30 protein-coding genes and 2 pseudogenes (1 of these 32 running past the window's edge) are annotated in these 41683 nt (G+C 72.7%); 22 read left to right on the top strand and 10 right to left on the bottom strand.

Going from position 1 to position 41683, the window contains the following annotated elements:
• A partial coding sequence (locus ACWDD7_RS29635; RefSeq protein WP_450459653.1) for an alpha/beta hydrolase fold domain-containing protein occupies positions 1–240 on the top strand: 240 nt, incomplete at its 5' end.
• A gap of 87 nt (positions 241–327) precedes the next feature.
• On the top strand, positions 328–705 hold the full coding sequence (locus tag ACWDD7_RS29630; RefSeq protein WP_450459661.1) for an MFS transporter: 378 nt from the start codon (positions 328–330) through the stop codon (positions 703–705).
• Between the two features lie 26 nt (positions 706–731).
• Here the strand turns inward: ACWDD7_RS29630 and ACWDD7_RS29625 are convergent, their stop codons facing one another.
• Entirely contained in the window at positions 732–1289 is a 558-nt protein-coding gene (locus ACWDD7_RS29625) for a TetR/AcrR family transcriptional regulator (RefSeq protein WP_450459652.1), read from the bottom strand.
• 170 nt (positions 1290–1459) lie between these two features.
• Here ACWDD7_RS29625 and ACWDD7_RS29620 point away from each other — a divergent pair, with 170 nt between their 5' ends.
• Positions 1460–2473, top strand: a complete 1014-nt coding sequence (locus tag ACWDD7_RS29620; protein ID WP_450459651.1) for a zinc-binding dehydrogenase — start codon at positions 1460–1462, stop codon at positions 2471–2473.
• A gap of 6 nt (positions 2474–2479) precedes the next feature.
• Here the strand turns inward: ACWDD7_RS29620 and ACWDD7_RS29615 are convergent, their stop codons facing one another.
• A complete protein-coding gene (locus tag ACWDD7_RS29615; RefSeq protein WP_450459650.1) occupies positions 2480–3379 on the bottom strand; it encodes an amidohydrolase family protein in 900 nt (299 codons plus the stop codon).
• Positions 3380–3410: 31 nt separating this feature from the next.
• The gene (locus tag ACWDD7_RS29610) at positions 3411–3788 is read right to left on the bottom strand and encodes a PaaI family thioesterase (RefSeq protein WP_450459660.1); all 378 of its coding nucleotides are present in this window, start codon (positions 3786–3788) and stop codon (positions 3411–3413) included.
• A gap of 855 nt (positions 3789–4643) precedes the next feature.
• Between ACWDD7_RS29610 and ACWDD7_RS29605 the strand changes: the two genes are divergently transcribed.
• Positions 4644–5987, top strand: a complete 1344-nt coding sequence (locus ACWDD7_RS29605) for a hypothetical protein (protein ID WP_450459649.1) — start codon at positions 4644–4646, stop codon at positions 5985–5987.
• Between the two features lie 192 nt (positions 5988–6179).
• Here the strand turns inward: ACWDD7_RS29605 and ACWDD7_RS29600 are convergent, their stop codons facing one another.
• Positions 6180–7166: an SMP-30/gluconolactonase/LRE family protein gene (locus tag ACWDD7_RS29600; RefSeq protein WP_450459648.1), complete on the bottom strand. Its 987-nt coding sequence runs from the start codon at positions 7164–7166 to the stop codon at positions 6180–6182.
• A gap of 710 nt (positions 7167–7876) precedes the next feature.
• Here ACWDD7_RS29600 and ACWDD7_RS29595 point away from each other — a divergent pair.
• Positions 7877–8281 carry a winged helix-turn-helix transcriptional regulator gene (locus ACWDD7_RS29595; RefSeq protein WP_351867817.1) on the top strand — a complete coding sequence of 135 codons (405 nt, stop codon included), beginning with the start codon at positions 7877–7879 and terminating at the stop codon, positions 8279–8281.
• 86 nt (positions 8282–8367) lie between these two features.
• On the opposite strand, the gene ACWDD7_RS29590 is transcribed toward ACWDD7_RS29595, so the two are convergent.
• Complete coding sequence (locus ACWDD7_RS29590) at positions 8368–9570, bottom strand: PP2C family protein-serine/threonine phosphatase (protein ID WP_450459647.1); 1203 nt, start codon at positions 9568–9570, stop codon at positions 8368–8370.
• 218 nt (positions 9571–9788) lie between these two features.
• Entirely contained in the window at positions 9789–11348 is a 1560-nt protein-coding gene (locus ACWDD7_RS29585) for an SDR family oxidoreductase (RefSeq protein WP_450459646.1), read from the bottom strand.
• A 260-nt stretch (positions 11349–11608) separates the two neighbouring features.
• Between ACWDD7_RS29585 and ACWDD7_RS29580 the strand changes: the two genes are divergently transcribed.
• The 4 genes and pseudogenes from ACWDD7_RS29580 (at position 11609) to ACWDD7_RS29565 (ending at position 16159) form a co-directional block, all read left to right on the top strand.
• Complete coding sequence (locus ACWDD7_RS29580) at positions 11609–12049, top strand: MarR family winged helix-turn-helix transcriptional regulator (RefSeq protein WP_450459659.1); 441 nt, start codon at positions 11609–11611, stop codon at positions 12047–12049.
• Between the two features lie 165 nt (positions 12050–12214).
• On the top strand, positions 12215–14347 hold the full coding sequence (locus tag ACWDD7_RS29575; protein WP_450459645.1) for an MMPL family transporter: 2133 nt from the start codon (positions 12215–12217) through the stop codon (positions 14345–14347).
• A gap of 134 nt (positions 14348–14481) precedes the next feature.
• Positions 14482–15075, top strand: coding sequence for an RNA polymerase sigma factor (locus ACWDD7_RS29570; RefSeq protein WP_351867827.1), 594 nt, complete (start codon positions 14482–14484; stop codon positions 15073–15075).
• Between the two features lie 121 nt (positions 15076–15196).
• Positions 15197–16159 (top strand): annotated as a pseudogene (locus ACWDD7_RS29565) (MerR family transcriptional regulator).
• Positions 16160–16325: 166 nt separating this feature from the next.
• On the opposite strand, the gene ACWDD7_RS29560 reads toward ACWDD7_RS29565, so the two are convergent.
• Positions 16326–17831 (bottom strand): cryptochrome/photolyase family protein, encoded by a 1506-nt coding sequence (locus ACWDD7_RS29560; protein ID WP_450459644.1) that lies wholly within the window; start codon positions 17829–17831, stop codon positions 16326–16328.
• A 91-nt stretch (positions 17832–17922) separates the two neighbouring features.
• Positions 17923–19296 carry a cryptochrome/photolyase family protein gene (locus tag ACWDD7_RS29555; protein ID WP_450459643.1) on the bottom strand — a complete coding sequence of 458 codons (1374 nt, stop codon included), beginning with the start codon at positions 19294–19296 and terminating at the stop codon, positions 17923–17925.
• Positions 19297–19594: 298 nt separating this feature from the next.
• On the opposite strand from ACWDD7_RS29555, the gene ACWDD7_RS29550 reads away from it, so the two are divergent.
• The 5 genes from ACWDD7_RS29550 (at position 19595) to ACWDD7_RS29530 (ending at position 29135) form a co-directional block, all read left to right on the top strand.
• Positions 19595–20845: an NAD(P)/FAD-dependent oxidoreductase gene (locus ACWDD7_RS29550; protein ID WP_450459642.1), complete on the top strand. Its 1251-nt coding sequence runs from the start codon at positions 19595–19597 to the stop codon at positions 20843–20845.
• Between the two features lie 528 nt (positions 20846–21373).
• The gene (locus ACWDD7_RS29545) at positions 21374–22825 is read left to right on the top strand and encodes a pyridoxal phosphate-dependent decarboxylase family protein (RefSeq protein ID WP_450459658.1); all 1452 of its coding nucleotides are present in this window, start codon (positions 21374–21376) and stop codon (positions 22823–22825) included.
• A gap of 125 nt (positions 22826–22950) precedes the next feature.
• On the top strand, positions 22951–24648 hold the full coding sequence (locus tag ACWDD7_RS29540; protein WP_450459641.1) for a hypothetical protein: 1698 nt from the start codon (positions 22951–22953) through the stop codon (positions 24646–24648).
• 54 nt (positions 24649–24702) lie between these two features.
• Positions 24703–25032 (top strand): trypco2 family protein, encoded by a 330-nt coding sequence (locus tag ACWDD7_RS29535; RefSeq protein ID WP_450459640.1) that lies wholly within the window; start codon positions 24703–24705, stop codon positions 25030–25032.
• Between the two features lie 59 nt (positions 25033–25091).
• Complete coding sequence (locus tag ACWDD7_RS29530; RefSeq protein ID WP_450459639.1) at positions 25092–29135, top strand: tetratricopeptide repeat protein; 4044 nt, start codon at positions 25092–25094, stop codon at positions 29133–29135.
• 184 nt (positions 29136–29319) lie between these two features.
• On the opposite strand, the gene ACWDD7_RS29525 is transcribed toward ACWDD7_RS29530, so the two are convergent.
• Complete coding sequence (locus ACWDD7_RS29525) at positions 29320–30045, bottom strand: dienelactone hydrolase family protein (RefSeq protein ID WP_450459638.1); 726 nt, start codon at positions 30043–30045, stop codon at positions 29320–29322.
• Between the two features lie 104 nt (positions 30046–30149).
• Between ACWDD7_RS29525 and ACWDD7_RS29520 the strand changes: the two are divergent.
• Positions 30150–30251: pseudogene (locus ACWDD7_RS29520) on the top strand (TetR/AcrR family transcriptional regulator); the annotation flags it as partial.
• Positions 30252–30294: 43 nt separating this feature from the next.
• On the opposite strand, the gene ACWDD7_RS29515 reads toward ACWDD7_RS29520, so the two are convergent.
• Positions 30295–32154: a sigma-54-dependent Fis family transcriptional regulator gene (locus tag ACWDD7_RS29515; RefSeq protein ID WP_351867846.1), complete on the bottom strand. Its 1860-nt coding sequence runs from the start codon at positions 32152–32154 to the stop codon at positions 30295–30297.
• Positions 32155–32396: 242 nt separating this feature from the next.
• Here ACWDD7_RS29515 and ACWDD7_RS29510 point away from each other — a divergent pair, with 242 nt between their 5' ends.
• From ACWDD7_RS29510 to ACWDD7_RS29480, 7 genes are all read left to right on the top strand, one after another.
• A complete protein-coding gene (locus ACWDD7_RS29510) occupies positions 32397–34310 on the top strand; it encodes a hydantoinase/oxoprolinase family protein (RefSeq protein WP_450459637.1) in 1914 nt (637 codons plus the stop codon).
• A 48-nt stretch (positions 34311–34358) separates the two neighbouring features.
• Complete coding sequence (locus tag ACWDD7_RS29505) at positions 34359–34787, top strand: acetone carboxylase subunit gamma (RefSeq protein WP_351872184.1); 429 nt, start codon at positions 34359–34361, stop codon at positions 34785–34787.
• A gap of 35 nt (positions 34788–34822) precedes the next feature.
• The gene (locus ACWDD7_RS29500) at positions 34823–36952 is read left to right on the top strand and encodes a hydantoinase/oxoprolinase family protein (RefSeq protein WP_450459636.1); all 2130 of its coding nucleotides are present in this window, start codon (positions 34823–34825) and stop codon (positions 36950–36952) included.
• Positions 36953–37001: 49 nt separating this feature from the next.
• On the top strand, positions 37002–39305 hold the full coding sequence (locus ACWDD7_RS29495; protein WP_450459635.1) for a hydantoinase B/oxoprolinase family protein: 2304 nt from the start codon (positions 37002–37004) through the stop codon (positions 39303–39305).
• Positions 39306–39352: 47 nt separating this feature from the next.
• Positions 39353–40408, top strand: coding sequence for a zinc-dependent alcohol dehydrogenase family protein (locus tag ACWDD7_RS29490; protein ID WP_450459634.1), 1056 nt, complete (start codon positions 39353–39355; stop codon positions 40406–40408).
• An 81-nt stretch (positions 40409–40489) separates the two neighbouring features.
• Positions 40490–41296, top strand: a complete 807-nt coding sequence (locus ACWDD7_RS29485) for a hypothetical protein (protein WP_450459633.1) — start codon at positions 40490–40492, stop codon at positions 41294–41296.
• Between the two features lie 17 nt (positions 41297–41313).
• A protein-coding gene (locus ACWDD7_RS29480; protein WP_351872169.1) for a CoA transferase subunit A crosses the window boundary here: on the top strand, positions 41314–41683 show its 5' portion. It continues 410 nt past the right edge of the window; only the first 370 of its 780 coding nucleotides appear in the window; it begins with the start codon at positions 41314–41316; its stop codon lies beyond the right edge, outside the window.

The raw sequence follows: 41683 nt of genomic DNA, 5'->3' as shown, positions 1-41683 counted from the left end.
GAGCAGCTCGCCGGACTGCCGCCGGCGCTGGTCGTCACCGGCGAGGCGGACGTGCTGCGCGACGAGGGCGAGGCCTACGCGACCAAGCTGCGCGCGGCCGGGGTCCCGGTCACCGCGGTCCGTTTCCAGGGCATCATCCACGACTTCGTCATGCTCGACGCCCTGCGCGGCACCCACGCGGCCGAGGCCGCCATCACGATGGCCGTCCGCACGCTGCACGCGGCCCTGCACACCGCCTGACCGGGAGACAGCGACGGTGAGTCCGTCGTCACCGACCGGCCGAAAAGCCTTCGAGCCCTGACCACCAGCAACCACAATGCTCCGGTGATGCTCATCAACCGGGACCACCGGAAGCTGTGGATCGGGCAACTGGTCTCCCAGACAGGGGACTTCGTCTTCAGCACCACGCTCGCCCTGTGGATCGGCACGGTGCTGCTCGCCGGGCGGCCCTATGCGCCAGTCGCCGTCTCGGGGTTGGCAGTCGCGGTGGCCCTGGCCACCCTGCTGGTCGGGCCGCCCGCGGGGGTTTTCGTCGACCGGTGGGACCGGCGTCGCGTCATGATGGGTGCGGACCTGGTCCGGGCCGCGCTGACCGGCGCGCTGACCGCCGTGTCCTTCCTGCCGGACGGGACTCTGCCGGAGGGCGCCGTTCTCACCGCGGTGTACGCGACGGTGTTCCTCGCCACCGGCGCCGCGCCGCCGTAGGGCCGTCGGGGTCGCCGGCGCGGCGATCAGCCGGTTCCGGGGTCGGCCGGTGGCCGGGGGAGTGCGCCGGTGAGGGTGAGGGTGACCAGGCGTGCGGCGAGGTGCTCGTCGAGGGGGGCGCCGCTGATGAGGGCGCGGGTGAACAGGGCGCCGCTGATGGCCTCGATCACGAGGCCGGGGTCCGTGTCCGGTGCGAGTTCGCCGCGCTCGACGCCCCGGCGGACCATGACGGCGCCGCGTTCGAGGCGCTCGGCCCAGTAGGGGAGGCGGCGGTCGGGCAGGGTGTCGTCGCGTTCGACGCTCAGCCGGAGCAGCGCCTCGCCCTGCGCCGTCGCGAGCAGTCGCGCGAGCGTGCCGAAGTAGGCGGTGAGGTCGTCGTGGACGTGTCCGGTGTCCGGCACCGGCATCGCCGCGTCGAGCTGGTCGGTCAGCGCTTCCAGGATCAGGTTCTCGCGCGTGCCCCACTGCCGGTAGACGGAGGTCTCGTGGACGCCGGCGGCGCGGGCGACGGCACCGACGGTCGTGCCGGCGAGCCCGCGTTCCGTCAGGACGTCCACGGTGGCGGCGAGGACGGCGGAGCGCATGCGGGCCCCTCGGCGGCGCAAGGGCGGTGCGTTCTGGTCGGACGAGGCCATGGTCCACCCTAACGCAAGGCTACTTGCTTTACCCGGGGGGCGGGCGTACGTTCATTGCAAGGCGACTTGCGTTAAAGGGCTCGCGGTCCCGGTCGCCGCCGTCCCAAGGAGGCCATGTCATGGAGCAGATGCTCGCCGCCCGGCTGCACATCCCCAGCCGCACTCTGCGGATCGAGGAGGTGGCGAAGCCCGTACCCGGTCCCGGCCAGGTGCTGGTGAAGGTGGAGGCCGCGGGCGTCTGCCTGTCGGACGTCCACCTGATCGACGGCACCCTCACGCCGCTGCTGCTGCGCGGCGACACGGTCACCCTGGGCCACGAGGTGTCCGGCACCATCGCGGAGACCGGGCCCGGTGTCACCCGCTGGACCCCGGGTCAGCGGGTCGTGCTGTACGCCGGCGAGATCCGCGACGGCGTCACGTACACCCGTGGCGTGGACTACGACGGCGGCTGGGCCGAATACGCGCTCTCCGCCGAGGGCGCCCTCACGGAGCTGCCCGCGGCCATCCCCTTCGACCAGGGCGCGATCATCCCGGACGCGGTCTCCACGCCGTGGGGCGCGATCACCGTCACGGGGGCCGTGAAGCCCGCGGAGGCCGTCGGTGTCTGGGGCGTCGGCGGCCTCGGCGTCCACGCCGTCCAGCTGCTGCGGGCCGTCGGCGCGTGCCCCGTCGTCGCGGTCGACCCCAATCCCACCGCCCGCGAACGGGCCCTCGCCGCGGGCGCGGATCTGGCGCTCGACTCCGCCGACCCGGCGCTGCGCGAGCGGATCCGTGAGGCGACCGGCGGGGCCGGTCTCGCCGCCGCCTTCGACTTCGCCGGTGTCCCGGCCGTCCGCGAGCAGGCGCTGTCGGTGCTCGCGCCCAAGGGCCGGCTGGTTCTCGTGGGCCTGACCGACAAGCCGCTGACCGTCGCGGACGGCACCCGCTTCAGCTACCTCCAGCAGCAGATCCTCGGCCACTACGGCTCCGACATGCCGGTCGCGTTGCCGCAACTGCTGTCCCTGATCCAGGGCGGCCGACTGGACTTCTCCGCGTCCATCAGCGGTGAACTCCCGCTGTCGAAAGCCGCCGAGGCGGTGGAGCGGCTGGAGAACAAGACTGGCGACCCGATCCGGTTGATCCTGCGTCCCTGATCGCCTCTACAGCTCGAACAGGCGCGCCGCGTTGTCGTGGCACACCGCGCGCAGCCAGTCGCGTCCCAGTTCCAGCCGCTCCAGGGCGTGGAGCTGGTGCAGGTAGGGGTAGGGGATGTTCGGGAAGTCGGAGCCGAGCAGGATGCGGTCACCGAGGTCGGCGAGGCGTGGCAGGTCCCGGCGCGGGAACGGCATGAATCCTTCGGTGAAGTCGGTGAACGCCATCGTCGTGTCGAGGCGTACCTGGTCGTAGCGCTCGGCGAGATCGAGGAACTCCGCGTACTCCGGCATGCCCATGTGCGCGACGATCAGCCGCAGTCCCGGATGGCGTGCCAGCACCCTCGCGATGGGTTCGGGGCCGGTGTGTTTGCCGGGCGCGGGGCCGGAGCCGCAGTGGATCACCACGGGGACACCGGCCTCGGCCAGCAGCCCCCATGCCCGCTGGAGCTGCCCGTCGGCCGGATCGTAGGCTCCGACCTGTACATGGGCCTTGAACACGCGCGCGCCTGCTTCGACGGCCTCGCGGACGTACGCCTCGACGTCCGGCTCGGGGTAGAGGGTGGCGGTGTGCAGGCAGCCGGGGGTGCGGCGGGCGAAGTCGGACGCCCATCCGTTCAGCCACCTGGCCATGCCGGGCTTGTGGGGATAGAGCATCGCGGTGAAGGCCCTCACCCCGAACTCCCCGAGAAGGGCCGCCCGTTCCTCCTCCTGCCTGCGGTAGGTGATCGGCCACTTCAGCCCGCCGACCAGCGGCCCGCTGGTGTCGAAGTAGTCCCAGACCTTGTGCAGGACCCGCTCGGGCATGAAGTGGGTGTGGACGTCGATCAGTCCGGGAAGACCGAGTCCGCGCCAGAACCGTCGTACCTCACCGGCCTCCTCGCCGAAGGCCGTGCGGGTGGAACTCATGTGGTACCGCCTCTTTCCCCGAACGGATGCGTCACCGCGCGGGTCCGTCGATGCTGATCAGCGTCTGCTGGCCGTTGGCCACGAGCTTGCGTTCACCGTCGTCCCGGACGCCGTAGACCTCCAGCCGGCACACGGTCAGCGTCCGGCCGGACTTCAGGACGGTCCCGATCGCCTCGATGTGGTCGCCGAGGGCGGGCGCGAGCAGGTTGATCTTGTATTCGACGGTGAGGACGTCGCACTCCTCGGGGAACAGCGTGAGCGCCGCATAGCCGCCGGCACTGTCCGCGATCGCGCTGGTGGCGCCGGCGTGGATGTAGCCGTGCTGCTGGGTCACCTCGGCACGGGCCGGGAGAACGATGTGCACCCGGCCGGGTGCGATCTTCGTGATCCGCGCACCGAGGTGGGCCATCAGGCCCTGCCGGTCAAAGCTGTCCTGGACGCGCCTGCGGACCGCGGGGCTCGTCTGCTCCACGTGCGCCTGGTCTGCCACGTGCCTGTTCTCCTTCGCGTCCGGATCGAGTGGGCCGAGCGGACCGGCCGGCCAGGCGTTCCACCGCCAGGAAGGCTCCCCACGACGATCATCATCGCGCCGGACGCACGGGCCGTCGAGGGCCGGATCCTCAGGACCGTCCGCGCGGGGACGCGAACGGCTGGTGATCCGGAGGAACTTCCCGGTCCGCCCGCCGGTCCTATTGGACCAGGGTCTCGAAGCCGGAGTCGTCGCAGTAGGACACCGCGCGACGTTCAGCGCCCGGGTCGCCGCCGATCGCCATGACGGTGTCGTCCAGGATGTGACTGCCACCGTGGTCAAGTCCCTTGCGATGCAGTAATTTCGCCGCGGCGATGGCCGCGTGGCCATGACCTCGAAGAGACTGAGGGCAGGGCTGTGCGAACCTCTGCCCCGGGCAGACGGGGAAAAGGGGGTACGACGAGACGGACCGCGTCGGCGGCGCTCCCGAGCACCGGCCGGTGGCCGTCAGATCCGGGTCTCACCCGGAGGCGTCGTCTTCACCCACCACGTCTGCGACTCCTCGATCACACGGTCCAGATCGCCCACAGCCTGACAAAGGCGGGACCGGCCACGCGCGATGAGACGACACGGGGCGTGCCGCGGCGTGGTGCGCGGCGGGGACCGTCCTGCGCCCGCCCGGTATGTCGTACAACCCCCAACCAACCTTGATCGTCAAGGAGTTGTGGGTCGGCGGACCGTTGATCAGCGGGCGGCCGGGCCATCCGACCTGACCCTTTCTCACCTGGAGACGTCATGAGAGCTGACTCCGTCCGCCGCGCACTGCGGCTCGGAGCCTGTACGACGCTCGCCGCCGGACTCGTCACCCTGGCGCTCACCACCGCTCCCGCGTTCGCCGGGACCCAGCAGGAGACGGACCAACTCTGGATCACCGCCCCGTACGAGCCGACCCTGCCGCTCGGCGTCGACGGCGGGACACCGCCGTCCCGCACGCTCGACGTCCGGCTCAACCACGACAACGCCCACTTCACGGTCACCGACGGCCGGCTCACCGTGGACGCCTCCGGTCTCGCCGGCGTCGCCGAGATCACCTGGCCGGACAACTGCGCACCGAGCGGCGCGACCGCGGTATGCGACGTGCCCGAAGTGCCGGTGACCGGGACCACCGGCGGCGAGGTCCATCTCCAGGTCCGCGCGGCCGACGGGGCGGCCGTCGGGGCACGGGGCCGGATAACCTTCGAGGCGACGGCCACCGGCGGCCCGGACGGTGTACTCACCGCCCCCCAGGACAGCTTCGACACCACGGTCACGGTCGCGTCGGGGCCCGACCTCGGGCTCACGACCGGCGGCGACATCGAGCACGCCCAACCGGGCAGCAGGCAGACGCTCCCCTTCACGCTCACCAATCACGGCAACGAGACCGCGCACGGCTTCACCGTCAAGATGACGGCCTCCTACGGATTGCGGTACGCCAACCGGTACGACGCCTGCGTCTACACGACGTCGAGCGGGGACGAGTACGCCCCGATGTCGTACGCGACCTGCACCTTCGATCAGGACCTTGCCCCGGGAGCCTCCTTCGAACTCCCCGAGCCGCTGCAGATCGACCTGACCCGGCAGGCGCTCCAGGAGCGGTTGGACATCTCGGCGCAGCCGCTCGGCGCGACCGATCTCGGGGGCTACGACGACTATGTGGCGCTGCAGATCGGTGCCGACAACACCGCCGACTTCTCGGTGACCGGCGCGGCGGTCACGGGCGCCGCGGGCGAGACGGTCACCGCGCCGCTCACCTTCAGGAACGAGGGCCCCGGCTGGCTCGGCAACCTGGGCTCCGGGGACCCGGTCGCCGCGGTCCGGCTGATCGTTCCGCCCGGCACCACGGTCACGGGCGCGCCGGCGGACTGCAACCCGCGAACCCTGTCCGGCGGCTCCTACCCGAACCGCACGGGCGCCCCGCGCTACGACTGCGAGCTTCCGTACTGGGTGCTGGAGAACACGGAGCGCTCCTTCGCCTTCACGCTGCGGATCGACACGGTGGTGCGCGGAGCGACAGGGGAGGTCAGCATCCATCCCCCCGTCGGCGAGTTCCCCCACGACCCGGACGGGACGAACAACACAGCCGTCCTCGCCGTGAACTAGCTAAACGGTCAAGGGCGTTGCCCAAGCCCGCCGGAGGCGGGCGGCCGTCGAGCCGGGAGGGCCGATCGTCGTCCGTGACGACGCCCTCCCGGCAGGGCCCGCCGTGCCCGAGGGGTGGGCGGTCCCGGGCGCCCTCCGGGAACTCCCGGCGGACCGGGGCGACGTCGCATCGCCGTCGCCCGGGTGGGGGAGTCAGCGCAGTGGCAGGCTCTCCAGGGTGAACACCGGGCTGGTCAGCGGAGCACCGTACAGATAGGTGTCCATCTGGGAGTTGGTCACCAGCAGCCGGTCCCCGCTCACGGCGACGCCGGTGAGCGTGTCGGCCTCCGGGTAGGTGCGTTCGGAGACGACGGTGGCCCGGGTGTCGTCGGCGGAGAGCCGTACCGTGGCGATCTCGTTGTTCACGGAGCGGGCGACGTACAGGGTGCTCCCTCGCAGCGCCATGCCGTCGGCGCTGGGCAGGGGCGGTGCGTCGATCCTGCGGATCTCGCCGGTCACGAGGGTGAGCCGGTAGAGCGCGCCGCTGTACCAGTAGCCGATGACCAGGGACTTGCCGTCCGGGGTGGCGACGATGCCGTTGCCGTTGGACTGGCCGGTCACGTAGTCCGGCAGGTGGTAGGCCACCTTCAGGGTCCGGTGGGCGTCGGTGGCGGGGGCGTTCACCTCGGCGGCCGGTATCCGGTAGACCACGGCGCGGAGGGAGTCGGTGACGTAGACGTCGCCGTCGGGGGCGACGGCCGCGTCGTTGACGAGGGTCGGCTCGCCCGTCCCGGGGACGGTGTAGGAGGCGACGGGCCTCCCAGTGTCGGTGTAGACGAAGAAGCGTCCGGTGAAGGCGCCGGCGACCAGCAGGCGGTTTCCGGCGATCTTGATCCCGGTGGCCTGGGTACGGCCGTCCCGGCCGCCCGGGAGGAAGGGGTCGAGCGTCTTCGCCCCCGGGCGTCCGCGGTAGACCGTGCCGTCGCCGATGCTGGTGGTGTAGACGTAGTGCTGGTCGGCCGCGACGCTTTCGGGGAAGACGTTGTCGCCGTCGACCGTGATCGTGGAGCCGCTGTCCCTGTGGTCACGAGCCGGCGCGGCGGTGGCGGAGGTCGTGAGGGCGGCCAGTGCGGCGGACGTCGCGGTGAGGGTGAGGAGCGTGTGCCGCCAGGCGGGGTGTGCGGTGGTGCTGGGGGACATCGTGGTGGACCTTTCCGGTCGGCTCGAAGTGATGTGGCTGTGTGGCCTCGTGAGCGGAGGCCGTCGGTGCGGACCCGGCGGGGTGCTGTCCGAGCCGGGGTTCGCGGACCTGCCGTTTCGGGAAGCCCGGTGCCCGGACTCCGGTGCCGCGGCGGGAGGTTGAGCCGGAACGCGGTCGTCGCGCCGGCTTCTGGGGTCCGTGTCAGCGCGGTGCGCCGGCGATCACGCCGGCCAGGGACGCGGCGGGCCATCCGGTCTGGCGACCCAGGTCGCCCGGAGCCGGTGGAGGGCGGGGTTCTCGGCGGTCAGGACGGGCGCGGCCGCCTCGGCGTGGTCGGCACGGGTCCGGCGCTGACCCGTGCCACCCCCCGCTGCCCCGACGGCGCCCACCCGCGCGGGTATCGGGGGCAGTCGGGCGGTGTGGTTCTCCGGGTACCGGTTGTGGCGCCGCAGCACGCCGGGGGTGTCGCGCTGACGCAGGTACTCGGGACCCCCGCGCCACGGCGGCGCCTCGAACGGTGAGTCGGCCCGGTCGGCCGGTCGGCCGGTTGGCCGGTGGCTTCGGCGATGCCGAGTGACATGGACGGTCTCCCTTTCCGGCCGCGGCTTTCGCGGCCCATGGCTCCCACCCTGACCTGGTAACTCTCTATAGGGAAGTAGCCACCTTTTGGTAAGGTTGCCACCTGCTGGGAAGGAACGAGGTGAGAGCCGTGGCGACGGCGAAGGCTGTGACTCGGGCGACATCGGCATGGGACCCGTACGAGCGCGGCTGTCCTTCGCGGGACCTGCTCGACCGGATCGGCGACAAGTGGTCGATCCTCGTGCTCGGCGAACTCGCCGAGCACGGCACGTCCCGGTTCTCCCATCTGCGCAAGCGGCTGTCGGGGGTGAGCGAGAAGATGCTCACCCAGACGCTGCGTGGGCTCGAACGCGACGGCCTGGTCCTGCGGACGGTCCACCCGGAGGTACCCGTGCGGGTGGAGTACGAACTGACTCCGCTGGGCGTGACACTCCGCGAACCCCTGAAAGCACTCACGGCGTGGTCGTTGCGACACACGGAGGAGGTCCTCGCCGCCCGCAAGGAGTACGACGCCCGCACCGGACAGGCCGGCTGACATGGTCCGTGGACCGGCGGTCGAGGCCGGTGGATCACAGGCCGGAGCCGACCCCCTTACTCCTGCGAAGGCGCGTGAACGGTTCCTCAGGCGTTGGAGCCGCCGTTGGTCTGGCGCTGTCCCGAGCGGCTGCCGTGCCAGTTCAGCACCAGGGTGGTGGCATCGTCCGGCAGACGGTCCCCGCAGGCTTCGTGAACCGCCGTGGTGAGCGCGCGGACCACTTCGCGGGGATGTGCGTCGCGGGTGTCGCGCAGGAGGGACGGGAGGTCGACCGCAGCGGCGCGGCGTTCCTGCATACCGTCGGTGATCAGCACCAGCCGGTCGCCCGGGTCCAGGCGGAGCCGCTGTATCTCGTACGTGACCGGGGCGGGCGCCCCGAAGGGGAGGTTGGCCTTGAGGGCCAGCTCTTCCACGCGGTCTCCGCGCAGCAGCAGCGGCCGGGGGTGGCCGGCGTTGACCAGTTCGCAGGCGCCCGTCTCCAGTTCGACGCGCAGCAGCTGGCCGGTGGTCATGCCGGGGGCGTTGTCGGTGATCGCCTTGTGGGCGGCGTAGGCCTGGTCGAGCAGGCTGCGGCCGGCGCGACGGGCCCCGCGCAGGGCGTTGACGGTGAGGGTGGCCAGCAGAGCGGAGGCGGTGTCGTGCCCCATCGCGTCCGTGATCGACAGATGCAGGGTGTTCTGGTCGAGGGCGTAGTCGTAGCTGTCGCCGCCGACGTCGTCGGCCGGCGCCAGACCGCACGCCAGCGTGAAGTGCGCCGCCTCGCAGCACGGCGCCGACGGCAGCAACTGATGCTGGATCTCGGCCGCCAGGCTCATGGCGGTGGTGCGCCTGCCACAGTGGTAGAGGTCGGTGAAGCGACGGTCGGTCACCATGAGGTACGCCAGCGCGTGCGCCGCCTGCACCACCGCGTCCCGGACCGAGTCGTCCGCGTACGGTACGACCATCTCCAGCACCCCGATGCAGTCGCCGCGGTTCGTCACCGGCGCCACCAGCCGGCAACCGCCCTCCCCGTCGTCCTCCTGGTGCAGGCTCTGGCGGCGCAGCACGCGTTCGTGGACGCTGCCCGCCAGCCCCGCTCTCTCCACCTGGGCGCACGCCTGCCCCGTCCGGCCGGCCCCGGGCAGCCGAACGGCTTCCTGGCCGAGGATGTCGACGAACAGGAACGAGACCTCCGTCGCCGAGAACCGCTTCTCCAGGTTCCGGGCCACCACGGCCACCGACTCCACCGGGGCGGCATCCTCCGCCGCCCGCAGCACCTGGTCCAAGCCCAAGCCTTCGTCACCGGCCACAGCCACCTCCCTGGTCCGTTCACCTTCGGCTTCCCCGCAACCCGGCCCGGATTCGCCGGCTCGTGCGACTTCCGGCCAGGCCAGGCCAGGTGAGGCGAGACGCGGGCATCACCTGGGGAATGCCGGTGTCGGCCCACGGGCGGCCGTCTCCACGACGAGGTGCGAGCAACCGCCCGCCTCGCGTGTCCGGGAGGTCCGCGCCCGGCGCAGACCGGGCCTCACCCGGCCGGTCGGACCGTCGACCCGGTCGTACGGCCCGGGGAGGGTGTCCCGCTCGCCGGGCGTCGACCGCCCGCCCGCTCGGCCGCGCGGGCGATGTTGCGGGCCATGCCGCCGAAGACGAGGGCGTGGAAGGGGGAGATGCTCCACCAGTAGGCGTGACCGAGCAGGCCGCGCGGGTGGAACAGGGCGCGCTGGCGGTAGCGGGTGCGCCCCGTTTCGTCGCTGTCGACGCCCATCTCCAGCCAGGCCAGTCCGGGCAGTCGCATCTCCGCGCGCAGCCGCAGCAGACGGCCCGGCTCGATCTCCTCCACCCGCCAGAAATCCACGGAGTCGCCGACGCGCAGCCGGTGCGCGTCACGGCGCCCGCGGCGCAGCCCCACGCCTCCCACGAGCCGGTCGGCGATACCCCGAACGGACCAGGCCAGGGGCAAGGAGTACCAGCCGTTCTCCCCGCCGACGCCCTCGATCACCCGCCACAGGGCCTCGGGCGGGGCGTCGACCGGGCGTTCCCGCAGGTCGGTGTAGAGGCTGCCGCCCGCCCAGGCGGGGTCGGTGGGCAGCGGGTCGCTGGGGGCGCCGGCCACCGAGGCGGAGGACCAGCGGGTGGCGACCTCGGCGTCCCGCACGCGCTTGAGCGCCAGCCGCACCGCCTCGTCGAAGCCGATGGGGTGGCCGGGCGGGTCGGGGATGTAGCGGGTGATGTCGTTCTCCCGGCACACCACCTCGTGCCGCAACGACTCCGCCAGCGGCCGGGCGATGCCAGCGGGTACCGGGGTGACCAGGCCGACCCAGTGGCTGGACAGGCGGGGGGTGAGCACCGGCACCGGCAGGATCACGCGCCGGGGCAGTCCGGCCACCGCGGCGTAGCGCAGCATCATGTCCCGGTACGTCAGTACCTCGGGCCCGCCGATGTCGAAGGTGCGGTTCACGTCGGCGGGCATCCGGGCGCTTCCGACCAGCAGACGCAGCACGTCCCGGACCGCTATCGGCTGGATGCGGGTGCGTACCCAGCTCGGTGTGACCATCACCGGCAGCCGCTCGGTCAGATAGCGCAGCATCTCGAAGGACGCCGAGCCCGAGCCGAGGATCACGGCGGCGCGCAGCACCGTCGTCGGTACCCCACTCGCCAACAGGATGCGCCCGACCTCGGACCGGGAGCGCAGGTGCGGGGACAGCTCGCGCTCGGGCACCCCGGCGGGAGTCAGGCCGCCGAGGTAGACGATGCGGCGCACGCCGGCGGCGGCGGCCTGCGCGCCGAAGACACGAGCGCCCTCGCGGTCGGTCTCCTCGAAGCCGCGTCCGGTGCCCAGTGCGTGCACGAGGTAGTAGGCCACGGCGACGTCCCGCATCGCGGCCCCGACCGAGTCGGGGTCGGTGACGTCCCCGCGGACCACCTCCACGTCCCCGGCCCAGGGGTGGTCACGCAGCTTCCCGGGGGAGCGGGCCAGGCAGCGCACCCGGTACCCGGCTGCCAGCAGTTCGGGTACGAGCCGCCCGCCGATGTAGCCACTGGCCCCGGTCACCAGGCACAGGGGCCGGTCTGTCGTCGTCTCCATGACTCCTCCTTCCGAGAGGATGTTCGGCCGTCGAGAGTCTTCGGTCGTCGCACCGGACGCGGATGCGGCCCGGCCGTGATCCGCGAGTACCCCGGTACGATGCGCCGGTGAACACGGAGACGAGCGGAGGGCACCCGGCGCGGCGGCGCGCAGGAGCCGCCGATGGCGCGTCCCCCGCCGCCGGTGACCCGCACACCGCGGGTGCCGGTCCCTCGACCGAGGACACCTCCACCGGTGACCTCCCCGCCTTCCCGGGGGACCTGCCGGCCTTCGCCGTGCAGTTGCGCCGCATGCACGGCGAGGTGGGCCGGGTCATCCAGCAGTACGCGGCCCGGCAGAACCTGCACGCCACCGACGTACAGGCGCTGGCCGCCATCCTCGACGCCCCCGAGCCGATGACCCCCACCAGGCTGCGTGCCCTGCTGGGCCTCACCTCGGGCGCGGTCACCGCCTGCATCGACCGGCTCGAACGCGCCGGGCAGGTCCGCCGGGTGCGCGAGGACACCGACCGCCGGGTGGTGCACCTCCACTACGCCGCCGATGCCCGCGCCGCCGCCCGTACCCACTTCCGGCCCCTCGCCGACGCCCTGATCCGGTCCGGGGCCGACTTCGACGAGCACGAGCTGACCGTGGTCCTGCGGTTCCTGACGGCCCTGAACGACGCCCTCGCCGAGGTCCCCGGGGCGCCCACCGGTCGCTGAGGCGCCGTCCGCGCCGCACATGCCGTCCGAACCGAGGGCGGCGGCACCCGCATCCGACCCGCCGACGGGTGAAGAAGCGACGTGTGAGAGTCGTATGAGATATTCCTCGATCATTGAGATTGTTTATCATCGAGTCTTCCCTCGCCGCTCGCCCCGAGGAGTCACATGTCACCCGCGCACCGCCTGTCCCGCAGGCTCGTCCCGTTCGCCCTGATCGCGGTATGGCTGGTGGTCGGGGCGCTGCTGGGCCCCTTCGCCGGACGGCTCGGCGAGGTCGCCACCAACGACCAGGCCGCCTTCCTGCCGCGCAGCGCCGAGTCCACCCGTGTCCTGCGCGAGCAAGCCGCCTTCCGGCAGCGCGAGACCCTGCCGGTCATCGTGGTGTGGACCGCCGACGGCGGCCAGGCCGTCAGCGGGCAGCAGCGGCCGGCCACCGCGGCGATGGCCGCACTCGCCGGCACGCCCGGCACGGCCGGGTCCCCTTCCCCCGCCCTGCCCTCACGGGACCGCGCCGCCCTCCAGGCCGTCGTGCCGCTGCGCCCCGATCTGGGCGACCGGCTCGCGCCCACACTGGAACGGGTGCGGGCGGCGGCCGAGAAGGTGCCCGGCACCAGGGTGCGACTCGCCGGCCCGGCCGCCACCCGAGCCGACCTGGCGGACGCCTTCTCCGGCATCGACGGTGTGCTGCTCGCGGTCGCCCTGGCCGCCGTCCTCGTCATCCTGCTGCTGGTCTACCGGTCCTTGCTGCTGCCACTGGTCGTCATCACCGGTGCGGTGTTCGCCCTGGGGCTGGCCTGCGCCGTCGTCTACGCGCTGGCCGACCACGGCCTGGTGCGCGTCGACGGCCAGGTGCAGGGCATCCTCTCGATCCTCGTCATCGGTGCCGCGACGGACTACGCGCTCCTGGTCACCGCCCGCTGCCGGGAGGAACTCACCGCGGGCCGGGACCCCCACGCCGCCGCCCGAGCCTCCCTGCGCCGCTCGGCTCCGGCCGTGCTGGCCAGTGCCGGCACCGTCGCACTCGGCCTGATCGCCCTGCTGCTGAGCGACCTCACCAACAACCGGGCGCTCGGGCCGGTCGGCGCGGTCGGGATCGCCTGCGCCGTCCTGAGCGCGCTCACCTTCCTGCCCGCCGCCCTGGCCCTCCTGGGCCGCCGCGCCTACTGGCCGGCCAGGCCCGAAAGCGGGGCCGGTGCCACCGGACTGTGGCAGCGCGTCGCCCGCCTGGTCGACCGGAGGCCGCGCCGGGTGTGGGCGCTCGCCCTGACCGGACTGCTCGTCTGCTCGGCGGGCGCCCTCACCCTCGACTCGCGGGGTGTGCCGCTGGACGAGACGTTCGTACGGCACGTGCCGTCCGTCGCCGCCCAGCAGACCCTGGCCCGGCATTTCCCGGCCGGCGCGGGCACCCCCGTGGTGGTCCTCGCCGACGCCGCCTCCGCCGACCGCACCGAGCGCACCGTGCGCGCCACCGCGGGCATCGCGGCGGTGACCGCGACCGGCGCCCAGGGCGACCCGGCGGCCGATCCGCACGCGGTGGACGGCCGGGTCAGGTTCGAGGCGACAGCGAAGGCGGCTCCCGACACCCAGGCCGCCCGCGACACCGTGGCCCGGCTGCGCACCGCACTGCACGCGCTGCCCGGCGCGCATGCCCTCGTCGGCGGCTACACCGCGCAGCAGTACGACACCCTGCGCGCGGCCGAACGGGACCGCACCGTCATCGTCCCGGTGGTGCTCGCCGTCATCCTGACCATCCTCGTGCTGCTGCTGCGCTCCCTCGCCGTGCCGGTCCTGCTGGTGCTGACCGTCGCCCTGAACTTCACCGCGACCCTCGGCGTGGCGGCGCTGGTCTTCCGCGACCTGTTCGGCTTCAGCGGCACCGATCCGTCGGTGCCGCTGTACGCGTTCGTCTTCCTGGTCGCCCTCGGCGTCGACTACAACATCTTCCTGATGTCCCGGGTCCGCGAGGAGACCCTGCGGCACGGCACCCGCGAAGGCGTCCGGCGCGGGCTCGTGACCACCGGCGGGGTCATCACCTCGGCGGGGGTGGTGCTCGCCGCCACCTTCGCCGCGCTCGGCGTGATCCCGTTGGCGTTCCTGGTGCAGATCGCCTTCATCGTCGCCTTCGGCGTGCTGCTGGACACCCTGGTGGTGCGCTCCCTGCTGGTGCCGGCGCTCGTGCGGGACGCCGGGGACCGCGTGTGGTGGCCCACCCGGCCGGGCGCCGGGAAGCCGGACGGCCGCTCGCCGGCACCGAAGCGGCGAGCCCGAGCCCTCCTGCCGGGGGAGGACGGCGCCTGAGGGCCGAGGTCCGGCGGGCGCGGCGGGCTCACGCAGGGCTGATCCGACGCAGACTCGATGCGAGTTGCCGCGGCGAAGGTGCCGGACGGACCGTGGTCGTGAGGCAGGAGCCACCCGGACAAGGAGCAGGCCACATGACCGCACCCGCTGTGACCGAAGCCCCACCCGAGCCGACGGCGGACCCCGAGAACGATCTCGCCTCGCGTTTCGCGGCCGGGGACGAGGACGGTATGGAAGCGGTCTACCGCCGCTGGGCTCCCCTCGTCCTGTCGCTGGCGCGGCAGTCGCTGGGTGACGGCGCGGAGGCCGAGGACGTCACCCAGACCGTGTTCCTCGCCGCCTGGCGCGGCCGCCACGGCTACCGCCCGGCCCGTGGGCCGCTCCCCGCCTGGCTCGTGGGCATCGCACGGCGCAAGATCGCCGACGCGTTGTCCGCCCGCGCCCGGCGCACGGACGTCGCCGTCGCGGCGGGGCGCGACGGGAACCGCCCGCCGGACCCGTGGTCACCGGACGCCGTCCTGGACCACGTGGACGTCACCCGGGAACTGCGCCGCCTTCCCGAGGGCCAGCGGCGGGTGCTGTGCATGGCCTTCTACGGTGACCTGACGCAGACGCAGATCGCCCACGCCACGGGATGGCCGCTGGGTACGGTCAAGAGCCACGCCCGGCGCGGCCTGTTGCGGCTCGCGCGGAGCCTGGACGCCGAGACCGGGGAGCGAGCACGCTGACCGGCCGGTTCACGCACCCCTGCCGTGGACGTGACGGCCGGTCCCCGGGCGGAGAGGGCGGGAGGCGCGGGGCCCTGCCTCGGCTCGCCGTAGACCAGGACGAGGGGGAGACTTGACCGCCGTGAACTCCGCCCCGCAGCCGTCCTCGACGCCACCCGCCGTACCGGGCGACGCCGGTCTGACCACGGGCGTGCTGGCCCGCCGCCTCGGTGTGTCGCCCATGACCCTGCGCTCGTGGGACCGCCGCTACGGCATCGGACCGACCGCACGCACCGAGGGCGGGCACCGTCGCTGGACGGCGGCGGACGTGGCGACGGTCGAGGAGATGTGCCGGCTGACGGCGACCGGCATCCCGCCGGCCGACGCGGCCCGCGCCGGCCGCTCCGGCGCCCCCACCGCCCACGGGGAGGTCGCGGGCCGCCGGCGCACTGCCCCTCGGAGATGTGCGTCAGGAGTGCCGCGGCCTGGCCCGCGCCGCCGTACGACTGGACGCTCCCGCGCTGGAGAAGCAGCTCACCGCCGCCGTCGAGCGGCACGGCGTCGTCGGGGCCTGGCAGGAGGTGATGGTGCCCACCCTGCACGCCGTGGGACGCCGCTGGGCCTCCTCCGGCGACCGGTACGTGGAGATGGAGCACCTGCTCGCCTGGCACGTCTCCACCGTGCTGCGCCGCAGCGCGCCGCCCGCCGCCCCGTGGCTTCCCCTGCGGTCGGCTGCGTCCTGCTGGCCTGCGTCCCCGGCGAACAGCACACCCTGCCCCTGGAGGCGCTCCACGCGGCGCTCGGCCGTGAGGGACTGCCGGTACGCATGCTGGGGGCGGCGGTGCCCGCCGAGGCGCTGGACGCGGCGGTGCGCCGGCTGGGCCCGGTCGCGGTCGTGCTGTGGGCCCAGGAGAGCGCACGGGCGGTCCCGGTCCTGGCCCGGCACGTCGTCGGACTGCGCTGGGGCATGAAGGGGACACGGCGCGGTCCGGCGGTGCTGCTGGGCGGACCCGGCTGGAGCCGGTCCCAACCCGCCGGTGTCCTCAGACCGGCCGGACTGGCACAGGCGGTGGAGGCCCTGCGCGCGCTGTGCACCGCGGGGTGAGTCGGCGCTCACGTCCCCGTCCCTCCGGCCGCGGGCCGTCCTCGGCAACCATCCGGCGGCAGGGCGCGATCCCGGTGAACACGTGACGCCACGCCGTGCGGCGAGCCGGGCGGTCACCGGCCGCCGTGCCCTGCCGCGACGCCCGAACGGCCACGCGTCCGCCACCTCACGGCACCTCGCCCGCCCGCCGCCGCTCCTGCCGCAGCACCTCGTCGAGGTCGCCCAGCCGGTCCAGGCCCTGTACCGCGCGCCGCATCCGGGCGTTGCCGGACAGCAGCCGCCGGTGCCGGTGCAGGAAGGCCCAGTACCCGGCGGCGTAGGGGCACGCGCGCGGGCCGGTGCGCTCGGTGGGCCGGTAGGCGCAGCCGTCGCACAGGTCACTCATGCGGTGGATGTAGGCGCCGCCCGACGTGTACGGCTTGGTGGTCATCCTGCCGCCGTCCGCGTACTGGGACATGCCCACCACGTTCGGCACCATCACCCAGTCGTAGCCGTCGACGAAGCAGCGGTGGAACCAGTCGGTCACCGCGACCGGGTCCCAGCCGCGCTGGAGAGCGTGGCTGCCCAGCACCATCAGCCGGGGGATGTGGTGTGTCCACCCGGTGTCGCGCACCTGGGCGAGCACCGTGGCCAGGCAGCGCGCGGTGACCGCGTCCGCGTCCAGCCCGGCGAAGTACTCCGGCAGCCCCTCGGTGTGCCCGAGCGCGTTCACGTGCCGGTAGTCCTCGCCGAAGTGCCAGTACAGCTGCCAGACGTACTCCCGCCAGCCCGCGACCTGCCGGACGAAGCCCTCCGCGCTGTTCACCGGGACCGCGCCCCGCCGCCAGGCCCGCTCGGCTCGCTCCACGCACTCCGCCGGGTGCAGCAGCCCCAGGTTCAGGGAGGACGACAGCAGGCTGTGGCTCATCACCGGATCACCGGTGAGCATCGCGTCCTCGTACGGCCCGAAGGACGCCAGCCGGTGCTCCACGAAACGTCGCAGGGCCGACAGCGCCTCCCGCCGCGTGGCGGGGAAGCGGCGCGGACCGTCCCGGCCGACGAAGCGCACGCCCTCCTCGCGTTCCCACCGGTCGAGGTCGTCGCGCACCTCCGCGTCGATGTCGTCCTCCCGCGGCCGGTACGGGCCCGGTACGTCGAGCTTTCGGGCTCCGGCCGGCGGCGGCTCGCGGTTGGCGTGGTCGTGGTCGAACCGGCCGCCCGCCGGGTGGTCGCCCTCCATCAGCAGGTCGTGCTCCCGACGCACCCAGCGGTAGAAGTCCTCCTGGAGCAGCCGCCCACCGCGCCCCTCGGCCCAGCCGGCGAACTCCTCCCGTGCCACGAGGAAGCCCCGGGCGGGCAGCACCCGCACCCGGGGCAGGGAACGCACCAGCCGGAGCGCCGCGTACGAGGTCGGGTGGCACACCGTGACCGGCGCGCCACCCACCGCGCGCCGCAGGCCCTCACGGTAGGTCTCGGCCCGCACGTACGTCACCCGCCCGCCCAGTTCCGCCGCGCGGTGCCGCATCGCGGAGAGCACCAGGTGCGCCTTGGCACGGTGGAAGCGGCGTCGCCGGAAGACCGACCTGGCTTCGATCATCACCACGGGAACTCCGCGGCCGGGTCCGTCCTCGCCGGTCGGCGTGAGGAAGTGCGGGCCGAGCTGGTCGCCGAAGATCCAGTGCGGGGTGGTCATGGGAGGGGCTGCCTTCCGTGCGGCACGGGGGTACATGTGCGGGTTCGACGCGGGGTGCCGGGCGGTCCGGCGAATGGTCTCCCGCCGGACGTCAGGAGCGCCCCCGGGCCCGCCTGAAGCGGTCCAGGCCCTCCGCCAGCGACACCACCGGCTCGGGATAGCCGGTCCTCGACCGCTCCCGCGCCGGAAGTCTCCACGGCTCGTGCACGACCGCCCCCGCCACGTCGGCCAGTTCCGGAACCCAGCGCCGCACATAAGCTCCGTCCGGGTCGTAACGCTTGCCCTGCGCGACGGGGTTGAGTACCCGGTTGGGCCGGGTGTCGGTGCCCGTGCCGGCCATCCACTGCCAGTTCAGCTGGTTGTTCGCCACGTCGCCGTCGACCAGCAGGTCCAGGAAGTGCCGGGCGCCCACCCGCCAGTCGAGGTACAGCGTCTTGGCGAGGAAGCTCGCCGCCAGCAGCCGGCCCCGGTTGTGCATCCAGCCCTCCTGGCGCAGCTGGCGCATCGCCGCGTCCACCAGCGGGTAGCCCGTGCGGCCCTCCCGCCACGCCTCGGCATCCGCCTCCGCCTCCTTCCCGTCGCGCCACCGGTCGTGGCGCGTGCGGTAGTCGCGTGCGGCGGCGTCGGGGCGCGCGGCGAGCACCTGGCGGTTGAAGTCGCGCCAGGCGATCTGCCGCACGAACGCCTCCGCCCCCGTGCCGCCGGCCCGACGGGCCCGGCGCACCACCTCGACCGGTGACAGCGTGCCGAAGTGCAGATGGGGGGAGAGCCGGGAGGTGGCGTCGCCCGCCAGGTCGTCGTGCCGCTCCTCGTACGCGTCCACGCCGGAACGCAGCCACGCGGTGAACCTGCGCCGCCCCTCCGTCTCGCCGCCCGCGCACAGCCCCGGCGACACGCCTTTCACCTCGCCGCGCTCCGGCAGCGGGGCGGACGCCACCCCCTGGGGCACGGTGAGGGCGCGCGGCGCCTCCAGCAGGTCTCGCAGGCCCTGCCCGGACCAGCGGCGGTAATACGGCGTGAACACCGCGAAGTGGTCGGAGGCGGCCGGTGTCACCGCGCCCGGTGCCACGGCGGTGCTCACCGTGTCGTGGACGTACAGGCGCCGCCCGTCGGCCTCCAGCGCCCGCCGCAACCGCCGTTCGCGCACGCACGCGAAGGCGCTCACATCGCCCGCCATGTGCACCTCGTCGGCGTCCGCCTCGGCGGCCACCCGGCACACCTCCGCGACCGTGTCGCCCTCGCGCAGCACCAGCCGGCCACCCCGCTCCCGCAGCCGGGCGTCCAGGTCCCGCAGGCAGTCGGCGAGGAACGCGAGCCGGTTCGGCGCGGCGAAACCCGCTTCGTCCACGGCCGGGTCACGCACGAACAGCGGGACCACCCGGCCTCCCCCGTGCAGGGCCGCGCGCAGCGGCGGGTGGTCCGACAGGCGCAGATCGCAGGTGAACACGACGACCGAGGTCTGCATGGGGGCTCACTTCCGCTTTCGGTGGGGTGACTCTCGAATGGTTTCGCCCCGGCGGCCGGTGGCGGATGCGACGGGCGCCGGTGGTCCCCCGTTCTGGTGCATGCGCGTCCGCGGCGGCGGCCGGCGGGGAAGTATCCGAGGAGGACGTCGGGCGCTCGCGCGGGCGGCCGGTGTCTGTCGCGAAGGCGGCGTCGGTGCCCGAGGGAGTGCTCGGGGCAGGCCCGTCCGTGCCCGCCGCGGAGGCCGTGGGGGAGCGGGCGCCGCTTCGCGACAGGCCCTTGAGGAGCGAGGAGAGGTGGTGGCCGTGGCGGACGCATCCGAGGTCGCGGACGTCGTCGTGGTGGGCGCCGGGGTCGCCGGGCTGGCGTGTGCCCACGACCTGGCCGCCGCCGGGCTCGGCGTCACGGTGCTGGAGGCGGACGACGCGGTGGGCGGGCGGATGCGGACGGACCGCCTGGACGGATTCACGGTGGACCGCGGTTTCCAGGTCGTCAACCCCGCCTACCCGCAGCTGCACCGCCGCCTGCCCGCGCGCTTCGTCGACCCGCGCCCCTTCCTGCCGGGCGTCCTCGTGCACACCGGTGACCGGCGCGTGCTGCTGGCCGACCCGCGCCGCCGCCCCGACGCGGTGGCCTCGCTGCTGTCCGGCCGGCTCGCCCGGCCGCGCGATCTGGCGGCGCTGGCCGCGCTCGGCGCCCGCGACGCGCTCGCCCCGGCCCGGACCCTCAAGCACGCGGCCGAGCGCACCACCCGCGCCGCCCTGGCCGACGCGGGCTTCTCCGACACGTTCGTGGAGGGCTTCTTCCGGCCGTTCCTCTCCGGGGTCTTCCTGGAGGACTCGCTGGAGACCTCCAGCCGGGTGTTCCACCTCGTGTGGCGCAGCATGCTGCGCGGTGCCCTGTGCCTGCCGGCCTTCGGCGTGCAGTCCGTCCCGCGCGCCTTGGCCGCGGCCCTGCCCGAGGGCACCGTACGGCTCGGCACGCCCGTGTCACGGCTCGCCGACCGGGGCGTGCTCACGGCGGACGGTGCGGAGCTGCCGGCACGCGCCGTCGTGGTGGCGACCGGTGCCGGTGTCGCCGCACGGTTGCTGCCCGGCCTGGACGTGCCCGCGCACCGCACGGTCACCACGTACTTCCACGTCGCCCCGCGCTCCCCCCTCGGGCAGCCCGTGCTGCTGGTCGACTCCCGCCGCCGCGTGCTGAACACCTGCGTGCTCAGCGATGTCGCGCCCGAGTACGCGCCGCGCGGCAGCGCCCTCGTCGCCACCTCGGTGCTGGGCGACGACACCGAGCGCGCGCGGTCGGCCGTGGTCACGGCCCTGTCCGAGATGTACGCCACCGACGCCACCGCCTGGGACCTGCTGGTCGCGCGCACCGTCGAGGACGCGCTGCCCGCCATGCCGCCGCCCTGGCCGCTCACCCGAACCTCCCGCACCGCGCCGGGTCGCTACGTCTGCGGGGATCACCGGGGAACGGGTTCCGTCCAAGGCGCCCTCGCCTCCGGCGCGCGGGCGGCCCGGGAGGTGTCACGGGACCTCGGCGGAAAGTGACCGCGCTCCGCGGACGGATTGCCCGCGCTGAGGGACATCACCCCGTCACTCACCTTGTGCGGAAAGGGAATTGCCGGTAACCCTGACGCTGCGCACGCTCCACGTCAGCCCCGAAGCCGTACCGGCCCCCGTCTGTTCCCCTCTCCGCCACGGGACACACATGGATCAGACCACCGCCCCGGACCCGCCCGAACCGCCCCACCCCCGCGCCCCCGGAGCGGCGAGCGGTGCCGGCGGCGCGGCGCCGCCCCGTGCCGGCGAGGCAGTGGCGCAGCCGTCGGTGGCCCGCGCCCGGATCACCGCCGGGACGAGTCCGCCACCGGCGTTGCTCTCCCTCGTCGCACTCCGATTGCTCCGGCGCCACCGCCGGGAGTCCGAGGCCGGCGCAGCCGTCCCCGGCGCCGGCCCCCATGCCGTTCGTGCGCGGAGACGGAAACCGCGCACCGAGACAGAGAGGAACTGACCGTGCCCCGTGAGTCAGCCGCCGAGCCCACCGAGCCCACCGCCTCCGCCGCGCGCCCCGCCTCCGTGCTGCCCGCAGGACGTCCCGCCGACCAACTGCTGGCCGAGCTGCGGGGGCTGCGCGCCGGAGACGCGCCGACCAGGGGCGGCCGGACGTTCGCCTACGTCTACGACGCCGGCCTGCCCGATGTGGACGAGCTGACCACCGCCGCGTACGGCGTGTTCGCCACGGTCAACGGCCTGGACCCGACGGTCTTCCCGAGTGTGGCCCGGCTGGAGAACGACGTGGTGGGCGCGGTGTCCGCGGTCCTGGGAGTGCCCGGCGCGCAGGGCAGTTTCACCAGTGGCGGCACCGAGTCGATCCTGCTGGCCGTCAAGACCGCCCGGGATCACGCCCGAGCCGTGCGCGGGGTGACCCGGCCGCAGGTGGTACTGCCGTCGACGGCACACGCGGCCTTCCACAAGGCGGCCCACTACCTGGGCGTGGAGACGGTGGTGGTCCCGGTCGACCCGCTGACGTTCCGGGCCGACGCGTCGGCCATGGCCGGCTCGGTCACCGACCGGACCGCCCTGGTGGTCGCGTCGGCCCCGTCGTACGCGCACGGGGTACTGGATCCCGTGGCCGAGATCGCCGCGGCTGCCGCGGAACGGGACGTGCTGTGTCATGTCGACGCGTGCATCGGCGGTTGGCTCCTGCCGTTCCTCGCCCGGACGGGCCGCCCGGTCGACCCGTTCGACCTCTCGGTTCCGGGCGTCACATCGATCTCGGTGGACCTGCACAAGTACGGCTACGCCGACAAGGGTGCCTCGGTCGTCCTGTACCGGGACGCCGAGCTGCGGCGCCACCAGTACTTCGCGCACGCGGGCTGGCCCGGCTATCCGGTGGTCAACCCCACCGCGCAGGGCACCAAGTCCGGCGGGCTGCTGGCGCAGGCGTGGGCGGTGCTGAACCACCTGGGCCACGACGGGTACACGGCCCTGGCCCGCCGCGTGGCGCTGGCCTCCGACCGACTGCTGCCCGGCCTGCGGGCGATGGACGGCGTCCGCGTGCTCGGCGACCCGGTGGGCAGCCTGGTCGCCTTCACCGTGCACGGTCCCGCCGGCACACCCGATCTGGGACTGGTGCTGCACGTGGCGGACGAGATGAGGGAGCGCGGCTGGTACCTCCAGCCGCAGCTCTCCTACGACGGCCTCCCGCCGAACCTGCACCTGACGCTGGCCCCGGCGACCACTGACCGGGTGGGGCCACTGCTGGCGGACCTGGCCGAGTCTGTGGCGGCGGCGCGGGCGTGCGAGCCCGTGACCGTGGACCCGTCGCTGGCCGAACTGGCCGCCACGCTCGACCCCGACACCCTCACACCCCAGGACGTGGCGGGGTTCCTGGCCTTCGCCGGGCTGGACGGCGAACAGGGCCTGCCGTCGCGGATGGCACCGGTGCTGGCGCTGCTGGACGCCCTGCCGACCCGGCTGAAGGAGCGGATGCTGACGGAGTTCGTCGGTTCGCTCTTCCACGTCTGATCCGCCCCGCAGCGCCCGCACGGATCGGCGTGTCCCCCTGCACCCGGCGGACTTCGCCCCCCGACGCCCCCGTGTTCCTCCGATCGGTTGATTCACCCCTCCGTCTGCCGCCATGCTGTCGAGGCATGGGGGAAACGACGACACCGGCGCCCGGCGGCGCCGACACAGGGACACGGGTGGTCTTCCATCTCCTCGCCGCGTCGGACCGCGAGGAGACGGGCGCCGCGAGGGACGTGCTGGGCCGCGCCGGTGTCACGTACGCGGAATTACGCCCGCCGGGCGCCAACGCCCCCGGCGACGACGTCCTCACCGGTACCGCGACCTCCGCCGCCCTCGCGGACGTCGTCGCCGCGCTCCGCCACCTCTTCCGGTACGGCATCGCCGTACGCCTCGCGGGCCCGTCCGATGTCGTCGTGCGGTCGGACCCCCGTGTCGAGCACGGGCAGATCGTGATCCGCGAACCGCGCCGCGACGTGCCCGTACGGGACGCCCGCGTCCTGCGCTCCGCGCTCAACGGCCTGCTGGCACAAGGGGCGCCGGACCCGGATCCCTTCCCCTACCCGCCCAGCGTCATGTTCCGCGGCCACCAGAGCGCCGAGCTCGCCGCCGAGGCCACCCGGCTCGCCCGTGTCTTCACCGACCCGGACTTCGTCAGCGGCGCCGACCCCACCGGGGGACTGCTCGACAACCCGGAGAAGCTGGCCGACGTGTCCCGCAGGCCCCGCAGACTGCTCGACCTGCTCCTGCTCGCCCATGCCTTCGCCCGCACCGACGACGGCGATCACCGCGTGCCCGACCTGCGTATACCCGGCATGGACGAGGCCCGACGAGTGGCCTCCACCGTCGAGGTCTTCGTCCAGCCGTCCACCGACCCGCAGTCCCGGGTGCTGACCCGCCCCCTCGCCGACGGCCGGCCGGGCTTCGTCATCGGACTGCCGCCGCAGACCAGTGAGTTGATGGCCAACATCTCCTGGGCCCTGCCCACCCTCTTCGCCCGCCCGGGGGCGGTGGCGTCCGACGCCGCCGGACCCGGCACCTTCACGGCCGACCGCGATCGCACCTGGGCCGACGTCGATGCCACCGTCGCCTCGTACCTGCGCTCCTGGCGCCCCCCGCGCGCCGCCGTCCTGCTCCCGCCCCGGCCGCTCATCCCGATGGCCATGCCGGAGGGCGAGAGGCCCTACGGTCCCGGGGACCCCTACGTGGTCTTCGACGCGTGCGCGCTCTTCCTCATCGCCCGCGAACTCGCCCCGGTCCTCCAGGGCAGGCTCGGCCCCGGGGCCGCCGAGCCGCCCCTGGTGCCGTTCACCGCGGGGCTGCCCCGGGAGGTCCGCCTGGAGACCCAGGCGGACTGCGCGGCGTACGTCCACACGATGAACGCCCTGATCATGGGAGCCGGCGAGGACGGCCCCCTCGTACCTGACTTCGACAACATCCGGCGCCACTTCCATCACGGGCGGCCGAGCCGGTTCGGCCGGACCCGAAGGCTGGAGGAACAGGCACGGCACGAGGCGGAAGTGGTGCTGGCCTGCATGAACCGCACGACCGAGGCCGTGCTCAGCTACTACGCCGTCGTGGACGTCTTCGCCGCGCTCGCCCGCGCCCGCCGCGACGGCGCCCTCGCCCGCCGCCTGGAGGCGATCGGCGACCGGCGCGAGACGGTGTGCGGCTACATGCTGTGGGTCAAGGAGCACGGACTGCCCGAGGCCTGGGGGCTGCGCACCCGGCTGACGGGGGAGGAGGACGGGTGGGAACGCGTACGGGAGTACGTCCGTCATGTGCAGCGGCACCTGGTGCCCACACTGGTCGGCCCGTCCGACTGACCGCTTCCGCCGTCGCGGGGACAGCGACCGCGGTACGTCGCTACGGTGGCCCACATGAACGACATCACCGTCGGCGAAGCCATCGACCACCTTCGCGCCGAACTGACCGCCGCCCGCGAGCGCGCCGCGAACTCCGGTGTCCGCTTCGAACTTGGTGACATCTCCCTGGAGTTCACGGTCGAACTGCGCCGGGAGCGGAGCGGGAAGGGGTCGATCAAGGCGTGGGTCGTGTCCGGGGAGTCGGGGGCCGCACGATCGGAAACCGCCGCCCACAAGCTGGCGTTCACCCTGCGCGCGGTGGACCAGGACGGCGAGGGCATCCGCATCGGCAACAGCGACGCCCCGACGGGCGGTCTGGCCGGCGGAGGCGGACTGGTCCGGTGACTCCCCGCGGGGCGCACGGCCGACTCGCCGCGGGCGTACGAAGGTGAACGGGGGCACGGATGGAACTGAGTCGAATCGTCGCGGTCCTGCTGCCAGGTGCGGAGGAGCGATACGGCGGCAACGGAACCGGCTATCTCCTGGGCAGACGACTCGTACTGACGGCCCGTCATGTCCTCGACGGGCGGGCCACCTGCGACGTGCAGATGCCCGGCGGTCGCGCCGTGCCCTGTACCGTCCTGTGGCGCGGCGCCGCTCATGTCGACGCGGCCCTGCTCCTCGCCGAGACGGACATCCAGGAGCAGGTCGCACCGGTCCGCTGGGGGCGGCTCGTCACCGCCCGGCACCAGCCCTGCGACGTCGCCGGCTATCCCCAGGCCGGGCGCCGGGCCGACGGCGGCCTCGACCTCCAGCAGCCGCGTGCCACCCTCGTCCCCGGCACCGGCGCCCTGTCCCACCGCTACACCGTGGAACTCGCCAGCGCGCCGCCCGCCGACCCCGCCCGACGCGCGCCCTCCCCCTGGAGCGGCCAGTCCGGAGCGGCCCTCTTCAGCCGCGGGCTGCTGACCGGCGTCGTCGTGACCGACGTCAGCGGCTGGGGACTGCCGCGCTGGGAGGCCGTACCGGTGTACGCGCTGCTGGCCGACGCGGAGTTCATTGACCTGGTCACCCGGCACACCGCCGCCGCGCCCGTGTGGGAGCCGGTCGACCTCCAGAGCCTCGTCACGCCCGCCGCGAACTGGCGGGTCCGCTCCCCGGCGACGCTGCTGGACCAGCGCGCCGAGGTGGTCCGCTTCCACGGCCGCGAGCACCTGCTCGGGGAGCTGATCGACGACTGGTGCGACGGTGACGGCGTACGGCTCGCCGTCCTCACCGGGCCCGGCGGGGCCGGCAAATCCCGGCTCGCCCGCGAACTGTGCACCCGACTGCGCGACCGGCACGGCTGGGTCCCCGGCTGGCTGGACGAGCGCGGCCCGGCCGGGGAACTCGACGTGCTCGCCGAGGTGGACCGCCCGCTGGTCCTGGTCGCCGACTACGCCGAGCTGCGGATCGCCCAGCTGACCGCCCTGCTCACCGTGCTGGACCGGCGGCCCGACGGCCGCCCTCCGGTACGGCTGCTGCTCACCGCGCGGGCGAAGGGCGAGACCACGGGCGGCTGGTGGGACCAGCTCAGGACCCGCACGCGCGAGACGAGGAACCTGACCTACGACACCCCGCACCACGAACTGCCCCCGCTGACGGAGTTACCGGACCGCGACGCGCACTACCGCGACGCCCTCACCGACCTCGCCCGGCGCCTCCCCGACGCACTGCCCCGGGTGCTCAGGGACGCCACCGGTGACTGGACCGGACGCGTCGCCCTCGTCACCCCGCGCGATGTGAGCGCCCCCGAGTACGGCTCCGCCCTCACCCTGCACATGACCGCGCTCACCGACCTCCTCGCCACCCACCCCGCGACCCGCCTGGACGACACCGGCCTGCGGGTCGAGGAGCAACTCCTCCTGCACGAGCGCGCGTACTGGGAGGACAGCGCCGTCGGCCGTCCCCGGCTGGCGGAGGCGGGACCCGTACCCCTGGCCGACGCGGTCGGCACCGCGGTCCTCACCGCGGGCGCCGAACCCGCCCTGGCCGCCCCGCTGTTGCGTTCCTCACCCGGCTTCCGCACGGCGGACGCCCCGACCGTGGACCAGGGCACGGCCTGGCTCGCCGAGATGTATCCCGCCCCGGGCGGCAGCTGCTGGGGAGCCCTCCAGCCGGATCGCCTGGGGGAGTACCACGTGGGGGACCGGACACGGGCGGACCCGGACCTGGTGACGCTGCCCCTGCTGACGCTGGCGAGGGCAGGGACGGCGCCGTGGCGCCCCGGAGCCGGGGGGCCGGCGCCCGCCGGGAACCCCGAGTCGTACGCCGCCTCGCCGGGCCCGGAGCGCCGTACCGCGTCACCGGCCGTCCGCACCGGACAGTCGATGTCGGCAGGCAGCCCCGCGTCGCTTCCCACCGGCACCGGAGGGCCGATGTCGGCCGGGACCCCGCCCTCCACCGCCCGCACACTCCTCGCCGCCCTCGTCACCCTGTCCCGCGTGGCCGGAATCCCCCGCCACTGGGACCCCGTCGCCCGTGCCCTGGACGAATCCCTCGCCCGTGAACCGGCCCTCGCCGGCACCGTCATGGAGGCCGCCACCCTCACCGAGTCCCCCGAGCCCCTCCTCGACGCCCTGCACCGGCTCACCGACGCGCCCGACACCGACCCCGAACTGCTGCTGGAGCTGCTCGACCGGCTGGGGGCGGGGCGCAGCCGGGTGCTCGCCGGATGGGCCACGCGTACCGCCGCCACGGCCGCGCGGGGGCTTCCACCGGTGCCGCGGGCTGCCGCGCTCGTGCACGAGGCGGGGTGGCGGCAGGCCGCCGGGGACCACTTGACGGCCCGGCGCCGATGCGAAGAGGCACTGCGGCTGTACGACTCCGGGGAGGCCGAGGCCACCCCCGCCGCACGGTTCGCCGCGCTGCTGACCATGGCCCGCTCGCACCGCTGGACCGCCGAGTTCGATGAGGCCCTGGCCGTGCTGGGCCTGGCCGCCGGCCTGGTCGACGCGCTCACCCCGGCCGAGCGGACCCTCGCCGAGGCCGAGATCCTCGGCGAGCGTGCCCGTGCCCTCGTCGGCGGCGGTGACGACGATGCCGCGCGCTCCCTCCAGGAGCAACGTCTCACCCTCCTCGACTCCCTTGCCGACGGCGGCGATCCCGTCGTACTCGAACGCCTCGCGGACGCCGAGGCCGAGCTCGCGCACACCCTCAATCGCCAGGGCGAGTTCCGCGCCGCCGCCCAGGTGCTGTCCGAGTCCACCGTGCGGAACCTGCGGCAGATGGCGGACGAGCGGCCCGACGCCCTCGGCCACGACGCCATGGGCAGTCTCATCGGCCGTGCCAACCGGCTTCGGGCACTGGACCGGACAGAGGAGGCACTCGCCGTCCTGCGCGACGCGCTCGCCGTGGTCGACCGGCCGGAGAGCCTGGCCACACCGGTGGCCGCGGGCGCCCTGGCCGTCGTCCTCAACAGCCTCGGCGCGACGCTCGTCTCCATGGGCAGACCCGAAGAGGCGCTGGAGCCGATCCGCCGCGGGCTCGCCGTCCGACAGAGCCTCGCGGCGGACGACGGCGTCCCGAACGAGCCGTTGTGGAGCTCGCTCCTCCAGTACGGGTCCGTCCTGACGGAACTGCGCCGCCTCGACGAGGCGAGGGAGGCCGCCGAGGAGTGCCTGAAAGTCGGCTCCGAACTCGTCCGCCGTAAGATGGCCCGCCCCAGGGTGGAGGCCCAGGCGCAGATCATGCTCGCCGAGAACCTGATCGACCTCGCCCGGAAGAACCCCGGCCGCCAGGAGGATCTGCGCAGGGCGAAGCGACTCGTCGACGGGGCCGTCCGCAACTATGACCGGGACATCAAGAACCTGCCGGGCGACCACCTGGGCGAGTACGCCGCTCTGCTGTCCCTCGCCGTCGACCTCTACTACGCCCTCGGCCGGCGCCGGTCGGCGCGTTCCGCGATCCGCCGGGTGATGCGCGTCCACCGCCTCCTGGTGCACCGCGACCCCGAGCAGCACGGCGTCAGCGTGGCGGCTCAGCTCGAAGCCCGGGGCCGGGACCGCCTGGCGGCCGGGCAGTCGGACCACGCGGAGGGACTGCTCGGTGAGGCCGTAGCCCTACGGCAGTTGCTTCTTGAGGTGCACGGTCTGCCCACCGACCGGTCCGCCCTGGCCCACACCCTCGCCCAGTACGCGCACGCGCTCTCCCTGATGGGCCATCAGCGCGACGCCCTGCCCCATCTGTACCAGGCGCTGGAGCTGACGCGCGAGGTGGAGCCGCATGCCGAGCCCGACCAGTACGCGCTCGCCGTGGCGACCTGTCACTACAACCTCGCGGACACCCTCCCCTGGACCGGCGCCTTCGACGAGGCACTGCGCGAGGTGGCGGCCTCGGAGAAGAGCCTCGCCCCGCTCGCCGAGCTGGACCCCGGGCTGCACGCGCGCGAGATGGCCGACTGCGCCCAGTTGCGCGCCGAGATCGTCAGGGCGGCGGAGCACGGTCTGCCCGAACGACGTCGCCCCTGACGACCCGGTCGCCGTTCGCGGAGTGGCCGTGCGATGCGTCGGCCTCGCCCCGGCGGACCCGGCGAACGGCCCCTGGCCCGCTCGACCAGCCGGACTCGCCAACGGACCTTCGCCGCTCACAGGAGGGAGGCGGCTCCCGCAAGGAGCCGCCTCCGCCGAGGATCACCTCGCCCGGTCAATCGGATCAATCCGTGACGGGCAAACACTCGGCGAGCAGAGCGACGAGGTCACGCCAGGCTCGCTGTGCGTGCCGTGGGTGGTAGCCGACGCCGGGACGCACGGTGTGGTCGACCGGTGGATGGTGGAAGGCGTGCAGGGCTCCCCCGTAGACCACGAGGCGCCAGTCGACGCCCGCGGCCTCCATCTCCGCGGTGAACGCGTCCCGTTGGGCGGGCGGCATGATCGGGTCTTCCGATCCGACCCCGACCCATACCGGGCAGCGAATGCGTGCCGCCTCGCCCGGTCGGCCCGTGATGAGTGCGTTGACTGTCCCGATCGCGCGCAGATCGACACCATCGCGACCGAGTTCCAGTACGACCGCACCCCCGGTGCCGTAGCCGACGGCGGCGGTCCGGTCGGGGTCGGCCCGTGGTTCGGCACGCAACACGTCGAGCGCGGCGTGACCGATCCCTCGCATCCGGTCGGGGTCGGCGAGCAGCGGCATGCAACGGGCCAGCATTTCCTCCGGGTCTTCCAAATAGCGTCCACCGTGGAGGTCGAAAGCCAGCGCCACATACCCCACCTCGGCCAGGGCCTCGGCCCGGCGGCGCTCGACATCGCTGAGTCCCATCCCCTCGGGTCCGATCAGGACCGCGGGTCGGCGTTCGGTGCCGGCCGGGAGCGCGAGGTATCCGATCATCGTCAGGTTGTCGGCCGGGTATGCGACCGTACGGGTGGTGACCGTCGTCATGCGACTGGACGGTAATGACCGTTGCGTCCGCTCGGGGTGGTGTTCACCGATGGCAGACAGCAGTCTGCCGAGACTGCAACACCCGGACGCGTCGCAGGCCGCCCGCCCTCGCAGGCATCGCCCTCACCTCGGCGAAACCAGAACAACGGCAGCAGGCGGAACGCCTGCTCGACCTCACCCTGGACGGCCTGACGGCCCGCCCCTGAACGTCGCCGTGGAGGAAGGCGCGCTCCGGCGCCGCTCAAGTCCTCACGCCGAGATGCCGTACGACCGCAACTTGCGGTACAGGCTGCTCCGCGACATACCGAGGTGGGTCGCGGCGGCGACGCGGTTTCCGCCCTTGTCCCGTAGCGCCGCGATGATCGCGTCGCGCTCGGCGGCCTCGATGCGTGTGAGGATCTTGTGGGACCGGGTCTGGCAGTAGTTCGGCAGGTCCTGATCCTGGATCTCCCCCACCGGCCGCGCACGCAGCGCGTGGGTCAGTGCCTCGCGCAGCTGTGAGACGTTGCGAGGCCAGGTGTACTGGGAGACGGTCCGCACGGCCGCGGGGGAGAGGCGCACCCGCCGGCCCGGCGCGATCTCCTCCAGGACCCGGCTGACGATGAGCGTCAGGTCCTCGGTACGGCATCGAAGCGGCGGGATGGTCACGGCGACCTCGAAGTGCCCGAGGAGCGCGTGGAACGGCAGGTCGGAGTCGAGACTTGAGTCCGAGACCGTCGCGGCGAAGGTGACGGGAGCCGTCGTCGAGCCGAGGGTCGTGAACAGCTTGTCGATGCGCTCGACCCCGTCCGTGCTCGCCTGGTCGATGTTCCGGACGATGCACAGGGTCTGTTCGCGGGTGCTGCCCAGCAGCGCGTCGAGGTCGCTCTCCGCACCGGAGTGCAGCTGGCTCGCGTCGACGGCGACACTGCGGCCGCAGGGGTGGTCGGCGTGGAAGAGCTCGGCGAGGAGGGTGAACTTGCCCGTCCCCGTTTCGCCGAGGACGATGGTCGGGGCCTTCGCGGCAAGGGCGTCGCGCAGTTCCGAGCAGGCGCGGATCCACGCCGGGGACGAGCCGGACGCGATCGGCACGTGCGGTCGGCGCAGGTCGCCGACGAGACCTCTGGTCGCGTCACCCGCCGTCGCCACGCGCGGCAGGACCCGGTCGTCGAACTCCGCGCCGGGGACCGGGGGTCGGGGCTGCGACGCCTCGTCGGTCACGACCTCGGCGATGACGACGATGCCCGCCGTGTCGGAGCCGGAGACGATCCGGGTCCCGCGTATCCGGATGATCCGGCCTGTTTGAAAGGCCATCGTCTCGCTGACGCGGTCGCGGCGGGCCATGAGGAAGGTCGCGTGCTCCCGGACGGCCAGCTGCTCGACCGGGTCGAACATGGCCTGGGCCGCGGCATTGGCCATGAACACGGAGTTCGCGAAGGCGAACACCGCCTGCCGGGTCGAGCGGGCGTCGGCCCGCAGATAGGTCTCGAAGAGTGCCTGCTGGGCCTGGTTGCGGTCGAGCAGGAGGTTGCGCGCGATGTCCTTGGCCGCCGACTTGACGAGCGTGTGCACGAGCGGGCTCCACGCGTCGGCCAGCGTGGAGATGTCGAGGATGCCCTCGATACGCCCGGTCAGCGGGTCGAAGACCGGCGCGCCGGTACAGGCGAAGGCCTGCAGCTCCTCCGTGAAGTGCTCGGGGCCGACCACGGACACGGCCTGCCCCGCCTCCAGGACGGTCCCGACCCCGTTGGTGCCCTTCTTCGCCTCGGCGTAGTTGTATCCCGGGGCGAAGTCCACCCGGTCGAGCAGCCGTCCGACCGCCGAGGAGGAGTCCCGGCGCTGCACCAGGCGGGCCTGGCTGTCGGTGAGCGCGATGACCAGCGGTAGGTCGGTGGTGTCGTCGCCGAGTTGGTCGAGGACAGGCTCCGCGCAGCGGACGAGACGGGACCTGGTGTCGATGTCGTCCCTGAAGTCCGTCGGCGGGCGGGTGATGTCGACCCCGGCCCGCTGACTGCGCACCCATGACGCGGCGAGGACGTCGGGAACGCCCGCGGCACCCTGGTGCCCGTATTCCAGGAAGTCGGCTCGCGCCGCCGCCATACGCAGCAGCCTGCTGTTCCTGTCCGGCATGCGGCCTCCTTGTCGCGGCCCCGACACGTGCGGCCCTCACGCGTCGGCCCCTCATGATGCCCGCGCCGGTGGCTCGAACCAACCGGCGTGCATGTCCCAAGTTGGGACGGTCAGGAGTCGTGGGACGCCAGCACCTTGGATCTCACCGTCGAGGGCGACGGCCGGGCCGGAGCTGACCTCGGGGCAACGGCCACGTCGCTCCCGCGCATCCGTTGCAGCCCGAGTTGCGGCCAAGGAGTGGCATGGAAACCCTCATCAACATCGACAACGGTGGGACCCTCACCGACATCTGCGTCTGGGACGGCACCGGATTCACCTTCACCAAGACGCTCACCACGCCCCACGACCTCTCCGAGTGCCTGTTCACCGGCATGGAGAAGGCTTCGGCGGCCCTGTACGGCACGCCCGACATCGAGCGGCTGCTGCACGCCACCCAGCACATCCGGTATTCGACCACTCAGGGCACGAACGCGCTCGTCGAGCGGCGCGGCCCGATGATCGGCATCCTCACGCCCCTGTCGGGCCTCGGACCGGCGATGCGGTCCACACCCGCGGAGGACGAACTGTTCGAGAGCCTCGTCGGCGACCGCCTCCTCACCATCGACATGGACGCCGACGACGAGGCGATCGACTTCGAGGTCGTCCAGCAGGTGAACCGGCTGGCCACACTCGGCGCCGCCCGCGTGGTCGTCGCGGGCGGCGACCCGGAGCAGGAGCGCCGGCTGCGGACGGTCCTGCTCCGCAAGTTCCCCCGGCATCTGCTCGGGTCCATCCCGGTCATCTACAGCTGGGACCTGGCCGGCGACCGCAACGACGCCCGCCGGGTCTGGTCGTGCGTCATCAACTCCTTCCTCCACCCGACGATGGAGCGGTTCCTCTACAGTGCCGAACGGCGTCTGAAGACCTACAAGGTCCTGAACCCGCTGCTCGTCTACCGCAACGACGGCGCCTCCTCGCGGGTCGCCAAGTCGGTCGCGCTCAAGACCTACTCCTCCGGCCCCCGCGGCGGGCTGGAGGGCACGGCGGCGCTGGCCCGTGCGTACGGGCTCGCGCACACCCTCATGATCGACATCGGGGGGACGACGACCGACGTCGGCGTGGTCGTCGGTGACCGCGTCGAGGCGGACGAGCGGGGCACGATCAGGGGCGTCCCGGTCTCCTACCCGATGAGCAACGTCCACTCGAAGGGGGTCGGCGGGTCCTCCGTCATCGCCGTCGAGGACGGACGGATCACGGTCGGCCCCGCGTCCGTGGGGGCGGCCCCCGGGCCGGCGTGCTTCGGCTTCGGCGGCAAACAGGCCACGATCACCGATGTCAATCTGCTCCTCGGCGTCCTCGACCCGGACACCTATCTCGACGGCACGTTCAGGCTGGACGCGGACCGCTCCCGTGCCGTCGTCACCGACACCGTCGCGACCCCGCTCGGGATCGGGCTTGAGGAGGCCCTGATCCGGATGGAGCAGGCCTACTTCGAGGCGCTGTCCTCGTCGTTCGCGCACCTGGTGACCGAGGAGACGACCCTGGCCGCGTTCGGTGGGGCCGGACCGATGAGCGCGACCGGCGCGGCCCGGCCCGCAGGGGTGCGGCAGGTCCTCGTCCCGCGTACGGCGGCGGTCTTCTCCGCGTTCGGGATCTCCTTCTCGGACGTCGGCAAGACCTACGAGGTCGGCGCCCCCAAGCCGACGACCGAGTCGGCGAGGCAGACGTACGACGAACTCCTGGTCCGGGCCGAGCGGGACATGTTCCAGGAGGGCTACGCGCTCGCCGACTGCGAGACGGCCTGGGAGCTGAGCGTCGAGGAGCAGGACGGGACGCCGGTGGCGCGCTTCCCCTACCTCCCCGGCGCGCCGGTCGAGCACCCGGGCCGGGAGGTCTCCCTCCGGCTCACCGTCACCGCCCCGCTGCCCCATCCCGAAGTGACCCCGGGTCAGGAGACCGAGGTCCGGCCGGCCCCGGCCGCCGGAACGCGCAAGGTGCGCTCGGCGGCCGACCGGGTCGACGAGGTGCCGGTCCACGTCCTGACCGAACTCAGCCCCGGAGACAGCGCCGCGGGCCCGGCGATCGTCGAGGGCCCCTTCTTCACCGCCCGGGTCCTGCCCGGCTGGACCTTCCGGGTCACCTCGGCCGGCGACCTCCTGCTCCACGACACCCTCTGACCCCTCGACCCCCGACCTGTCGAACTTCCGATCCCGAAGGAGGACTCCATGCGAGTCCCCATGACCGAGTACCTGGTCATCGACCTGGACACCGAACGCTGGGTGTGCCGCGTCTGCGCTGAGGACATGGGCAGCGCGCACGGCAACTACAAGGAGGGGACCCTCGTCCACGACCGGGACCCCCGCGAGATCCACCAGCCGATCATCGACCCCGAGCGGTACGAGTTCACCTTCTCCCCGGACCCGGAGTACTGCCGCATCCTTGAGTACTACTGCCCCGGCTGCGGCACCCAGATCGAGACCGAGTACATCCCGCCGGGTCACCCCCCGACGGTCGACATGCTCATCGACGTCGCCGCGCTCCGGGCGCAGTGGGAGGCGCGCGGTGTGGACCCCGAGGAGGTTCACACCTACGGCCCCGGCAGCGACGCCCAGAAGCACACCGCCGCCCTCCGGGCCATCGGCCACATCCGCTGACCGCGCCGCGCGCACACGACACCCCAGGGACACCCATGAAGCGCATCTCCGTCGACATCGGCGGCACGTTCACCGACTGCTTCTTCGTCTGGGACGACCAGTACGTCGAGGCCAAGGCCCTCACCACCCACCACAACCTCGCCCTCGGCTTCAACGAGGCACTCGACCTGGCGTGCCGGCGGGCGGGACTCGACCGGGGCACCGTCCTCCAGGAGGTCGACTCGGTCCGCTACGCGACGACCCTCGGCACCAACGCGCTCATCGAGCGCAAGGGTCCCAAGGTCGCCGCGATCGTCACCCATGGCTTCGAGGACACCATCCCCCTCTCCCGCGGCCGCGGTTACGGCGAGGGCCTGGACTACTCGATGCAGCAGAACCTGCCCGCGGCCGAGCGGCCGGAGCCGATCGTGCCGCGCCGGATGATCCGCTCGGTCAGGGAACGCGTCAACTCCGCCGGGAAGATCGTCGCCCCCCTCGACCCCGAGGACGTCCGCGAGGTCGTGCGCGAACTCGTCGACGCCGGGGCGGAGGCGCTCGTCGTCACCCTCGTCAACGCCACCGAGAACCCGGTCCACGAACTCGCGATCCAGGAGATCGTCCTCGAAGAGTTCCCCGCCCACGAACTGGGGGCCATCCCCGTCCTGCTCGGCCACCAGGTCTCGGGCCGCAAGGGCGAGTACGTCAGGGCGACGTCGACGATCATCGACGGCTTCCTTCACGAGATCATGTTCCACGCGCTGTCCCAGCTGTCGAACAACCTGCGCGACTCCGGCTACGACAAGCCGATGCTGGTGATCCACAACTCCGGCGGCATGGCGCAGATGAACTCGACCGACGCCCTCCAGACGATCCACTCCGGCCCGATCGCCGGTGTCGGAGCCGCCGAGCACCTCTCGAAGGAGACGGGGCTCGGGCACGTCATCTCGACCGACATGGGCGGTACGTCGTTCGACATCGGCCTCGTGCCCGAAGGCGGCGTCAAGCACTACGACTTCCTGCCCACGATCGACCGGTGGCTCGTGTCGGTGCCGATGGTCCACCTCGACACCCTCGGCGCGGGGGGCGGTTCCATCGCCACGTACGACCGTATCCACGACTCGATCAAGATCGGCCCGGAGTCGGCGGGCTCGAACCCCGGCCCGGCCTGCTACGACCGCGGGGGTCTGCGCCCGACCGTGACCGACGCCGACCTCCTCCTCGGCTACCTGGAGCCGGACAACTACGCCAACGGCTACATCAGACTCAACCCGAAGCGCTCCCGGTTCGCGGTCGAGGAGACCCTCTGCGACCCGCTCGACATGGACGTCCTCGACATCGCGCGGGCGATCAAGGACGGCGTGGACGAACAGATGGCGATCGGCATCGGCAAGGAGTTGCGGGTCCGCGGCTATCTGCCGGAGGACTTCACGATGCTCGCCTACGGCGGCAACGGCCCGCTCCACGCCTGCGGCGTCGCCCGCCACGCGGGGATCAGGCGCGTGCTGGCGCCGCCGTTCTCCTCGGTGTTCTCCGCCTGCGGCGCCGGGAACATGAAGCAGCTGCACTTCCACGAGCGCGGCGTCCACGTGACGATGTACAACCCGACGACACGTCAGCTCTACGACGACTACGCCGAGTTCAACGCCGTGGTCGAGGAACTGGAGGCGCGTGGACGCGAGGACCTGGTCCGCCAGGGCTTCGCCGCAGAGGACGTGAGGTACCGCCTCGAACTCGACATGCGCTACGGCAACCAGCTGCTCACCCAGGCGGTGGCACTGGAGGACATCAACCGCATGAACGGCGTGGCCGACGTCCTCGCCATGATCAAGATCTTCGGTGACGTCTACAGCCACCGCTTCGGGGCGTCGAGTGCCGCCCCGGAGGCCGGCATCCGGTGCAACACCGTCCGGGTCGCCTCGTACGTCGACGGGGACGTCGTGAGCTTCGACTCCCTGGAATCCGGGGGAGAGCGCACGGTTCCGGCCGAGGGCTCCCGCCGCGACGTGGTCTTCATCGGCCACGACGACCCGATCAGCACGCCCGTCTACGACCACAGCGCGCTCACCCACGAGCACGTCGTCCCCGGCCCGGCGATCGTCACCACGGAGAACACGACGTACCTCGTCGAGCCCGGCTGGAGGCTCGAACCGACGCGCCAGGGTGCGGTCTGGTTCCTCCAGGACTGATCCGGCACCGACCGCCGCCCCGCCACGCGAAACAGAAGGAGCCGCTGACATGACCACCATCGACGACAGGCCGCCGACCTCCCTGACTCCGCAGGAGCAGCAGTGGGTCGACACGTTCATGGACGAGACGACCCTCTTCCTCGGCCCCGACCCGGCCATCATGCGCGACCACGGCATCGCGCCCAGGTCCACCCGAGAGGAGCGGGCGATCGTGGCCGGCGTCGACCGACTCCAGGTCGAGCGCATCCGCAAGCGCATCGCCGGCGCCCTCGACGAGGGCTACGAGATGTGCGAGGCGCAGGGAGCCGCGCCCGGCGCGAAGTGGGGCGACCTCACGACCGCCATCTACACCGCCGCCGGCGACGTCTCCTACCTCTCCTGCCACGGCGTCATCGCCTTCAGCGCGATCCTGCACCACCCGATCCGCTACATCATGAAGTACTGGAAGGACGAACCGACCGTCGGGATCCACGAGGGCGACGGGTTCATCCACAACGACGCGCGGTTCGGCAACATCCACAACACCGACCAGTCGATGATCATGCCGGTCATCAGGGACGGCGAGATCATCGCCTGGGTCGCCGCGACCATCCATGAGGGTGAGAACGGCGCCTGCGAGCCGGGCGGCATGCCCTCCGGTTCGGAGACGCCCTTCGACGACGGACTGCGGATGAGCCCCTTCAAGATCGTCGAGCGCGGGCAGCTCCGCCGCGACCTGCTCACCTTCCTCCAGCACTCCGTGCGCGACCCCAAGCTCCAGCTCGCCGACCTCAAGGTGAAGATCACCGCCGTACGCAAGATCATGGAACGGGTCGACAAGATCATCGACGAGGTCGGCGTCGACACCTTCGTCGCGGCCCTGCGCACCACGGTCGAGGACGTCGAGGTGGAGGTGCGCCGGCGGATCAGCGAACTGCCCGACGGCACCTACCGTTTCGACCAGTTCATGGACTCCACCCTGAAGGAGAACATCCTCATCAAGTTCGCCTGCAAGGTGACCGTCAAGGGCGAGCGGATGACCATCGACCTGCGCGGCACGGGCCCGGAGATCCTCAACCGGGCCATCAACAGCCCGCTCTGCTCGGTCAAGTCGATGATCATGCAGGCCATCCTGGCCTTCTGGTGGCCCGACCTGCCGCGCTGCACCTCGGCCATGAGCTGCATCGAGATCATCTCGGACGAGGGCACCTGGGCCGACGCCTCCTACGACGCGCCGATGGGGCAGTCGCTCCAGGCCTCGTTCCGCGGCTTCTCCGCCGCGCAGGCGCTCTACAGCCGGATGTCCTTCTCCACCCCGGAGAAGTACAGCAACGTCGTCGCGAACTGGTTCAACCAGATCAACACGTTCCTGTGGGGCGGAATCACCCAGCACGGCGACACGGTCGGAAACCTCTGCGCGGACCTCAACGGCATGCCGGGCGGTGCCAAGCCCTTCCGCGACGGCGAGGACGCGGTCTCCCCGCTCTTCTGCGCGATGGCCGACACCGCCGAACAGGAGGTCATGGAGGAGGAAGTCCCCTTCATGCAGCTCGTGTCCAAGCGACTCGTCCGTGACAACATGGGGTTCGGGAAGTTCACCGGCGGCATGGGGTACGAGATGATCGTCGCCGCCGAGGGCACCCCGCAGTGGGGCTTCATGACGGTGACCTCGGGGTCGAAGTTCTCCTCCATCTACGGCATGTACGGCGGCTACGGCTGCGGCACCTACCCGCTCGCCATGGTCAAGGGGACCAACGTCTACGAGCACATCCGCCGGGACAGCGGGAAGTTCGACCTGTCGATCGAGAAGGTCATGAACGATCGCCCCTTCGAGGACGGCCGCTACTCGACCTCTCACATGGGCCTTCAGTTCGACATCGCCAAGGACGGCGAGCTGTACATGATCAGCCAGGGAGCCGGCGGTGGTTACGGCGACCCCCTGGAGCGGCTCCCCGAGTCGGTCGTCAAGGACGCCGAACTCGGCCGGATCAGCCGGAAGGCAGCCGAGGAGATCTTCGGGGTGCGCTACGACGCGGAGACCTTCCGCCTGGACGTCGAGGGCACGCGGGCGGCGCGCGACGCCGCCCGCGAGGCCAGACTCCGCCGCGGCAAGCCCTATGCCGAGTTCTGCGCCGAGTTCGTCACGCCCGAGCCGCCGAAGGACCTGCACTACTACGGCTCCTGGGGCTCGGACACCGACGACATCACGGCAACGGTCTTCACCATCGACGGCCCGCGGCGGGTGACGGCCCCGCTCAAGGAACTCCCGATCGTCATGGTCCCCGACCGGCGCGAGGTCAGGATCGCCCGACTGGAGGAGCGGGTCCGCGAACTGGAGGACAAGCACGGCGAAGAGGTGCGCCGCAAGTCCTGACCCGCCGTGAACCCAGCCCGCTTCTCGCAACGCACAAGGAGTCAGCCATGAAGGCTCTCGTCTACCACGGCTCGGGCCGCACGTCGTGGGACACCGTCACGGACCCGGCGATCGAGGCGCCCACGGACGTCATCGTCAAGATCGACGCCACCACCATCTGCGGTAGCGACCTGCACATCCTCAGGGGCGACGTGCCCTCGGTCGCCGAGGGCCGCGTCCTCGGGCACGAGGGAGTCGGGACGATCGTGGCGACCGGGAGCGCCGTCACGACCCTGGCCGAGGGAGACCAGGTCATCATCGCCTGTATCAAGAACTGCGGGCGGTGCGGCAACTGCCGCCGCGGGCTCCACTCCCACTGCGCCGGTGACGAGGGGGCACCGGGCGTCGGATGGATCCTCGGACACCTCGTCCACGGCACCCAGGCCGAGTACGTCCGTGTGCCGTACGCCGAGACCTCGCTGCACAAGTTGCCCGAGGGGGTCACCCCCGCGCAGGGAGTGATGCTCTCGGACATCCTGCCCACCGGGTTCGAGATCGGCGTCCGCTACGGGCGCGTCAAGCCCGGCGACACGGTGGCGGTCATCGGCGCGGGGCCGGTGGGCCTGGCGGTGGCGGCCACGGCGGGGCTCCAGGGTGCCGCCCGGGTCGTCGCGATCGACGTGGACGACCACCGCGCCCGGCAGTCGCTCTCCTTCGGCGCCACCCACGCCGTGCACTCCGGGAGCAGCGACTGGCGGGACGAGGTGCTCGCGCTCACCGACGGGGACGGGGCGGACGTCGTCGTGGAGGCGGTCGGTATCCCGCAGACGTTCGCCATGGCGCTCGACCTGGTCCGTCCGGGCGGGAACGTGGCCAACGCCGGAGTCCACGGCAAGCCGGTCGAGCTGCCGCTCCAGGACCTGTGGATCAAGAACATCGCGATCTCCATGGGCCTGGTGAACACCGACACCCTGCCGATGCTGCTGCGGCTGGTGCGCGACGGGCAGCTGCCCGTGGACCGCTTCGCCAGCCACCACTTCCCGCTCGACCGGATCCTCGACGCGTATGACACGTTCGCGGACGCCGCCAGGACGAACGCCCTCAAGGTCGTCCTGGGCGGCTGACTCCGTCCGGCACCAGGTGGGGAGCCGGAGCCCGGCTCCCCACCCCTCGTCCGCGCCTCTCCCCGACCCCAGGAACGCCCCATGGCCATGGACTTCACCACCCTCCTCTCCGCCCCGCCCTCCGGCCGGCGGACCGCGCTGGTCGTCGACCACCAGCACTACGCCCCGGCGGTCATCCTCCAGGGCCGCCCCGTCCCGTGGACCGACCCGGTCGCCTTCGCGCAGTACACCGGACAGGTCCAGGGCCTGCTCCGACCCGACACCACTCTGCTGGATCTGGGCGCCTACTACGACGACGCCCTCGCCCGCGACGACACGCTGCGCGCCGGTCTGTCGGCCAGGCCGCGGACCGGGTACGCCCTGCGCACGCTGCTGGCCCACGAGCCCACCGCCGTCGCCGCTGTCGAGCTGGCCGAGGTCGTGGCGCGCGCCTCGGCCACGCCGCTCGTGGTGCAGATCCCCTCCCCGGTGCTCTGGCTGGCGCGGACCCACGAGCTCAGCGGCGCCGGACCGATCACGGACCTGACCGCCGATCACGCGGAGACCGCCGCGATGTACGTCGCGGACTGGCTGCGGCGGCTGGCCGCGCCGCCGGTCTCGTTGCTGCTGCTCGACGAACGCGACCCCCGCTCGGGCGAGTTGCCACAGCTCGACGACAGCGTCTACGCGCCCGTCGCCAACGTGACCGACCACTACCGCTGGGCGCTGGGCCGGCGGACCGGGCAGGGCGTGACGGTCGGCGGGTCCGGGCTGACCGGACCACGGATCCCGCGGGAGTTCTGGCACGGGGACGGCGCGGAGCCGCCGTCGGGTGACTTCCTCCTCGCCGACATCCCCGCGGACGCCGCGCCCGAGACCGTGCTCGCCCAGCTCGCCAAGCTCGACTGACCAGGAAGGAACCGACAGTGGACAAAGTGGTCGCCACCGCGGCCGAGGCCGTGGCAGGCATCCGGAACGGGGCGTCGATCGCCTCGGGCGGCTTCGGGGTCTGCGGTATTCCCGCCGTGCTCATCGACGCCGTCGTCGCGGCCGGCGTGGAGGGCCTGGAGGTCTTCTCCAACAACTGCGGAACCGACGGCGTGGGCCTCGGCAAGCTGCTCGACCGCGGCCGGATCCGCAGGATCGTCGCCTCCTACGTGGGGGAGAACAAGGAGTTCGCCCGGCAGTACCTCGGCGGCGAACTGGAGGTCGAACTCACCCCGCAGGGCACCCTCGCCGAGCGGCTGCGCGCGGCCGGCGTCGGCATCCCCGCGTTCTACACCAGAACCGGCACCG

This window comes from Streptomyces sp. NPDC001056 (genome assembly GCF_053598955.1).
This window is presented reverse-complemented; position numbering and strand designations above follow the sequence as displayed.

Bases quoted from the DNA above. Each gene is read 5' to 3' on its own strand.
- ACWDD7_RS29630 (WP_450459661.1), top strand. From the start codon at position 328: ATGCTCATCAACCGGGACCACCGGAAGCTGTGGATCGGGCAACTGGTC.
- ACWDD7_RS29625 (WP_450459652.1), bottom strand. From the start codon at position 1,289: ATGCGCTCCGCCGTCCTCGCCGCCACCGTGGACGTCCTGACGGAACGC.
- ACWDD7_RS29620 (WP_450459651.1), top strand. From the start codon at position 1,460: ATGGAGCAGATGCTCGCCGCCCGGCTGCACATCCCCAGCCGCACTCTG.
- ACWDD7_RS29615 (WP_450459650.1), bottom strand. From the start codon at position 3,379: ATGAGTTCCACCCGCACGGCCTTCGGCGAGGAGGCCGGTGAGGTACGA.
- ACWDD7_RS29610 (WP_450459660.1), bottom strand. From the start codon at position 3,788: ATGGCCCACCTCGGTGCGCGGATCACGAAGATCGCACCCGGCCGGGTG.
- ACWDD7_RS29605 (WP_450459649.1), top strand. From the start codon at position 4,644: ATGAGAGCTGACTCCGTCCGCCGCGCACTGCGGCTCGGAGCCTGTACG.
- ACWDD7_RS29600 (WP_450459648.1), bottom strand. From the start codon at position 7,166: ATGTCCCCCAGCACCACCGCACACCCCGCCTGGCGGCACACGCTCCTC.
- ACWDD7_RS29585 (WP_450459646.1), bottom strand. From the start codon at position 11,348: ATGGAGACGACGACAGACCGGCCCCTGTGCCTGGTGACCGGGGCCAGT.
- ACWDD7_RS29575 (WP_450459645.1), top strand. From the start codon at position 12,215: ATGTCACCCGCGCACCGCCTGTCCCGCAGGCTCGTCCCGTTCGCCCTG.
- ACWDD7_RS29570 (WP_351867827.1), top strand. From the start codon at position 14,482: ATGACCGCACCCGCTGTGACCGAAGCCCCACCCGAGCCGACGGCGGAC.
- ACWDD7_RS29560 (WP_450459644.1), bottom strand. From the start codon at position 17,831: ATGACCACCCCGCACTGGATCTTCGGCGACCAGCTCGGCCCGCACTTC.
- ACWDD7_RS29555 (WP_450459643.1), bottom strand. From the start codon at position 19,296: ATGCAGACCTCGGTCGTCGTGTTCACCTGCGATCTGCGCCTGTCGGAC.
- ACWDD7_RS29540 (WP_450459641.1), top strand. From the start codon at position 22,951: ATGGGGGAAACGACGACACCGGCGCCCGGCGGCGCCGACACAGGGACA.
- ACWDD7_RS29535 (WP_450459640.1), top strand. From the start codon at position 24,703: ATGAACGACATCACCGTCGGCGAAGCCATCGACCACCTTCGCGCCGAA.
- ACWDD7_RS29530 (WP_450459639.1), top strand. From the start codon at position 25,092: ATGGAACTGAGTCGAATCGTCGCGGTCCTGCTGCCAGGTGCGGAGGAG.
- ACWDD7_RS29525 (WP_450459638.1), bottom strand. From the start codon at position 30,045: ATGACGACGGTCACCACCCGTACGGTCGCATACCCGGCCGACAACCTG.
- ACWDD7_RS29515 (WP_351867846.1), bottom strand. From the start codon at position 32,154: ATGCCGGACAGGAACAGCAGGCTGCTGCGTATGGCGGCGGCGCGAGCC.
- ACWDD7_RS29510 (WP_450459637.1), top strand. From the start codon at position 32,397: ATGGAAACCCTCATCAACATCGACAACGGTGGGACCCTCACCGACATC.
- ACWDD7_RS29505 (WP_351872184.1), top strand. From the start codon at position 34,359: ATGCGAGTCCCCATGACCGAGTACCTGGTCATCGACCTGGACACCGAA.
- ACWDD7_RS29500 (WP_450459636.1), top strand. From the start codon at position 34,823: ATGAAGCGCATCTCCGTCGACATCGGCGGCACGTTCACCGACTGCTTC.
- ACWDD7_RS29495 (WP_450459635.1), top strand. From the start codon at position 37,002: ATGACCACCATCGACGACAGGCCGCCGACCTCCCTGACTCCGCAGGAG.
- ACWDD7_RS29490 (WP_450459634.1), top strand. From the start codon at position 39,353: ATGAAGGCTCTCGTCTACCACGGCTCGGGCCGCACGTCGTGGGACACC.
- ACWDD7_RS29485 (WP_450459633.1), top strand. From the start codon at position 40,490: ATGGCCATGGACTTCACCACCCTCCTCTCCGCCCCGCCCTCCGGCCGG.